The following is a 57,671-nucleotide window of genomic DNA, read 5'->3' as shown; positions in this document are numbered from 1 at the left end:
AGCAGAACGAAATTGAGAAAATTTTACTCACTGCTTCTGGAGGGCCATTTAGAGGGAAAGACAGATCATTCTTAGCTACAGTTACCAAAAATGAAGCATTAAAGCATCCAAATTGGGTGATGGGTGCTAAAATTACCATCGACTCTGCTTCTTTAATGAACAAAGGTTTAGAAGCGATTGAAGCTAAATGGTTATTCAATTTAAAGCCAGAGCAAGTGGAAGTAGTGGTGCATCCGCAGTCCATCATCCATTCTATGGTGCAATTTACCGACGGTTCTATTAAGGCGCAGATGGGCTTGCCAGATATGAAATTACCTATTCACTACGCATTGGCCTATCCTCAAAGATTAAAAGCAGATTTCGAGCGTTTTAGCTTTTTGAAATATCCAGAATTGACATTTTCTGAGGCAGATACAAAAAGTTTTCGTAACCTTGAGCTTGCTTACATTGCAATGGAAAAGGGCGGAAACATGCCTTGTATCTTAAATGCCGCTAACGAAATAGTAGTAGAAGCATTTTTAAAGGATAAAATTGGCTTTTTGGAAATGAGTGATGTAATTGAGCAATGTATGGAAGAAATGGAATTTTTGTCTCATCCAACATTAAATGATTATTTAAAAGCAGATGAATTGACAAGAACATTTGCTAAAGAATTAGTAACAAAACAAAGTTTAACACATCTAAAATAGAATATACGACAATAAAATATGGACGGATTGATTATGGCGGGCCAGCTTCTGCTGGGGTTATCGATACTAGTAATTTTACACGAATTAGGACATTTTTTAGCAGCAAGAGCTTTCGGAATAAAGGTTGAGAAATTTTATCTTTTCTTTGACGCTTGGGGATTTAAACTCTTCAGTTTTAAGGTAGGAGATACAGAATACGGTGTGGGATGGTTGCCTTTAGGTGGTTATGTGAAGATATCAGGAATGATCGACGAATCGATGGATACTGAGCAGATGGCAGCACCAGCACAACCTTGGGAATTTCGCTCAAAACCAGCTTGGCAACGTCTAATAGTGATGTTGGGTGGAATTATTGTTAACGTTATTGTAGGTATTTTCATTTTTTGGATGGTGGCATTCAAATACGGCAATACATTTATCCCTAACGATAAACTAGCGAACGGTATTAGTCCTGGTATAGTTGGTAAACAGATGGGCTTACAGCCTGGAGATAAAATCTTAGCTGTAAATGGTCAGAAATTGATTTACTTAGATGAAATATTAAGCTCTAAAGTATTGTTGAACAATACTAAACTGACTATTTCTCGTGACGGAAAAGCCATAGATCTACGAGTGCCTGAATCTGTTTTAGATAGTATTAGTAAGTATAAAATTAGAGAGTTTGTAGGACCTAGAATGGTGGCGATGAAAATTGCTGGAGTGCCAACCCCAGAAGAATTGCAACCTGAATTGGGTTTTCTAGAAAAGATTAAAGCGATTTTTGTAAAACCAGAACCGGTAAAAGTAGAAGCACCAGCTCATGCTGCAGGTATCAAAGTAGGGGATAGTATCCTAGCAATTAATGGTAAAACTGTTAAATTTCATGATGAAATAACATCGGAGATATCTAAAAATAAAGCCAAAAAAATTACGGTGGAGCTGTTAAGGGGAACAGAGTTGATGACCTTAACACCGACAGTTTCTCAGCAAGGCACGCTGGCTATTGTAATTCCACCAGTTAGACCAGAGCTAACAACCATTCACTACGGATTTTTCGAATCTTTTTCTATTGGCGTAGATAAGGGCTGGACATCGTTCACAGACAATGCCAAAGGTATCTGGAAAATGATTACAGGTAAGTTGAGTTTTCGTAATATCAGTAGTCCAATTGGTATTGCACAAGTATACGGTAGCGAGTTTGACTGGGAGAAATTCTGGAGTTTAACAGGTTTGATTTCAATGGCTTTGGCTTTTATGAACTTATTGCCAATTCCAGCACTGGATGGTGGTCACGTAGTATTCTTGATTATAGAAATGATTAAAGGAAAACCTTTGAGTGATAAATTTATGGAGCGGGCGCAGGTTGTGGGATTTGTGATCTTACTCTGTTTAATGGTATTTGCCTTCGGTAACGATATATTAAAGAAATTTGGGATATAATTTAAGTTAAAAGCTTAAGGCTTAAAGCAAGTAGCTTTAGGCTTTAGGCTTTAGGCTTTCAGCTTTAAAAATGAATTACTTTGAACTTTACGATTTGCCTATAACTTTTCATCCAGATCAAAATGTGGTGAAACAGCAGTTTTATGCGTTGAGCAAAAAGTACCATCCCGATTTTTATATTAATGAAAGTGCCGAGAAGCAAGAGGAGGTTTTAGAATTATCAACACTGAACAATAAAGCATTCCAAGTGCTTAAAGCTCCAAAAAAGGTGCTTCAATACGTATTAGAATTGAAAGGCATAATTAGCGAAGGCGAAAATTATACGCTACCACAGTCGTTTTTAATGGAGATGATGGATGTAAATGAAACCATCATGGATTTGCAGTTTGATCCTGACGCTATAAAACTGGCAGATGTTAAAAGTGAAATAGAACATATTGAACATTTGTTAACTAATGAATTGAACGCACAAACAGTCCAATTTGAAACTCAAGAAATTGAACAGCAACAAATCACGCTGGCAAGTATCAAAGATTTATATTACCGAAATAAATACATCCAACGTTTAAAGGAAAGTTTAGCCAAGCTTTAGTTGTTGCATTGTCATTAAACTACATAAATGAGGCTTTTCGTTGCTAATCAGCTATTTTAGCAGAAAATTAAAATTATGTCTTCTTTAAATCTATTCAGAAAAGTTGCCCTAGCAGAAGGTATTTCTTACATCGTATTGTTGTTTATCGCTATGCCGCTTAAATATTGGGCTGATATGCCGTTAGCTGTAAAATATGTTGGTTGGGCACACGGACTGTTATTCGTGCTTTATATTGCATGTTTGGTAATGGCATGGCAGGAGAGAAAGTGGAGTTTTCTAAAAGTTGTAATGTTATTTGTTGCTTCTTTACTTCCATTTGTTCCTTTCTACGTAGAAAAAAAATTGAAAGAGGAAGATCCTATAGCAAATTAATACGCTGTATATCTGTGTGAAACAAAATTTTGATTAAATAATTCGCCGATACTTTAAATAAAACTTGCGTAATAGCAGGTGTTTTTATAGATTTGCGCTCCCGCTTACGGAGAAATGCCCAGGTGGCGGAATTGGTAGACGCGTTGGTCTCAAACACCAATGGGAAACCGTGCCGGTTCGATCCCGGCCCTGGGTACCATACCGGAAATAGAGTTTTTTAAAACTTTGTTTCCGGTTTTTTTATTTTGTAACTCCTTGTTCTTCATGTAGATAAACTCCGCTCCCTCACTCATTCTACCGGTTCGATGTTTTTTGCCGTCAAACAGCCATTTATTGGCAAAAAGGGTCGAAATGATCGTTCGCTTGTGATCGACGTCAGAATCCTCATAAAGCCGAATGATGTCCCTAAGGTTCTCCAAGCCCTTTTTTATGGTTTTTTCAATTTCTTTTCGTTCCCCAGTGGTTCGACCTTGCTGTGATTGGCGCGTTTTGTAGCTGGCCATTTTGACTTCACAGTCCTTTTTGATCTCCTGATATTCGCCAATGTCGATGATTTCTGCCAACAAAAGGTTTTTGGCTTTCTTTACCTTCTTTTCCTGGTCGGTGATCAGTGCCAGGCAACGTTTGATATGGGCTTCACGTGAGCTTTCCTCCATCGCAACAATATCCAGGATAATCTCTTGGTATATTTCCATCGTGCCAGGCCTTGGAACCAGTGCCCTGAGTTCATTTTCGAACGCCTCATGTACAATTCCGATCGGATACCTGATCTTGCATTCGTGCTTGCAGTGGTAGTAATGGTAATACGCACTGCGTCCCCTGGAAGCGCTGCCGGTCATCAACCAATCGCATTTGGGGCACATCAGAAAACCACGTAGTGGCAGCTTTTCATCAAAGGTCTGTCTCAATGCTGGCTTTTTCTTCCTGCCCTTTAGCATTTCCTGTACTTCATTGAAAAGTTCTTCGCTGATCAATGCCTCGTGTTTTCCCTCTACGATCTGCATTTCTTCCTCCTTATAGGCTGGAACGACCACTTTTCCGCAGTAACCGGGATTGGTAATGGCTGACCAGAATGAGCTTTTGCAGCATTTCAGTCCGCGTCTCCTGGCCATTTTCCAGATGACCTCTGTTCCGTAGATGCCTTCGGAAATCCTTTCAAATGCCCATTTCATGTGGCTGGCCTCGGGCTCTATCAGTGCGATATATTTTCTGCCGCCCTCGGTGGTCAGGTTCTTATAGCCAGGGAGGGCCATGCCCATCCACCTGCCTTCCTTTTTGCCCCGTCTCATACCGAAAAATACATTGGAGGCCCTGCGGTCATTTTCCACTTCTGGCATGGAAAGGAAGACGGCCAGCATCATCTTGCTTTCTGGGATGGAAAGGTCAAGAGGCTGGTCTATGGCCATGACTTCGATGCCATAGGTCCGTAGGATGGAGATCATCTGGTAGGCGTCCGAGGTGTTCCTGCTGAAGCGGTCCCATTTGGTAAACAGGATAAAGTCGCATTCGTTTCCCTTGGTACGTTTGATGGAGGACAGGAGGTTCTTCCACTGGGGGCGTTCGAAGGTCTTGGCCGAATGGTCTTCGAAGATGACCTTTCCGATGTCGATCTGCAGTCTCTGGCAGTAGGCGGTGAGCCTTTCTGCCTGGTCCCGCTGGGAGAAGCCACGGTCGGCCTGTTCGTCCGTGCTCACCCTAATGTACAAATGTGCTTTTGCCATAAATATTTGGATTAAGTTTTTGGATGGATTTGCTGGTTATCTCCGTGGATGTCCGTAACCAGTTGTTTGATAGATAATTTAGCAAATCTATACATCAAATCCAAGACTTTTTTTGCCTTTTCATCTGAAATGACGGTTCCATGTTTGGCAAAGATTTCCTTGACTCTCCTAGGGGTCACTTTTCTTTTTTCTACTTCTATATAGCGCATTCTACTTGGCGGATTGAAACTTGTAAGCTGCGATTTTAGCTAGATATCTACAGTGTTCATCTCTAGTAGGGCAGAAAAAATTAAACCGGTAAACTATTTTTCCCTAGTAGGGACGGGATAACTTTTCTCCTTTTCAACTTTGCATCGGACCAAAGATTTATAGCTATGGGAAATTACAGAAATCCAAATATTCAAGGCAGAAGATTTAACGGAAGCACCTACCTCAAAATGAAGAATGTAAAATCGGTTCCCAGGAACTGGTTGAGGCTCCAGATACGAAAAGCCGTGGCGCAGGCCGCTGCCGAAATTGACAGAAGCGGTGTTCCTAGACCCTAAACAAAACCGTACCTATTCCATTTATCATTGTTTCCAGCACTGTTACAGGGAGCTTTGTTTGGTAGCCCGCGTGGTCTAGGCAAAGATGTATTTTTGCATGCGCAAAAAATCTTTGCCGTCCTTTAGGCCGGGGCACCACTCGGAACTCGTGCTGCTGGAAGCGTAACCTCTAGCCAGTTATGCCAAGAAAGAAATTAACCAATAGCCAGGAGCTGCTCAGCCATAACATCATTATCAGGGTGTCCGAGACGCTGTTCAAAAAACTGGAAACGCTGAAAAAGGAAAGCCACAGCCCTTCGGTGGCCGAGGTTTGCCGAAGGATGCTGGGAAACCAAAAGATCAGGCTCTACCAAGAGGATGCCTCGATGAACCCGGTGATGGAGGAGCTGGCGGGCATACGCAAGGAGCTGAAGGCTATCGGTATCAATATCAACCAGGTGGTCAGGAAGTTCAATGGAACGGGAGCGGAGAACCAGCGTAGCTATTATGCCATGCAGACGGCCGGGCTCTATAAAAATGTAGGGGAAAAGGTGGATAGGCTGGGGGATATTCCAAAAGTGGCCACCTTTTTTTTCTTCAAAGTGGCCACTTATTACGCTTTAAAGTAGCCACCCGATTTCGCTGAAAAGTGACCACATGACTGATTTTAAAGGGTTTTAAGCATCAAAATCGCTGTTTTGAACTGTTACACAACACCCATATTTTACATGCTTTACAACTCCTTAAATCTGCCTAAAATCAAAAGGTTATTACCTGCTCTCATAAACCTAAATTATCGTTCATAATTTCTTGTATAATTGGCGGAGATGTAGTCTTTTGCGTAGCAAAAGGGGTTTAAAAAGGTTAGCTACTTGAGATTCCGTGGATCCCAGATTATGAATATCGTATTATCCGTGGAATGGGAGCGCAAAAGCTGAACAACAGGTTGGGTGGCCAGTTTGGAACGAAAAGCAGTGGTTACTTTTAACGAAATCTACACTTTGCCCTATGCCTGCTGTCTTTTGGCCTGCTGGGCTGTAAGAAGAATATAGCAGAAGTGGTGCCCGGTGAAATCAGCGGAGGCGTAAACTTTTATAATGCTTCGGAGGTACTGGGCAACGTGCAGCGCCTGCGCAATAAGAACATGGTGTTCATCAACGATAGCGTGCCCAATGGAAAGTTTCTTTACTTTCCCCAATACGAGGATGTCTATGAGCCGGTCAGCGACCAGCGCCAATATCCCTATAACCGGACCGGAACGGTTTTCAACAACCCCGGCGTGCGCTACGACCGTTACCAGCCGCTATATTATATGCCCATTGGATTGGGCAGCTACAAGTTCATTTTCTCGGGCTTCAACAAGGTTTTCCTGAAGGCGGTGGAGACCAAGTTGACCCAAAGAGATGAGCTCCAAAGCTTTTATCTGGTAGAAGATGCCGCTGCCGATGATGCCTACCAGATTGTACAGGTACCCGAAGAATACCGTGGCGAAAAGGGCAAGGTAAGGGTAAGGGTAAGGGTGGTGCACCTTGCGCCCGGTACCCAGAACCTACTGGTGAAACAGGTGGCGGCTGATGAAAGCCTGCAGGAAGCGGGCTTGCCGCAGAACCTGGCATTTGGTGCCTATTCGAGCTATGTCGCTTTGGACACCGCCGGTGCGGCCAAACGATCTGGCAACTTGATCCTGCGGATGGCAGAAACGGGTAATCCTGGCAACTATGTCCTTTCCACGGTCATACCGGCAGAACCAAATGCCGCTTTTGTGGTCTTGGTACAGGGGTTCCGCCAACCGGCCGTAAGGAAGATCTTGGTGGGACATACGGGCAGCATGCCGAACTATGAAACGGTGACCGTTCCCAATAATTTCCGTAGCAACCTGAGACGTACCTATTAATTAATAATGAGGCTTTAGGTGTAGATTTCGGTAATAGTAGCCAACGCATTCCGTTCCAAACTGTTCATACCAGCTAACATTTTTGCTTATATTCCCGGTTATCCCCAGCATCCCTAATTCTGATTTTTTTATTCCAACTTCAAGAACGACGTATCTCCAAAACATCTCTTTTGCGTAGCAAAAGCACACTCATGGCCATAGACCGCACTTAAATAAGCCTTTGAGAACTTAAGCTGACAACCCCCTGTCAAAACCTATCGCTAAAACCAAATTTAAAGCCTCAGGAAATAAAAAACCAAGCCAACCTATATCGTTTATCCGGAACACGTTATCATAAGGTTAAAACTGCTTAAAATCAGCCAACTGAACACTTTCAAGCGTAAAAAGTGGCCACTTTGAAAAAAAACAGGTGGCCACTTTTAAGATATCCTCCACTTTTGGTCCAGATCGTTTAAATTTGCGGCAGGACGATACAGGAACTAGAAGAGTGGTATAGGAATGCGCCAGAGCCGGAGATGCCGGTGTATCTAAATGCGGCGACCAGGGTGAACGATTATGCAGCTTTTGTGAACTCGCACTTTGATGGACTAAAAAGGTGAAGGATCCCGATTCCTCAACGCTGATGTGGCGTTTATTGCAGATGAAACTTTTGATCGATTCGTGATAAAATTTTAAGGTGGTTCGATGTAAAATTGAAAAAATGTAGAATTTACTGATTCTTATAAAATTTTCTTTTTAGTTTAGCAAAATATTAATTGAATATAGGTCGAGATTCGAGATCCCGACCTAAGAGAATTTACTTTTTAGATTTGCATTTTTTGCCTCTTAAAGCTATTTTTTGCGGCTCTAATTGCCTGTGGAAGACAGGTTCATCAAGTTTTGAAATTTTGATAAGACTCTCCAATAAACGGTTCGGGTCAACTATAACAGAGGGTACAAAATAAGCCTCGATGGTTAATACCATTTGAGGCTTGTTCATTTAAAGAAAAACTCTAACTTCCAATCCCACTCATTCTCTTATTCAATTATTTATATCAACTAAAGTTTATTAGTTTTGTTATAAATGGAAAAGAAGAATTCAGGAGCAACAGGTGTTAAGGAAATTGCCCGTTTGGCAAATGTCTCTATTGGTACTGTAGATAGAGTGTTGAACAATAGGGTAGGTGTGTCTGAAAAAACCAAAGCAAAAATCCTGAAGATTATCGAAGAACTAAATTATCAACCAAATATCTTTGCAAGAAGATTAGCGTCTAAGAAGAAACTTCGTTTTGCTACTTTAATTCCACAAGTATCTGAAGAAACTAAATATTGGGAAGCACCTTTAAATGGTATTTTACAAGCGGCAGCAGAAATTAAAGATTTTGGTATTGAAGTAACTCCATTTTTTTTCGATCAAAATGATAAGGCAACCTTTAAAGAAGGAGCTGCAAAAATTAAAAAAGGAGAGTTTGACGGTGTGTTGATGGCGCCAATGTTTGAAGACGAAAGCATTGCATTTATAGAAAGCTGTAACGAACAGAAAATTCCGTTGGTGTTTATTAATTCTGATATCCCTGGGTACAATAACTTGTGCTACATTGGCCCTAATTTATACCAAAGCGGTTATTTATCAGCACACATTGTTAACTATCTTTCGCCAGCTAATAAGAAAACCCTAATCGTTAATATTTCAAAGGAAATTGATCTACACCATCACTTGTTACGTAAAGAGGAAGGTTTTAGAAACTATTTTGAGCAGAACGGTAATACCAACGAGCTCACTAAGATTGATATTCAGCAGACTGGGTATGCACACATCCAACAAAAATTGACCGAGCAGTTAGCAAAGGATAACTATGACGTAGTTTTTGTGACGAACTCTAGGGTTTCTACAGTTGCCAAATATTTCGAAGAGAATAATATTAAGGATATTAAATTAATTGGCTACGATTTTCTGGAAGACAACATCAACTATCTGAAAAATAAAACCATCGATTTTCTGGTTTGCCAAAAGCCGCAAGAGCAAGGCTACCGTGGATTAATGAGCCTGTATAATCATTTGGTACTGCATTCTGCAATAGAAAAGGAACAGTTTATGCCAATTGATATCATCACCAAAGAAAATTATCAGTATTACAGCAATTAGGCATGTTTTACCAAGTTAAAATGTTAAAATCAGAATTTTTTACTTTAAAAATTTGGAAGTAAAATAAATATTCCTAATTTCGTGTACGTTACCGTTAACCAAATATAACTGTACTCTATATTTTTGTATGCACAAAAGGCCAAGCCTTATTGTATAAGATATATAAATATTAACCACTGTATTATGCTAAAACATCATGGGTTTTTAATTACATCGTTAGTTTCATTGAGAGAAATGTTTTTGTCTTATTTAAAGACTGACCGCTTATCGTGTATATTGAAGCTAGTGAGCTTACACAATATCATACTTGAATTTTTAAAAAGTAAACTAATGCTGAATAAAGAGCAAGAGATTTATTATTTTGATCGGTTTACAGAGAGATTATCCATATTAAGAAACATTTCTCTCCAGAAAGAAAAGTTAGTTCATTTGAAAGTTTCGGCAATGATAACCAGATTTGATAAACACAACTAATCAAAACCTATTTTTTCAATTAATAACGTGTACGTACACGAAATAAATCAACAACCTAAACCAAGCAAAAAATGAAAGAAAACAAACTATTCAAAATGCTGCTGCTGGTCTTATTAACTACCTTGTTAAGTGCTTTCTCTATAGAGAAAGTAGCTGCAAATAAAACCGTAGTTAATCTCCAACAACAATTTTCGGTAGTAGGTACAGTAACTGATGAGAATAATTTCAAGTCTCCGGGTGTAACTGTATTTAACAAGAAAACCAAACAAGCCGTGGTAACCAATGTCGATGGTGGTTACAGCATTAGAGCTAATAACGGCGATACCATACAGGTGAGGATGACTGGTTACGCAACCCAAACGTTTGTAGCCAGAGATACAAGAAAAAGAGTTGATATTTCTCTGAAAGAAGATGTACAACTACTAAAAGCTGTACAAGTTACTACTGCACTTGGTATTAAGAGAAGTGAAAAAGAGCTCGGCTACGCCGTTACACAAGTTGATGGTGATGATATTAATAAAGCGAAGGAAACCAACATAATGAACTCGTTATCTGGTAAAGTAGCTGGTTTGGTAATTAATAGTGGTGCGGGCGGACCTGCAGGTTCGTCTAGAGTTGTAATTAGAGGTGCAACGAGTATTACCGGTAACAACCAACCCTTGTACGTAGTAGATGGTATTCCTATGGATAATTCTAACTATGGACAAGTAGGAACAGATCAGTATGGTGCTGGAGTAGATATGGGCGACGCTATTTCGGCTATTAATCCTGATGATATTGAAAGTATTTCTGTACTGAAAGGCCCAGCTGCTGCCGCACTGTACGGAAGTTTGGCTGGTAATGGTGTAATTTTAATCACTACTAAAAAGGGTACAAACAATAAAGAGTTGGGGATAGATTTTAATAGTACGAACACTATTGAAACACAATTAACTAAATATGATGACGTGCAATACCTATACGGACAAGGCCGAAATCAGTTAATACCAACCGACCAAGCTACCGCATTTAACTCATTGTTTGTCAATTTCGGTGCAAGATTAGATCCTAATATTAGTTATGTTGGGTTTGACGGTGTAACAAGACCTTATGCACTGGTTGAAAATAACATTCAGAATTTTTTCCGTACAGGATCATCTTTTAACAATACTATTGCTTTATCTAGTTCAACAGATAAATCAAGTTTCCGATTTTCTGCAGCAGATCTTAGGTATGATGATATTGTACCAACCAGTGATATCAGAAGAAATACTTACACTTTTTCTGGCCGTTCTAAATTTGGTAACAAGCTAACTCTTGATGTAAGAGCGTCTTACATGGACGAACGTGTAAACAATAGGGCAGGCTTAGGAGACTCTCCATCTAATATTGGATGGGCATTTAATGGTTTAGCCAATAATATCGATCAACAATTATTTGCAACTAATTATACAAATCCGCAAGGCGATTATTTGGATTGGGGTGGAGGTCAATTTCGCTTAAATCCGTACTGGGTAATTAACGAGATGTATAATAAAACGGATAAAGATAGACTTACCGGAGCTCTTAATGCCACATATCAATTTACAAAAGCATTTAGCATCAATGCAAAGGCAGCTACAGATATCACATTTTTAGATTATGAAAGCTACCGACCAATGACAACTCCTGGTGCGCTTGGTGGTCAGCTAGATCAAACAAAACGAACTTTTACAACTAATCAAGTAGAGGTATTAGCAAGCTACACTAAGCAGGTCAACAAAGACTTTAATTTATCTGCAAGAATGGGCGGAAGTATCAATAAACGTATCCAAAAAGGAACAGTTTCTGCATTTTCAAATATGGTAGTTAAGGATGCAATTAGCCCAGGTAGTTATTTAGATAAATCTGTATTAGATAGTTATATTCCACGTGAGATTAGATCTGTGTATGGTTTGGTAACTGTTGGCTTCAAAAACTATTTGTTTTTAGATGCTACCATTAGAAATGATGTTTCTTCTACTTTGCCAGATGGCAATAACAGTTATACTTACCCTTCTTTATCTGCCAGTTTTGCTTTTACAGATGCGTTCAACATAAAGAGCGACATTTTATCTTTTGGTAAGTTAAGAGCTTCGATAGCTGAAGTGGGAAGTGATACAGATCCATTTATGTTAGATATGTATTACATGTTGAACCAACTTCCTTTCAATGGACAATTGAATGGTAAAATATCATCTAATGTTATACCACCAAGTGATTTAAGACCAACAAGAACTAGATCTATTGAGTTTGGTACAAACCTGAAGTTCTTTAATAATAAGATCAATTTTGATGCGACTTATTATAAATCAGATTCTAGAGATCAGATTAACAGAGTACCAGCGCCAGAATCTTCGGGGTTTACCAACCAACTGATCAACGCAGGGGTAATTACTAACCATGGAATTGAGTTATTAATTTCAGGTAGTCCATTATCAAATAAAAGCAAAGTTAAATGGAATGTGAGTGTAAATTTTGCTAGAAATAGAAGTGAAATAAAGTCATTATCTGATCGTGTGGGAGATTTCTTAACGTTGTCGCAGGCTCGTTGGGCTGGTTTGCAAGTTGTTGCTAAGCCAGGTGAGCAATATGCAACCTTAATGGGAACTGATTTTAAGAGAGACCCAGACGGTAACGTTATCCTAAATTCTAGCAGTTTATTGCCAGTTATAGATCCAACATTGAGAGTGCTAGGTAAAGGTATTTTTGATTGGACTGGAGGTATCACCAATCGCGTTTCTTACGGTAATTTTACCTTAGGTGCAGCACTAGATGTAAAATTCGGTGCAGATATGTTTTCGATGACAAATTTATTCCTACATGCTCGAGGATCAGCTAACGCCACCTTAGAAGGTAGGGAAGAATGGATACTTTCAGAAGAAAGACGTTTGGCAGAGAAGAAAACATTTGCACAATGGCAGGCAGAAGGTAAAGTTGGTGGTTTTGTGCCAAAAGGTGTAATTAATACTGGTACAGAAGCTAATCCTGTTTATGTGACCAACACAAGAGCTATGGATCCGTCATTATACTGGTCTACGTTCGTAACAGACGGCTCAATGGTGGCTCCGCCATTTGTTTATAAAGCTAGTTATGTAAAAGTAAGAGAGTTAACATTTATCTATACTTTACCTCAAACGCTAAACAAGAAGTTAGGTGTTAAAGGAGCTTCTTTAGGATTGGTAGCTAGAAATCCATTTATTCTTTATAAGGATGTACCAAACGTAGATCCAGATTCGAACTATAACAATAGCAATGGTCAAGGTTTAGAATATGGCTCATTACCAACTCGTAGAGGTTGGGGCTTTAACCTTAATGTGAAATTCTAAATAGACTTATTAGGTAGTAGAGATAAACTTAAAAAGATGAAAAAAATTAAATATATAGTATTACTAACGGTTGGTTTAAGTGTATTATCATGCAAAAAAATTACCGATCAGAATACCGACCTTACCAGATCAACTAATCTAGATCCGGCAAGTCAGCTGATGTTTACACAAGCTTATTTTTCTGGAGACTTAGGTATACAAGAGCGAACAAATTATTTTTTGCTTATACCAATGATGCAACAATTTGCAGGTGCTTTTAATATGAGCTTTGGGGCTGTGTATAATAAAACACCTAGTCAATTATGGAGAGCGTTTGAGAATAGCTATCAAAATGATGTAGTTAATATTGTAGATGCAGTAGAGCGTACCAATGGCGTTGCCAATAAAACCAACTTAAATGCGATGTGTCGTATTATGAAGGTGTACACTTTTGCTCGATTAACAGATTTATATGGAGATATTCCATATTCTGAAGCTGGAAAAGGAAATTCGGCAGGTATTATAAGACCAAAATATGATACGCAAAAAGAGATTTATGATGATTTCTTTAAAGAATTAGCCGCAGCTTCTGCACAATTAGATGCATCTAAAGATCCTGTGCCAAATGAATACTTTTACAAAGGCAATATATTAGCTTGGAAAAAATTTGCTAATTCTCTTCGTTTACGTCTAGCAATGCGTTTGGGGAAAAGAGATCCTGAAAAGGCAAAAGCAGAAATACAAGCCGCATATAACGCAGGTTTATTTACTAGCAATGCTGATATCTGTATGGTTAGACATGAAAATGTTCCTAATGCTTATCCAGATATAAGACCTAATGGAATTTCTGGTGCATGGAATAGCAAAAATGAAATGGGTCGTGTGGTAAACACGTTTTTAGACGCACTTAGACTTACAAGCGATCCACGTTTTAATCATATCATTAAATGTTATAGAGAATTTGTTCCGGTAGCACCTACCAGATTTTTAGAGAGAGAAGACATTACAGCACAAGTTAAAGCTAAAATGAACTTGGTTGGCGGCGTACCTGGAGCTACAAATTCCGAAAATCCACTAACTGTATCGGGAACAATTACATTAGCTAACGGAACTGCTTATACACCAACTAGTTTAGATTTAAAACCACAACTTAATCATAACCTGTTAAGAAATGATGCGCCATTTTTCCACATTACCTATGCAGAGGTTGAATTATTATTGGCTGATGCTACGGTACGTTTTGGGCTGAACTTAGGAGGAACTGCTGAAGAACATTTCCATAGAGGAGTAGAAGCAGCTATGAGACAGTTGAGTTTATATCCAAACGGTCCGGTAGTAACGGCTACAGAGATTAGCAATTTTAAAGCTGTAAATCCTTTGGCTGTAGGTACAGAATTACAACAAATTAACACGCAGTTATGGATTGCTTTATTATTAAACGGAAATGAAACTTATGCTAACTGGAGAAGAAGTGGCTATCCAATACTAATTCCATCACCAACTAACAATTCGGCTTCTCAAACTATTCCAAGAAGGTTTGAATATCCAAACAACGAGAAACTACAAAATACAGCGAACGTTAATGCGGCAATTCAACGCTTAGGTACCGATGATTGGACAAGACGTGTTTGGTGGGATCAAGAATAATATATTGAGATAATTAATGTAGAACAACAGTAATAAAAAACTCAAGAGAGATGAAAAAAATTAAATTACTAGCATACATATTGTTTTCGTTTGCACTTTTTGTAGGCTGCGAAAAAGACGAAGTTAAGGAGCAGGAAGAAAACAGCACGTTTATTCCTCGAATTTTGGTAGGAAGTTCAGCAACTATATTTCCAGTACCAGGTACCACCCAATTATTAGATATTGGAGATGAGATTGATTTTTCTTCTGTGCAGTTCACGCCCGCTGGTAAAGTGAGTGTGATTTGGAAAGTAGACGATGTGCAGGTGGCAACTGGCGAAGATTACGTTTTCAAAGCAACTACGGCTGGAGAACACAGGATAAAGGTAGAAGCTACTTACGAGGGAATAACAGTAAATCGCTACAAAGACATATTTGTGTTTTCAGACGGACAAGTTTCCTTCACTCAAAAGCCGTACACGAAAGTTGTGATGTCTTATCTTTCTGCTAGCGCAACTTTTGTGCAAATGAACGAAAACATCAGATGGAAAGATGTAACTCATGCAGCATTTAAAGGTGCAGCAGTTACCCCTGGTGGAGACGTAAGTTTTCTAGAAGCAACAACCGACAGAAAGATAGAATTCTTTGTGCAAAAAGCACATTCAGAAGGTGTTTCTGCGCTGTTAGGAGTTAGTGGAACTTTATCTCTAGATGGTTGGAGTGTTTATAATAGTAGTGATTTTGGTGTAAGACTTAGAGATGCTACCAAGAGAGATGAAATAGCTCAAAAAGTAGTAGATTTTGTTAATCTACACCACATGGATGGGGTAGAAGTAAGGATGTCGGATGTTGGTAACGATGTTGAAGCAACTTTTAGGGACAACATACAAGCGATTGGTGCTTTCGTAAATAAATTACATACATTACTTGGGCCAAATAAAATTATTACCGTTTCTGTAGCTTCTCCTACGTTAACAAGAGCAACAGGTCTGTATTCTAACTGGGTGGTAGATAAATATCTACCGGCTAACTTTGCTAACGTAAATTGGGTAAATGTTAGAGCTTATCTACAATCTGCTTACTGGGGTGGCGTAAATGTACATGGTCAACCTTCAAATTACGAATTAATGGTGGCGGGAGTTAATTATTGGAAAGCTAAATTACCATTAAATAAAATTGTTGTTGGCATTCCTGCAATTGGAATTAGACACCTACAGACAACAACTCAAACCAACGGAAATGTAATTAATAACGGCTGGGGAAATACCTTCTTCAATTTTATACCATACAGAGAAATTATAGCACAAAACTCAGCTAACGTAAACGAAGATTATACTGCCGCTATTTCGAGAGGTGTGTATTATAATGGTATCCCAACAATTACACGTAAGGTACAATTGTTAAAAACAGAAAATGTTTTAGGTGCTTACGTATGGGCTGGCGAAAATGATACCGTTGATGATGCCACTTCTATTATAGGAACAATTTCAAAAACCATAAAATAATGAAGGTATCTAAGATTTTAATGACCCTATGTTTACTCCTTGTTGCTGAATTGTCTCATGCTCAATTTAAGGTAGTGGGCTACATTTGGTCTAGAAAAAACATGGTTCAAGATTTGAAAAAGATTGACCTTGATAAAATCACACACCTTAACATTGCATTTATCAATCCAACTCCAGAAGGAGATTTTAAAGATGTACCAGGTTTAGATACGGTTGTTCAAATTGCACATCAGAAAAACATCAAGGTTTTAATGTCTTGTGGCGGTGGTAGTAGCCATGCTTACTATGCTAAATTGTTGACAGAAAAATACAGGAAAGATTTAGTTAAAAACTTTATCAAAGTATTAGATAAATATAATTTAGATGGTATAGACGTAGATTTAGAAGGCGATGACATTGATGCAAACTACGAGCCTTTTGTAGTTGGTTTACGCAAGCCGTTAACCAAAAGAAAGAAACTTTTAACGTCGGCAGTTGCTTGGTGGACTAGAGCTCGTATTACTGATGTAGCTTTAGCACAATTCGATTTCATCAACATTATGGCTTATGATAAAACTGGCCCTTGGAAACCTGAAGTGCCGGGACAGCATTCGCCAACTTCTTACGCAGAAGAGCATTTGGCTTACTGGCATAATGAGAGAGGTTTGAAGAAAGAAAACCTTAACGTTGGTGTTCCATTTTATGGCTACGGCTTTGGTGAATTGCCGAGTAAAGACAGAGCTTTTAGACAGATTTCTTGGAACGATGTGGTAACTAAATACGCAGATAGGATGGACCACGATGAAATTATGTTGCCAAACAATGGAGGGACAATTTACTACAACGGTAAGAAAACCATTAAAGAGAAAACAGAATTAGCAGCTAAACAAGGCGGTGGAGTAATGATTTGGCAATTACTTTACGACAGTTTCAACGAGCATTCGCTATTAAATCTCATCAATAATACATACAAAAACACAGCTGTTTCGGGTAAATAAAATTGATATGAAATTTCCTCAATATTTATTGTTTATGCTATTGGTATGTCTTTTCGCTTGCAAAAAGCAAAAAGTAGAAGAGACATTACCACCAAAAAATGAAAACACTGAGGAAACTTTTGTACCCAAAAAACAGGATTTCAAAGTTGTAGGATACATTTGGTCTAGGGCAAGTATTTTAGACGATTTAGCGAAGGTAGACTTTGATAAAATTACCCATTTAAATATTGCTTTTATCAACCCAGATCCAACTGCTGCAACTTTCGCTGATATGCCTGCGCTAAACACCGTAGTTAAAACGGCACATCAAAAAGGGGTGTATGTAATGCTTTCTTGTGGTGGCGGCAGTCCGCAGAGATATTACACCGAGCTGTTAAGAACAAAACGTCCTGCTTTGGTCAAAAACTTCATCGACTTTGTTGATAAATACAAATTAGATGGCATTGATGTAGACTTAGAAGGTGATGATATTGATGCCAATTATGAAGCGTTCATCACCGAATTGCGTGCGCCATTAACCGAACGTAAAAAACTCTTGACATCTGCAGTAGCTTGGTGGACAAGAGCTAGAGTAACCGACAAAGCATTAAAAGCCTTCGATTTCATTAACATTATGGCTTATGATGCTACTGGTCGTTGGGATTTGAGCAATCCTGGGCAGCATTCTACCTACGCCTATGCTGTTCAGCATCTTAATTACTGGCATGGACAAAGAGGTTTAGATAAGAAGAAGTTGGTATTAGGTGTTCCATTTTATGGCTACGGCTTCGGAACCTTATTTAACACCAATACTTCGCTAGCGCAAATGTCTTGGCAAACGGTGCAGCAAAACTATTCAGATTGGATGAACGCAGATGAAATTCCTTTTCCAAATAACGGTGGAACTTTCTACTACAATGGGAAAACCACCATTAAAGCAAAAACAGAGCTGGCAGTTAAAGATGGAGGAGGGATTATGATTTGGCAACTGCTTTATGATAGTTCGAATGATCACTCACTTTTAAAACTAATTGATAAAACCCACAAAGAAGCTACGAAATAGTAATTCGTATTGAACTGTGCTTAAACCGATAATTATGAAGACACTCAATTTATTAAGCTTACTACTTATTGTATTTATGTCCTGCAAAGGAGATAAAACTGTTAAACCAGAGGGAGAAGAACAGAAGAAGGAAGAAGGAATAACAATTAGAAAAAACAGTCCTTTTGATATCAATGGGCGATTAAAATTATCGGGTACGAATATCGTAAACCAAAAAGGTGCAGCTATACAATTGCGTGGCATGAGTACTCACGGTTTACAGTACAGAGGTAACTGCTACAACGAAACGTCATTAAATCTTTTGATGCATGGTTGGGGTATCGATATTCTTCGTATTTCGATGTATATACAAGAAGGAGGTTACGAAAAAGACCCGGTTTACTTCACAAAATTTGTAGATGATTTAGTGGAGAAATGCTATAAAGAAGGCGTTTATGCTTTGGTAGATTTCCACATGTTAGACCCTGGAGATCCTAATTATAATACCGAACGAGCAAAAGTGTTTTTCGAGCACATGTCTAAAAAACATGCTAGTAAAGGAAATGTAATTTACGAAATCTGTAACGAGCCCAATAATAAACAATACGAAGTTACTTGGCCAATTATTAAAAATTATGCGGATCAAATTGTTCCAATTATCAGAAATAATGATCCTCAATCTATCATTATTGTAGGTACGCCAGAGCATGCTTCTAGACCAGATTTGGTAATTGGAAACAAGCTAGCGTTTGAGAACATCATGTATACCATGCACTATTATGCTGCTGATAAATGGAGTGCCAACCATCAAGGTAGAAGAATGGGCTACGTATCTAAAGCTATTGCTAATGGCGTTCCAGTATTTGTAACTGAATTTGGTACGCAAGATGGCTGGGGAGATGGTGCTAACGATTTCGTAATGTCTGGCAAATGGATGAAATTTATGGAAGAGCGAAAAATCTCTTGGTGTAATTGGAATTATTCTGATAGTCCGTTAACAGGTGCAGCGTGGAAAACAGGAACTTGCCCTAATGGTCCTTGGAGCGACGATAATCTTAAGGAAGCAGGAAAATGGATTAGAACACAATTAAGTACACCAGCAGATAATTGGACTGGAAACTACTTGCCTTGGAATTGGGAATACAATTTAGCGTCTGGTACAGGAACTGGAACAAGTTTAACTGCTTCTTCAAATGTTCAAGTTTCAGAATCTAAAAAAGATGCGCCAGGATTTTTACCATATCCTAATATTGGCACGGCTAGAGTTTCTGTTGCCGCTAATGCAGGCGCAGGTTTTAATTTAGCTAATTCAGTATTAACACTTGGCGCAAGTAATGGCACTGCACCTAACAAATTTTCTATTTATGATATTGCAGGTTCATCAACCTTAGTTAACCTATCTTTTAAACTTTCGTTTAATAATAGTGTTAGCGGTACGGCAATTTTAGCTATAGGTGGTGGAGATGGAAATCTTTTCAAAGCTAACGATGCTTATTCCAACAGTAAACAAGATGGTGTTTTCACTGCAATTAGGTTCTTGGTAGGTACTAATTCATCAAATGCGCAGTATAGGACTTTAGAAGGCAATTCTTACATTCATAAATCACATGATGTGGATGTTTTCCCTAGAACAAGCGATTTAAACTTCGAAGTTTATTGCAACAACACTGGCAATCCACGAGTGTATAAAAAAGACGGTGTAGATTACACGTTACCAGCAACCTCGCTACACATGTACGTAAACGGAACGCAGGTTAAGGTTGGAGGTTCTGCCAATATTGCCTCAACGGGCGAACTATTACACTACATGCCAATTGATGCTTTCATGGTTTCGGGAGCTAGCAGTACTGGAAACACTTTGAACTTTTCGGTAAGCAATATCAAAATCAAATCATTAATAGGAAACTAAACTAAACAACAATATGAAAACTAGATTTTTAACATTAGCCATTTTGGGCCTAGCTGTAACCGCAGTTAAAGCGCAAACTTATGGCACTTGGAAAGGCTCAAAGGAAGCTACTTCTTGGAACTACGATTTAGGAACTGGAACAGGTTCTGGCAAGAAATTTAATGCAGGTTCGGAAGCAAAGACATCGGAAGCTAGCAAAGACAAACCTGGATTTTTGCCATTTCCTGCAGTTGGTACAGCAAGGGTAGTGGTTGCTCCATCTGCTGGCGCTGGTTTTTCGGTGAACAAATCGGTAATTAACTTTGGAGCAAGTAATGTAGAAGCACCAAATAAATTCTCGGTAACTGATATTCCTCAATCATCGCCAGTTGGTAGTTTATTTTTCACTTTATCATTTAATGATGGAACAAAAGGCACTGCAGTTTTAGCTTTCGGTAACTCGCAAACAAGCTTGTTCAAAAATGCGACAGCTTACAGCAACAGAAAACAAGAAGGAATTTTCGGTGCCATTAGGTTCATGGTGGGAGGTACTTACACCAATCCTGAACACAGAGCAGTAAGTGGATCTTCGTATATGCACAAACCTTATGATGCAGATATTTTCGATAAAAGCGGAGACTTGAAAGTTGAGATTTACAGCAACAACTCGAAAGAAGAGCAGTCATTCACTCGCAAAGGAAACGTTTATACTATCCCTGCTCAAACGTTCAAAATCTTCGTAAACGATAAAGCTTTGAAATTAAACGGTTCAGAAAACTTACCTGCAACCGGCGAATTAGATGCAAATATGGCTATTGATGCTTTTATGTTAAGCGGTTCTAGCAGTGCAGAAAACACGTTGAATTTCTCGGTAAGTAACATCAAAGCTGGTACACTAACTCAAAATTAACCACATATCAACCTTAAACCAACCATTATGAAATTAAAACTTCTACTATCTACAGGTCTGCTTTTTGCAGGAACATACTTTGCCAAGGCGCAGGCTACTTTTGGTACATGGCAAGGGGCAACAGCAGCCACCTCATTTGAATATAATATTGCTGCAGGAACTCTGGGAGCTACCTATGCTTCTGAGGCTACTGCGAAGTCTTCCATTTCTACAGGTACAACTAATAATTTTCTAGCAGCACCAAGTAATGGCTCTGTTAAAGTATTTGCAGCTGCTAGTGCTGGTGCAGGATTTACAATAGACGTTTCTAAACTCACATTTGCGGCAAGTCAACTAGCTGGTGCTCCAAATAAATTCGCATTATATGGTGTAACAGGAACAACTGCTGTAACAAGTATTTTTTTTAAACTGAGTTTCAATAATACAACCACAAATAGCAATACAAATTTACGTACTGTTGTTAATATTGGTTTTGGTAAAACTGCAACGGGAAATGTATTTGAAAACGATGCTCAAATGTGGAACGATGCGCTGCCAGGTGTTTTTGGAGGTTTTAGATTTCAAATTGGCGGTGTTCCTAATGGTGGCGTAAGATTTGACAGGTCGGCAACTAATCCATCATCTCCTTATGGGTATACTTCTGCAGATGCGCCAGCTTCTCCTAGTACCAATAATAGCAATACTATATTCAGTAAAGTAGATGAAATGGATATAGAAATTTATTGTAACAATAGCAGTCTTCCTAGAAATTACAGTAGAGGCGCAACTAATTATACTTTACCAGCTAGAACGTATAATGTTTTTGTAAGGGGAGTTCTTTTAGAAACTCAAATTGTTACCGGAACTACTATTTCTAACCTGCCTGCCTCATCAGAAATTACTGCAAACGAAAAAATAGATGCAATTTTTATTGGAGGACATAATTTACAAGCTGGTAGCTCTGGAAATATTTCTATCAGCAATATCAAATTCGGTTGGATACCACAAAACGTTTTACCAGTAGAACTAAGTTCGTTCACAGGAAAGAAAACAAATAGTGGTGCAGAATTAAACTGGACAACAGCTTCAGAAAAAGATAACTCACATTTCGATATTTTAAGAGCATCGGAAGATGGTGTTTTCAAAGCAATTGATAAAATAGACGGAAAAGGAAACAGCAGTGTAAACAATAACTATCAGTTCGTAGACAGAAATCCATTAAGCGGAAAAAACTATTACAAATTGAAGCAAGTAGATGTAAATGGTAACAGCAAAGAATACGGACCTGTTGTAGTAACTTTTGATTTAGAAACCAATAAGTTAACTACTTATTTAAATGCCGACCAACAGTTGCTATTAACTTATAAATCTCCTGAAAATACACAAGCAGATTTAGTGATAGCAGATTTAAATGGTAAGAAATTAATTGTGCAAAAAGTAGCTTTAAACAAAGGTGTAAATCAGCCTAAAGTAGATGTAAGCGCTTTACCTAAAGGCTTGTATGTATTGAAAATTGGTGCAAAAGGAAATGTAGGTACTACAAAATTTGTAAAATAATAACGATAAAGATATCAGTGTAATGATGAAGGTCTTAGAAGCAATCGGGGGATGTAAATCTAAGACCACATTATGCTGTTTTTAATTAATAATTTTAATGTTTGATTGTCTTAAATCCATCATCTAATTAACAACTCAAATTATAAAGTAATGATAGGTTTAATTTTAAAATTACAAGCAGTGGCGAAAAAGATAAGCGTAAGTAAGTTAGCAGTGTTATTTGTGGTGTTTTGGTGTTCAATGCAGCGTGTGAATGCAAATGATATTCCAGCTACAAAAGAGTTCAAGGTAAAAGGTTTTCACCTCGATTTACGGATACAGGTAATGAAAATGCCTGCATTAAAAGCCTTCGCCAAAAAACTCAGCCAAAACGGTATCAATACTCTGGTGATGGAATGGGAGGCAACTTATCCGTACCAGAAACATGCGGTAATTTCTAATAAATACGCCTACAGCAGAGCTGAAGTTAAATCTTTCATCGCTTATTGCGATTCGCTAAAGATCGATGTTATTCCCCTACAACAGAGCTTCGGTCACGTAGAGTATATTCTTAAACACTATCGCTACAAAGAGTTAAGAGAAGATCAGAAAGATTATTCTCAGGTAAATCCAATTAAAGAAGAACAATGTAAGGCGCTATTTGCAGACTTATTTGCAGATATGGTAAGTACACATAAATCTCCTTATTTCCACATTGGTGGAGATGAAACTTATTTGCTAGGTCGTGCACCAGAATCTAAACGCAAAGCGGATTCTTTGGGAATGGGTCGCTTGTATGGAGATTACATCAAAATGCTATGCGAATTAGTGGTAAGTCTGGGTAAAAAGCCAGTGGTTTGGGCAGATATCGCTTTAAAATATCCCGATGCTTTAAAGTCTCTACCTAAAGAAACTGTATTTATAGATTGGAATTACGGCTGGGAACTAGACCGTTTCGGCGATCATAAGAATTTAGTGCAAAGTGGATTTGAAATTTGGGGTTCGCCAGCCATTAGAAGCCACCCAGATAATTACTTCTTAACCGATTGGGCAAAGCACTTCAACAACATTAAAACTTTTATTCCGCAAGCTAGAGAGTTGGGTTATACAGGAATGGTGATGACTTCATGGTCTACCTCTGGGATCTATACACAAATTGCAGAATCACACAGTGATTTTATCGATATGCATGCCATCAGAAGAGTTTACCCAATTTCGGGATTTAACTTATTGATAGATGGATTTTTCAAAGCTTTAGCAACAGAAAAGCCACTAAATGCAGAAGCATTCGTTAGCCAATACGCGGTAGGGAAGTATGGTTTCAATGCTGCAGATGCCAAATTGTTTTGGAATGCATTAAAACTGGCGCAATACGAAGTGGCGCAAGGGAAAGTAAGCAAAGGCAATTTGACCATCAAACAACTGGTAGACAGCGCAGCTTATTCCTTAAATACTTTGAAAAAATTGAAGGTGACAAAATCATCGGCAGAGTTTGCGCATTATCCATTAATGGCAAATATCCGCTACAACTATTTGGTAACTATGGAAGCTGAAATAGCGCTTAACCAACCCGAATTTAAAACGGAACATGCACCTGCTTTGCTGAAGAAACTACAGGCTTTAAATGTCGCAGAGGTCGACAAAAACTTTAAGGAATTAAACACTTCGCTTTTATTTGATGAAGAGATCAAAGAAGAAACTAGACTACGAAATTTCAGATACTTAGACCTGGTAACTCGTTTAAGCAAATTAAAATAATAACGAATAATCTCCCGTAATATGCCGACACAAAATAATACAGTTCAGGTATCATCATTGAGCAAGAAAGACACTTTAATCTCTATTTCTTTAATAGGGTTGTTGTTCTTCATCTTCGGTTTTGTAACCTGGATTAATGCCATTCTTATCCCGTTTTTCAAAATTGCCTGCGAGCTTAACCATTTCGAGTCGTACTTGGTAGCCTTTGCGTTTTACATCGCTTATTTGGTCATGTCGTTGCCTGCAGGTTATCTCCTTAAAAAAGTAGGTTTTAAACGAGGAATGATGATTGGTTTTTGGGCAATGTGTATTGGTGCTTTACTTTTTGTACCTGCCGGATTAACCAGAACTTATGGCATTTTCTTAACCGGATTATTCACCTTAGGTATCGGTTTGGCAATTTTGCAGACTGCTGCAAATCCTTACATCACCATTTTAGGCCCAAAAGAAAGAGCTGCGCAACGCTTTAGCGTAATGGGTATTTGCAATAAAATGGCGGGTATTTTAGCGCCATTGCTTTTCTCTGCGGTGGTTTTAAAACCAACAGATAGCGCCTTGTTTAAGCAAATAGAATTGATGCAAGGCTTGGAGAAAGCTGCGGCATTAGATGAACTGATCCAACGTGTGGTAATGCCTTATGGAGTTGTTGCAGTTCTGCTTTTAATCCTTGGCTTTTTCGTAAGATATTCTCCGCTGCCAGAAATAGATACGGATACTGAGACGGAAGAAGTTTCTACAGCAAACGCTGGAAAGAATAGCATTTTAGATTTTCCGCACTTGGTTTTAGGAGCAATTGCTATTTTCTTCCACGTAGGTTCACAGGTAATTGCGGTAGATAGTATTGTAAACTATGCTACACATCATGGAATGGATTTTATGGAAGCTAAAACCTTTCCATCATATACCTTAACTGCAACGATTGTAGGTTATTTACTAGGGATAAGCTTTATTCCAAAACTGATTTCCCAAAAAACAGCGTTGAAAATTTGTACGCTGTTGGGCTTGATACTAAGTGGTTGCATTCTTCTTTTCTCTGGTCAAATCACACTTTTTGGTCACCAGACCGATATTTCTGTTTGGTTTATCGTGTTGCTTGGTTTTGCCAATTCTATGATTTGGGCTGGTGTTTGGCCTTTGGCTTTAGACAATCTTGGCAGGTTCATTAAAACTGGCGCATCGCTGTTAATTATGGGACTTTGTGGTAATGCGATTATGCCTTTGTTTTATGGTTATTGGGCAGATAACTACAGTTTACGTGAAGCTTACTGGGTGTTGTTGCCATGTTACGCCTACCTCATTTTTTATGCTTTCTATGGTCACACTTTAAAAAGTTGGACGTCCAAAAAATAATCCCCCATGAATAACTATACCAAAATATATAACGCAAATATCATTACCCCATCTGGTTTTTTGAAGGATGGCACCTTGATTATTGCCGATGGAAAAATAGCAGAAATCAGTGCTAAAAATATCACTATAGAAAATGCTGACAACGCTCTCGAAATAGATGCCAAAGGGAAATATGTTTCTCCAGGTTTTATCGATATGCATGTGCATGGTGGTGGCGGTCACGATTTTATGGACAATACCTTGGAAGCTTTCTTGACCATCGCTAAAACCCATGCACAATATGGTACCACTGCATTAATGCCAACTACTTTAAGCTGTGAGAAAGAAGATTTGTTAACGACGCTTGCCATTTATGAACAAGCTGATGCCGTTAATAAAGAAGGAGCAGACTTTGTAGGTATACATATTGAAGGACCTTACTTCGCTATGTCGCAGAAAGGTGCGCAAGATCCGAGGTATATTCGCAATCCAAATCCGGCAGAATACGAAGAGATATTAGCAGCCTCAAAGCATATTAAAAGATGGAGCGCTGCACCAGAATTGCCAGGTACCATTGAGTTTGGTCGTTTCTTGCAAAAGAATAATGTTTTAGCAGCCATTGCCCATACCGATGCCATTTACGAAGAAGTAGTGAAAGCTTTTGAAGTTGGCTTCACTCACGCTACTCACTTTTATTCATGTATGTCTGGCGTTTCTAGGCGCAATGCTTATCGCTATGCGGGAGTAATAGAAAGTGCTTATTTGTTGGACGATATGACGGTAGAAATTATTGTTGATGGAATTCACTTGCCAGCACCATTATTGAAACTGATTTACAAAGTTAAAGGAGCTGAAAACACCGCTTTAATCACCGATGCCATGAGAGGTGCGGGAATGCCAGAAGGGAAAAGCATGTTGGGTAGCTTAAAAGATGGTTTGGAAGTAATTATTGAAGACGGTGTAGCCAAACTACCAGACCGTACGGCATTTGCCGGCAGTGTTGCCACAACAGATAGATTGGTTAGAAACATGATTAAACTGGCGGATGTTCCTTTACTCGAAGCCGTTAAAATGGCAAGTGCTACGCCTGCTAAAATTCTAAACATTCAGGATAGGAAAGGGGAGCTGGTGAAAGGTAAAGATGCCGATATCGTGATTTTTGATGAGGAGATTAACATAGAAACTACAATTGTTAAAGGCAATGTGGTTTATAGCAAATAGAAATTAAAAGAGAACCACTAAGACACGAAGAACACTAAGAAAAAGCTAATTTTTCTATAGCTGTAAAAATAAATCTTTGTGCCCTTGGCGTCTTGGTGGTTAATTATAACGAGCGTGAGAAGATTAGAGATACCTTTTTTAGATACAGACGGATTGCAGGAAGTTGAACAAATTAGCCAGCTAATGGGTGCTTTGAAAACAACGCCTATTGATTGTAATCCGTGGCCTGCTTATCAGGCTAATGCCGATGCGAAGTTTTCGATGGCGCACAACGGCCAATCGATTTTATTGAAATATATCATTGCAGAAAAATACCTTTTAGCTAATGAAGTAACCAACGGAAATATTCATAATGATAGTTGTGTAGAGCTTTTTATAGCATTTGATAATAATGGATATTATAACTTAGAATTCAATTGCTTAGGTTTTACTAAGATAGGTTATGGAACAGGCAGACACGGACGCAGATTACTGCCCGTTGATGTAATTAAACAACTAAGTTTCTCCTCTAAAATTAATTCGAACAGTACCATTAATACCAATACAGGTTTCGATTGGGAAATTATGTTGGTGATACCAAAAGAGATTTTTACTAAACATCAAATTGCTTCTTTCCATAATCTTAAAGCAAAAGGTAATTTCTACAAATGCGGAGATGGTTTACCGCAACCTCATTTCCTTACTTGGAATATGATAGAAGCCGAAAAGCCAGATTTTCACAGAAAAGAATTTTTTGGGGAATTGGAGTTTAGTTAGCGTTTTGCAGATGGCTTTAAACTAAGCTACTTTCTATTCTCCTCTGTCATGTCGAGGCTACGAGACATCTACTTTTAGTCTAATAGATTTACTTCGTAGCTGCTTGCGGTCTTCGCTACGCTCTGAATGACAAAGTTTCACAATCCATCAGTTTGTTTTAAGGATTACAAATCCTTTGATAGGGCTTCCAGATCGCAAATATGGAAGATCTGGTTATTCTATTCTTCGCTTATAGGAATACGTTTTTCTTTACAATATCTTTCGATTTCTGTGTCGTTTTCAAAATATTCGTCACAAAATTCGTCAAGCTCTTTTTCTGCTCCTGAAATATATTTTTCACTTGCTGTCATCAACTTTTCTGTCTGTTCAATGAATTTATTGAATTTGTCGTTCATTTTACACAATTTGTCAATTGTCTTAAAGTCTAAGTCTCTATAAGTAGCGGGAAATAGTACTTTGCTTTGGTAAGGGTTTGCATTTAGTTCGATAATGCCAATTCCAAAAGACTGGTTTAATCTTGCCATTTCTTCATTCAAACTATCACTATATTCAAAAGCGACTAAATAACCATAATTTGCCCAGCTTTAATTTGAAACTGCTTGAAAAAATGCTTTTTTCAATTCACTGTCGCTGTTAATCTCACGTTTAAGTTCATAAGAACTCATTTTGAAGGTATCTACCCGATTAATAGATTTTAAAAAATTCTGGCTTGCTTTTGTCTGTAAGTTTAGGAATTTAATACCAACCATATCTGGATGTGTCCAAATTTGATTATTGTCCTTACCATTTGATTGTTCATGAAAAATTGTTTTTGAGTAAGTGTCTGTATTTTTTAAATAACTGCTCAAAAGTCTGTGCAAGTCTCTTTCTTCGTAGGTCTTGCCTTTATTGATTTTTACTGGGATCGTTATATGAGTTTGTGTGTCACCACTCAATATGTCTACTCCAATATGTTGTTCGTTTTTTGTTAGGTAGTATGAGTATGTTCCGCCAGTTTGCTTAATACGTTTAACTCTTGTATCGCCGTTACGAATGAAATCACCTAACAGTGCAGAAATAGTAGAAGCTGGAGTTTTTGCTGTTCCAAAGTCGTAATAATTGTTTTCGATTATATGATTATGAATTTCCATATAGTTCGTTAAAACATTAATCTCATCTAAACTTCTTAAAATTGCTTCTTTTATTGTCATTATTCTTGTTGTTCTATTCGTTTAATGTTGTAGTTCTGGTGTTGTCGATAGCTAGTGTAAATGTGCTAATACGATATTTCAACCTCTTAAGTTCTTGCGAATTTGAGTAGCATATATTTATCATTCTAAACTATACAATTTATATAAATCATCAAAGTATATTAAAACAAAATACTCCTAATCAATCTGACTAGGAGTATTCTAAACTAATGATATTCGGGGCATCTCGCTAGCGATAGCCATTCAAATCTCCGTTCAGCTAATTTTCGGTCTCTTATTTTTCGGGATGCTCCAATAAGCCAAAGCACAAACTTTTAAAGAAAAATAAGCAACCGAGAGTTTTTGTTACTTTTTGCGGTCAAAAAGTAAGAGCCAATTATCTCTACTTCACCACCTTCACCGTTCTACCACCTCTGCCATCAGCATTAAACACCCTTAACTTCATATTATTTTGATACGGAATTGCAGATGAATATTTTAAGCTAGTAGCTTTTGGTGTAGAACCATCTACCGTATAACGAATGGTTAAGTTTGGATAAAGTGCATTTGCAGTTACTTTATTGTCTTCAACTACATAACCAGCTGTCGGAATTCTATATTCAAAACCACCAGCATAATGACTTAATTTAGTAAACTCTTGCTTGCCAATTCTGCTTACAAAGCTAGACCAATCTTTTTGATAAAGTTCTTTGCTTTTCGCAAGGTCATTCTCCGTTGCCCAAGCTGGATCTGCTGCCCAACCACGTTCTGCCAATCCCATAATTTTTGGTAAAAACAGATACTCAAAACGTTCTTTGCTATGCAAAACCTCGCTCCATAAAGGCGCCTGTACACCAATAATATTCGCTTTGGCATTATCGTTCAGTTTATCCATAGCATCATAATAACCTTTTGGCAACGGATTGCCATATTGGTCTTCCGTTTGGTTTTTATAATAGTTAAAAGGAATGAAATTGAAAGGTTTATCTACATCTACATAGCCACCCCAATACTGACCAATTTCGTTGTAATCTTTATTATACGCTAAATCAAGGTACATGTTCGTCACATTGGTAAGTACCACTTTATAACCAGCATTAGCCAGTTTATAAGCCAAATCTTCATTTCCTTTAAGGTTATTCCAAACATCGGTATGGAAATTTTCTCCAACAAAACGGGTATCTAAAACCATCTGTTTTTTACCATTTACCAATTGCTTTTTCAAACCAATTTCTTCCCATCCCGATAGGTAAAGATTTTTAGCCTTAAGCAAGGCATTTACCTTTTTGAAATAATAATGCCATAACTCATCTACATTTTCAATCGACTTATCCTTTTCCAATAAAGCCTTAACCGCGGGCGATTTCTCCCAAACACCAGCAGGAACTTCGTCGCCACCAAAATGGATGGTATGCAGAGGAGCATCGGCAGCTTTGTAGATGGCAACTGTTTCGTCGATAATTTTACCGATAAAAGTATAAACAGAAGGTAGTTCAGGGTTAATAATATTATCGTTGAAGCCTTGTACAGAGCGATACACAGACTGATCCGCTAAATCTCTCAATAAATATTGTTTCGCCTCTTCGGGTTTACCAGCAGCAGTTAACCGTTTATAACGGGCATCCATGGCTTTAATTGCAGCTCTGGCGTGGCCTGGCGTTTCATATTCTGGGATAACTTTGATATGTCTAGCGTTGGCGTATTTCAAAATTTCTATAAAATCAACTTTGCTTAAATGACCGCTGCCAAAAGCATTGTTTACCGTTGGCCCAGAACCATAAGATGGAAATAAATGTGCATCTTCAGTCAAAGTATGACCTCTTCTGCTGCCCACTTGGGTAAGTTCTGGCAAACCTTCAATTTCAATTCTCCAACCTTCATCATCATTAAAATGCAAGTGAAAAACATTGATTTTATACAGCGAAAGCACATCTAATACTTTCAAAATTTGAGCCTTGGGTTGGAAGTTTCTTGAAATATCCATCATAAAAGCACGATGCTGAAAACGAGGTTCATCCTTAATTTTCCAGTTGCTAACAGAAATGCTGTTTTGCTTAGCTTTCCAAGCGTTGGCAGGTAACAGGTTTTTTAAAGATTGGACGCCATAAAAAGCACCTGCTGGTTTTGATGCTAAAATGCTAATCCCTGCAGATGTAATTTCTAACTCGTATGCTTCTGCTGCTAATCCAGCTTTTTCTTTTAACGTAATGTTACTTTGCGTTGCAGAAGATACAATTTGCGGCGCTTGCGTTAACACTTTGCCTAATTCGACTTTTAACAATTCTGCTTCTTTACTAAATGCAGCATCGCTCACAATTTTAGTATTTCCATTAATAGAAAAACTGCCACTCGCTTTTTCAAAACTCACCGGACTAGGTATAAAAGGAGGGATGTCGTTTTCGCTCAATTTTGCTATCGCCTTGTTTTGTTCGTAAATATGGTTCGCGATAGCTTTTTCCTGTGCACTGTAATTTAAAGCCGATTTATTTTTTACAGCAAGAGAAATAGGGTTTGTAGGCTTGTTATCGTAAACAATGTAGAAACCTTCCGAATAATCGGTAATGTTTTTTAAGCTTCGAGATAGGATTTGTACCGAAGTAGATTTACCCGCTGCAATGCCTTTAAAATCTTTGCCAGGTGTTACGCTAAACAAATCGCCGTTAAGGTGAGTGATTTTTAAAAATGTAGTATCTGCGTTAGCGTTACGTGGGTTACCAGAATTAAAATAGATGGTCCAACCTTTTGCGGGAATAGCGACTTTAGAAGGATTGCTTAATGTGAGCTCAGATAATGTTTGTCCAGAGCCCTTGTGGTCCAAGTTTAAAATATTCCAAGTAAGGTCTATTTTTTGTGCGTAGCCTTGCATAACTAGTAATAGTAAGCAAATGGTGATGAATGATTTTTGTTTCATTTGAAGGAAATTAATTGATATCGCTTAAACTTTCACGTAGATTTTTTTCTTATCGAGGATTAATCCAATAACCCAAAGCAATAGCATATAGAGTATTGCAAATATTATGGAAGCATTTTTATCTGCCAACCAGCTTAGTAATCCGTTTTTGTAAAATAGGGAAGGTAAAGCCGAGCCATCTATTTTAACGAGGTATAAAAGTTTCATAATTACCCAAGCAAGAATGTAGATGAACAGCGCATTTTGACCGAAAACCTCAAAAAAGTAAGTCCATTTTTTCCAGTTCAGCACATCTATTATGGCAATGAGTAAACCTGTAATTACCAAGTCCCAACCTAGAGAGAACAGCACATAAGAGCTTGTCCAAATTGGTTTGTTGATAGGGAAACTGTAGTTCCACGCAAAGCCAATTGCTAAGAATGAAGCGCCAACACCAACTAAACGATAAACAGCAGTAGGACTATTGCCTTGTTTTTGGAGGTATTTACCAGTGAGATAACCAATTAATACGTTTACAATGGCTGGCCAAGTGCTTAATAAACCTTCAGGGTCGAAAGCAACGCCAAATCCTTGATACAGATTTTTACTATTAAATAAAGAAACATCTAAAGCTCTAGCGGCATTTCCTGCCAAACCATAAGGGTCGCCTTCTACACCTAAGTAATATAAAATACCCCAATAAGAGAGTAAAATAAATGCACTTATGGCGGCAATAGTGGTTGCTTTTTTAAAAAAATAGATGATTAAACTTCCGAAGAAATAACATAAAGCGATACGTTGTAAAACACCGAAAATTCTAACTTCTAGGAAGTTCTTGAGTGTTACACCATCTTCCCCAATATTTACAAATGGAAATAGATTTAGTAGTAAGCCTATGATAAATATAATGAGCGCTCGTTTTGCTACTTTTTTAAAGAAATCTCCAAAAGAAACATCTTCTAGTTTTTTTAAGCTAAAGCTCAAAGCATTTCCTACCACAAAAAGAAAGGTAGGGAATACCAAATCTGTGAGTGTAAAGCCATGCCAGTCGGCGTGTTTAAATGGCGCATAGATATTACCCCAATCGCCCGGAGTGTTTACTACAATCATTAATGCAACGGTTAATCCTCGTAAAACATCTAAGGACAAATACCTTTGCGAAATTGTCTTCTTCATAATTTTAATGGTTCAGGTTTGAAGCATGATATGATGCTTCTTAAATTTTATTTGGTTGTTGAAAAACGTGTGATAAACAAAAATATAAAATTTTCGTTAACGTACACGAAAAATATTAATTTAGCTAAATATTTAATTGACAGTGATGAGTAAGTCCGCTTTCGATTACTGAAATTTATCAACCAACCTTATAAAATAAGATGACAAACCTTGTTCAAACCAAACTAGATGTTAGGATTTACGAAGACAGAAAAAGCATGGGTGCTGCTGCTTCGGAGAAATTTGCGAAAGAAGTAACTGCACTTTTGAAAACTAAAGATGAAATTAATGTAGTGTTTGCTGCTGCGCCATCACAAAATGAATTCTTAGCAGCACTAGACTACGAAAATTTAGATTGGAACCGTATCAACGCTTTCCACATGGACGAGTATATTGGCTTAGCTGCTGATGCACCACAGGGTTTCGGTAATTTTTTGAAACATCGCTTATTCGATAAATTCAATTTCAAATCTGTAAATTATTTAAATGGCAACGCAGATGATATTGTTGCCGAATGTGATAGGTATACTACATTGTTAAATCAACACAAAGTGGATATGGTATGCATAGGAATAGGAGAGAACGGACATTTGGCTTTTAACGACCCGCCGGTGGCAGATTTTGAAGATAAGCACACGGTCAAAGTAGTAGAACTTGATGAAGTTTGCAGGCAACAGCAGGTAAACGATGGTTGTTTCGCTGCTTTAGAAGAAGTGCCAAAAGAAGCACTTACATTAACTATTCCAGCTTTATTAAGTGCTACGTATATCAATTGCGTAGTTCCGGGGCCAACCAAGGCGGAAGCAGTTAAAAATACACTGCAAGCAGAAATTAGCACAGAAAATCCTGCTACTATTTTGAGAAATCACACAAATGCAGTACTATTTTTAGATAAGGATAGCAGTCATTTGTTAAATTCATAAATGAAGAATATGGCCGAGCAAATGCTAAACCCAATGCAAAATAGGTATCTCTCTTTAGACGTATTGAGAGGATTGACCGTTGCGCTAATGATAGTGGTAAATACTCCAGGCGACTGGAGCAATATTTATGCGCCTTTGAAGCATGCAGATTGGCATGGTTTTACGCCTACGGACTGGGTGTTTCCAGCGTTTCTATTTGTAGTGGGTAACGCCTTAAGCTTTAGTCTTAAAAAGATGGGTAAATTGAGTTCTTCGCAATTTTTACCAAAGGTTTGTAAAAGAACGGCAATTATCTTTCTAATAGGTTTGTTCCTCAACGGCTTTCCATTTTTTCATTATGAAGGTGATAAAATCGTTTTTAATAGCTTGTTAGATATTAGGTTATGGGGTGTACTACAACGTATTGCATTATGTTACTGCTTGGCAAGCTTGATGGTTTTTTACTTCAAAAAATCTGTAGTCATTATCTCAAGCATTTCAATTCTATTGGGCTATTGGGCAATATTATATTTCTTCGGCGACCAACCAGATCCTTATAGCTTAGAAGGAAATGTTATTGGAAAAGTAGATTTGGCGTATTTGCCTGTCAAAAATATCTACAAATATTATCCCATACCATTCGACCCACTTGGCCTACTTAGTACTTTACCTGCCGTTGTAAATGTAATTGCTGGGTATCTTACAGGTTTATTTATCCAAAAACAAGGCAATAACCTATCTTCTGTTTGGAAATTAATCGTTGTAGGTACAGTTTCAGTAATTATAGCATTGGTTTGGGGCAATTATTTTCCAATAAACAAAGCCTTGTGGACTAGCACTTACGTACTTTGCTCGCTTGGCTATTGCTTAATCATTATCGGTCTATTAATGCTCATTATTGAGATTTGGCAAATTAAACGTTGGGCATACTTTTTCGAAGTGTTTGGTAAAAATCCTTTGTTTATCTACGTACTGGCTTGGTTGGTTATTAGTGCAATGGGTGTAATCCGCATTGGCGGAAAATCTTTAAAAGGAATAGTTTATCAAAATGGCTTTGCAGATTGGTTAACACCAATTAATGCATCGCTATGGTTTGCCATTGTTTACATGTTAGTAATGTGGGCAATTGGAGTGGTGTTAGACATAAAGAAAATTTACGTAAAAGTATAAACGAGCAAAGCCCCAAAATCCATTGGGGCTATTGCTACTAACCTAAACAAACTATTATCTTTAATGACGATGATCTTCGTGCCCTTTTTTGGTATGCTTTGAATGCTCCTTTTTCTGGGATTTGTCTTCGTGGTTATGGTCATGTCTGCAGCCTGTATTCATGCATGCTACAATGCAAATTATAGCCATGGTTTTTAATGCTTTCATATTATTGAATTTTAATGCTTAAACCTTTAATTGTTTGCCATCCTTCTTTGTCCGTTAAACGGATCATAAAATGGTAGTCTCCAGGATCAATATCTGCAGGGATGGCAATTTGAGCAGTAGCTTCATATCTTTTGGAGCCCGCCGGGATATTGTAGTTTTGAATAAATACGAAAGGCTTTACGGGAGCTTTCTTAGCTTCAAAAGTACATTGATTAACTTCTGTACTGTGGTTATGTTGGTCGAAATTGTGGTGTATATCCAAACTATATGCTCCCAATTCTATGTTATCACTAAAAGTTGCTCTAATGGTAGCAGTTTGTCCACGCGTAAGTGTACCACATTGTAATGGAAATGAATTTGCTGTAGTTACAATTTCGGGATATTCGGTATCTATTTCTACTTTGTTATCTTTTTTACAACCAGTAAAAATAAATAAGGCCATAGCAAATAAGGCTGCAATCTTTTTCATACTATCTTTTAATTAATGTGTTGTGTTTAAGTTAGTAAGGAGATTGCCAGTAACAATCTCCTTGTATTTTTTAATGTGAGTGTCCTTCTTCAGCGTGTACTTCAAAATTTAATTTCAATACATCCTGCCCACCAAAAGCGGTAGCATAATCATTACGGTTCCAGTCATTTCTGGTAATGTTTGCTTTAACACCTGCATTTACTTTTCTAAGGATAAAGCTCACTTCTTTTGTAGCTCCTTCATTTCCATGTCCAACGGTAAAGTAGCTCAAAATACCTGTGGTACCTATACCACCAGCGCCAGATACTGCTGTTCCGTCACCGTAAGTAGCTTCTCTCGGTTGAAAAATAGCACCGCTTTCATCAGTAGTTTTTGAGTTTAAGATAAAGTTGCCACCTACTATAAATGCTTTGTAGTTATCAGCAGTTGTTTTGTTAGCGATAAAATCATTTTGTACTTCTTTGCCTGTGTAATCCCAAGCTTTCAATTGTATTTTGTAAACAGCTTCGGCTTCAATGTGCATGTGTCCGCCAGAAATAGCCGCACCTTTGTTATTGAACTTAACTACAATTGGAGTTACACCGGCTTTATCAGCAAGGTCATGAAAATGATCTCCGTGTGCATGACCATCTACTTCTGTAAAAATAAGTTCGGCTCTTTCAATGCCTTCTCTAATAGGATCGTCTTTATCCTTTTTACATGCGGTAAAAGCTGCTACAAATAAAAGCATCGCTGCTAGGGTAATTTTTCTTGTTTTCATTTCTTAATTGATTATTGATTATTGGATATTGATTATTTTTTATTCACTTAATTCATATTTACCGGTACTTCTATGTATTGGTAAAAACCGATTTTGTAAGTGGTATTTAGGTAAACTACACCGAAATAATAGGTGCCAGTTTCCCAAGCTTTTGCACCATTAATGGATGTGGCAGGTACATTGTTATCTGTACTGTTGCCAATTATCATATCAGGCCAACTTCGAATGGAGGTGTTAGTTGTGGCATCAAACGGTGTATTGGTGAAGAAAAAAGAATTGGCAACATCTTTATGCTCGTAAATATCGTACACTATAGCTTTCGAGAAATCAATTTTATCAATTGCCTCTGGTTTATGGTTATGCTTTTTGTTGATGAGCAATAAGTACATCTTTCCACTGCCTTTTACGTTGCTCAGTGTTACTTGCGAATTCAATTTGTCGCCTTTGTTTAAAGATGAGCCTGGGGTGATAAAATTGCCATTTCTGTAAAAACGGGCTCCGTTTGAAAACAAGTTGAAAATACTTGCACTAGGGTTTACCGGTACATTTGCAGCTGCATAAATGGTAATGTTTCTCTTTTCTTCTAGCTTAGTGCCGTTTTCATCGGTTACAATGATGATAAAATCATATTTTCCCTCTGGAGCTTCTGCCGGGATAGTGAAATGCTTATGTACATTGGTGTTTTTTGAACCTTTGTATTGCGTCCAATTAATTTCATGGCTCCAAGTCTTGCTGTAGGTTTCGCCGGTGCGCTGTTGTATCTTAACTTGTACCAAGTCAATTTTATCACCAGCAGTAATGTCGGCGTTTAAATGAAAATCGGCATTTATTATCCCTATTTCATTGTTGTTAAGCCCTATTTCTACATTTTTAATTTTTGGCTTAGCAAGTTCTTGCTCAGGTTCTTCGTCTTTTTTACAGGCTGTAAATGCACTTACGAATAACAGCATTACCGCTACGATTTTTTTTGTCTTCATTTTTTAACTGTATTTTGGTTATTGAGATATGATAATTGGATATTGTTTATCGGTCATTTACTCTAAATGGTATTTTTAACGATAGCACTACGTTTCTGCTCGCTTCGGGTAATTCAATCAACCTGTAAAAACTGGTGTGATTTAAATATTTAGCATCCAAAAGGTTTTGTACCTGTAAGCTTACATCCACCATCTGTTTATTAAATTTCAAACTGCCACCCATTTGTAAGTTAATTACTTGATAACCTGGTGTTTTCTTCTCTGGCGGAACAATGTTGTCTTGTCGACCTGTTAAACGGTAATCAATGGAGAAGTAAGTATTACTAATGCTATTTGAAATTTTTGGCGACCAAGTAAGGTTAACCAAGCCAGAAGGAGCAGGAGAGAAGGGTAGCGTAAAACCTTTCTTATCGCCAGAAAGTTGCTCGCTATATACATATTCTCCCAAAAACTCCGAACTTAATGTTGGCAACCATTGGTACGTTGCCCTCAATTCAGCTCCGTAACGCATTACACTACTTTGCCTATATTCAAAAATCTGATTTCCGGCTCCGTAAAATCTATCGTGGTGAGCTGTGGGATTAAGGTAGATATAGTTAGAAAAGTAGTTGTAAAATGGATTAATCCCTATAGACCAGCGCTTTTCTGTCCAAGTAATACCCAAATCAGCTTGATACGCAACTTCTGGATCTAAGCTGTCATCACCTATTTCGTAGCTGAAATAATGATAACTTACTCCATTGGCAGCTAATTCTTTGGCTATCGGCATCCTAAAGCTTTTGCCCACATTGGCTTTGATATTGAGCTTGCCAGGATTGTAATTTGCACCAACCGACCAAACAAAGCTGTTAAAAGTCCTTGAGAAATCTTGAGCTCTAGTGAGGTTTCTACGCACAATAGATCCATTAATTTCTTCGTCAGATTTAAACCAGTCATCATATCGTTCAAATTGGTAAGAACCATAGTCATAGCGCACTGCACCGTGTAAAATCAAATCGTTGTTAACGATGTACTTATCGTATACAAACAAGCCGGTATTAAACTGTTTAAATGCAGGTATTAAGAAACTCCATCCGCTAATGTTGTTGTTTTGGAAATCGCCATTAAAGCCAATTTGAAACTGATGTTTATCAATGGCGAAGCTTCTTCTGACATTTGCAGCATAAATGTATTTGTCATAAACTCGTTCTAAGTTTATTGGAATGGTCATTTCTGCCGGATAAACCGAGGGCATATATCCATGAGCAGTATAATGGTTAAGTTCCTTTCTGTAATTGTGCTGAAACCCTAATTCTAACTCAGTTTTGCCGTTGGTGTGCGTAAACTCGGTACGATTAATTAACTTAAAATGATTTACCGTTTGGTAAGGCAGTTGTAAATCACGATCTGATGCATCATGGATAGCTTCGTCTACGTTACGAGGTTCGAGCCCATGCGCATTTGCGAAAAAACCAGTTTTTGCATAACTGTTGCTAGCGTAAAAGGCAGTTTTAAAGTTTTTTCCAACGTAGCCGGTATTAAAATGCAAACCTGTTTCTCTTCCTGCTGTGTTGCGTAATTGGTTATTATGCAGATTTACAGCATAATCGTAAACGTAAACTTTGTCTGTTGGTACGCGGTAATCTGCATAGTTTTGATAGGTAACTCTACTATCGAAAAACCATTTTTTATTACTGCCAAAAAGATTTACAGAACCTCCATAGTGCTTGTTGTTTGTTTTGCCGATCAAATTAACGTTACCACCTAAACCTTGGTTTAACGGTACATTTACTGGTTTTAAATTAATGGCACCACCGATAGCATCAGAGCCATAAATAAATGAAGAAGGGCCTTTAATAATTTCGATTTCGCCTGTAGCAAATTGATCGATCTCTAAACCGTGATCGGCACCCCATTGCTGGCCTTCGTGTTTAATTCCCTTATCCACTACCACCACACGGTTAAATCCCATGCCGCGTATTAAAGGTTTCGATTGCCCAGAGCCAATGCCGATATTGCTAATACCGGGCAAACGATCTAACGTTTTCATTAAACTTCCGCCTAGGTTACGTTGCACAAATTCTTGGTCAACAATGTCGATGTTTCTCGCTTCGGTGTTTTTCCTAATGTTCTGTGAGCTGCTATTAATTTCTACCGTTTTTAGCTCGTTGATTTCTGGCTTCAATTTCACATGGAGGTGATTTTTTCCCGTTTTGATGCCAATGCGTTTTTCATAATTAGCATAAGCTTTAGCTTGCACAGTAAGCACATAATTACCCAGAGGGATGGTTTGGAAAATCGCAGTTCCCGAAGCATCAGTAAACACTACTGAATTACTTAGCGATACTTTAGCGCCTTCAACAGCCAATTGGTTATCATCGCTTACGTAAACAGATACGTTTGTGCTTTGCGCAAAAGCATAGCTTGCCAAAAAGCAGCTAAAGAAAAATGCATACCATTTCTTCATCAGAAAATTGAGAATTGTAGCATTGACGAGCCTAGAAAATACTAGCTTTTAAAGCATAGCATAAATCAAGGTTTTGCCAAAGACAATAAATAAAATTGAATGCCTAAACGGCGTCCGGGTAAAAAAAAATAATTGGATTTACGGCGTTGCCTAGCAAAGACAGCCGTTTAAATAGAAATTAGCTCAAAAGGCTAGGAGGCCCTTTGTTAGAAAAGTTTTGTAAGGTAAACTTATAAATCCTAGTGTATACGAAAGTGTTTAACTCAGCGCAAACATCAGTTGGAATGTCAATAACAGGCGGATGTGCCATCAAGATTTGCTTGCCTTTAATTTCGGCAGTGTATTCACAAATCAAACATTTTTCTGCTGCGCTAGAGATAGATTTCTCTGTAGTAGTTTTTACAAAACCTTCATCAGCATGATGTGAGTGAAGCGTTTGTATAAATGGAATAGTAAGAAACAATATCGCCAACAAAGCACCAGCAAATTTCTTCGCTGCACTGTTCTGATATGTATTTCTTCTTTTCATTAATGATACAAAGTTGCAATAAATTCTGGTCTAAAAGAAAAAGAATTTCACTTTGTGTGCAGATATGCGCTATAAAAGAATAGCTGTAGCGAGTTAAAGTGCATCACTACAGCTATTTATAGCTTATAAGAATAATTGCAATTATTTTGTTGCTTCCTTCTCAGTTTTCTTTACAGCACGTGGTTTTGCCACTTTTTTCTCTTCTGCAACTGGAGCAACTTCTTCTGTTTTTGTAGCAGGAGCTTCTACTACAGGCTTTGCAGTTTTATCAATTTCTTTAGAAAATGCTGATGCAGTTTTTTCTACTAATTTCTTCAACTTCTTGTTTGGCTTAGCAAAAGTGCTAATTAGGGTAGTTAGCTCAGTAATTAATGCAGCTTTAACTGCTTTCTCGGCTTGTTTACGGTTGGCTTTCAGCTGCGCCTTTTGTTGCGCTCTCTGTTTGTCTTTCTTCATGGAATTAAGCTTTTTTGCAAAGCTAGGGCATTGCTTGGTTAAGTGTATATTATCATTTTGTTAATGTTAAGTAGTGGTGTTAACATAGAATTGATTTGGAAGGGGAGGATTAATCAATTACCAAATATGGAACTAATGACCAATTACCAATAATCAATTTCCAAACGGTTATAAACTTTCGGACTTGCCAACCATTGAACAAATGTTGAGCTTGCGAAATCCCGAAACTTCGGGAAACTAATGAGCCAATGAACTAATAAGCCATTGCAAAATGACCTATATCACATTTTAGTCTGACCTAATCACAACTAAAAAGTGTCTGCTGTCAATAATTTTGGAAAAAAATACGATACAGCATGGTTCATCAATTTCATATTCCAGTTTTAGGTTTAGGTTTTTCTATAGATACGCCTTTGAAAGTAGCCCGTTATGGCATTTCTTCAGTCGTATCAATTGTAGATGACGAGTTAACAGAACGGATGCGTAAATATCATTCGCAAATGAACCTAATCGAATATCATCCTATTGATAAAAAAACGGAGGATTATAGAACTAAGCGTATTACTGCTTACCTCAACTTGTTGCAAGACTTAGTAGATCGCCAATTTGAAGACCTGAAAAAACAAGATTTTACTGCCGGAAGTGATATTTGCAGATATTTTGAGCTATTGCCAGAAGGTTCTACCATTAAACACGGTTACGAATTGATGATGGAATATCCAGAAGGTCAACGTAAAAATATATTTCAAGACCGGTTACGCCAGCGCATGAAAAAGGGCAACATCGATGTAAATATCATGGCTAAGGTTGATAAGCTAAATTTCGATAAGGAAGGTAATTACTTAGGCGATGAAAATACAGATGCACTTTCAGCATTAAGGGCATTTGCGGAAAGTAAATTGAATGCTTCGGTGGTGCTTTCTGCAGGTATGAACCCACGTTTATATAGTTATATTGAGAAATTTGAAGGTTTCAATCCAGATGAAAATGGAGTGTTTAACAAACGTATTATTTTAAAGGTAAGCGATTTTCGCTCTGCTTTGATACAAGCTAAGTTTCTTGCTAAAAAGGGTCTTTGGGTATCGGAGTTTAGGATAGAGTCTGGGTTAAATTGTGGCGGACATGCATTTGCTACCGATGGCTTTTTACTAGGTCCAATTTTGGAGGAATTTAAGCAGAGCCGCTTAAAAATGCAGGAAGAACTACGTGAGCTTTACTCGAAAACATTAGCTTTAAAAGAAGTTAAAGTAGCTCAATTGCCGCAACAACGTATTACTGTACAAGGTGGAATTGGTACAGCACAGGAAAACGAATTTCTTTTAAAATACTACAATTTAGATGCTACAGGTTGGGGAAGTCCGTTTTTATTAGTACCAGAAGTAACTAACGTTGATGAAACTACATTGAACCAATTGGCAGGAGCTAAGCAAGAAGATTATTACTTGAGCAATTCATCCCCTTTGGGCGTATTATTTAACAATTTTAGGTACAGTAGTGCTGAACAGTTGAGGCTAGATAGAATTGTAGCTGGCAAACCGGGTAGCCCATGCACCAAGAAATATCTGGTTACAAATACCGAATTTACCAAGGAACCTATTTGCACGGCATCGCATAAGTATCAAAAGATGAAAATTAAGCAGTTAGAGGAGCAAAACCTCGACAAAGCTGCTTATCAAGAAGCGTTTGATACCATTACCGAAAAGGTTTGTTTATGCGAAGGTTTATGTACATCAACCTATATTAAAACCAATATGTTAAAGCCTAAGGAAAGTAAAGCTGTGGCTGTTTGTCCTGGGCCAAATTTGGCTTTTTTTAACAAGGTTTATTCGTTAGATGAAATGGTAAAACACATTTACGGTAGTGTTAATTTGTTAGAAAAAGTGCAACGTCCTCATGTGTTTATTAATGAATTAAATCTGTACATCGATTACTTACAAACTGAAGTTCAACTGTATTTCAAAAATATCAACGATAAGAAAAAGAAGCACTTGGACGGTTTTAAAGATCAATTACAAAAAGGTATTTCTTACTACAAAGATTTGTTTAACGACATCTCTAGCCAGAATATTTTAAACGAATTGATGGTGTCTGAAAGTAGGCTTTTGAATACCAATATTTAAGATTTGTGATGACCAAATCTGCTAAAATAACTATCTTGGCGGTACACAGCCGATACACTATAAAATGGAAAGAGCCAAATTGTTAAACGCGATTATAGAAAATGCAATTGATGGAATTATTACCATCGATGAGTTTGGGGTAATAGAACAAATTAATCCATCGGCGTTGGCACTTTTTGGTTACGATAGGGAAGAAGTTACAGGTAAAAATGTATCGATGTTAATGCCTAGGCCAGATAAGGAAAGGCACGACCAATACATTGCAAACTATCGTGATACCGGAAAAAGACATATCATCGGTATTGGTAGGGAAGTTCAAGGCCAGCGTAAAGATGGCTCAGTTTTTCCTTTCAGATTAGGTGTTAGTGAAGTAAAGTTTTCTGACAGAAGGATTTTTACGGGTTTTATCCACGATTTAAGTCGCCAGAAAGAAGACGAACTTAAAATTAAAAGCTACACCGAAGAACTAGAAAGTAAGATTAAGGAACGTACGCAAGACCTTATCAAATCTATCAACGAATTAGAAACCGCAAAGGAGCATGTAAGTGCATTGTTTGAAAAGGAAAAGGAGCTTAACCAGTTGAAAACAAGGTTTGTATCTATGGCTTCTCACGAGTTTAGAACCCCGTTGAGTTCCATTCAATTATCAGCTTCTTTGATTGATAAGTACACCACTAAAAACGATGCTGCAAATGTTGAGAAACATACGATGAAAATCAAAAATGCGATCAACAATCTTACTACTATCCTTAACGATTTCCTATCCCTAGAAAAACTAGAAGCAGGTAAAGTAGAACCTACTGCCAATTGGTTTAACGTAATTGCTTTTGCAGAAGAAATTGTAGAGGAAATGCAGCTCATCAGTAAGCAAAATCAGCTTATTGTTTACGAGCATACAGGTACAAGTGCACAGGTTTTTTTAGATCATAATTTGCTGAAAAACTGTATCATCAACTTAATTTCTAATGCTATAAAGTACTCTGGCGAGGATACGATGATCCAATTTAATACCAAGCTTAAGGAAAATGAATTGATTGTAGAAGTGAAGGATAACGGGATTGGCATTCCAGAGGTTGATAAGATCAACTTGTTTGAGCCGTTTTTTAGGGCACATAATACGGGCGATATTCCGGGAACAGGATTAGGTTTAAATATCGTAAAACGATATGTAGGCTTAATGAACGGTACCGTAAGCTGCCAAACCGAACAAAATAAAGGAACTACATTTACCCTCCATTTTAATTTTAACCATCATTAGGGCACCGAAGAACACCTTAATGAAAATAATTTAGCGCAATGAAAAAAGTTTTAGTAATTGAAGACAACGACGACATCAGGGAAGGTACAGTAGAAATTTTAGAATTGGCGGGTTACGAGGCTGTATCGGCAAAAAATGGCAAAATAGGTGTAGAATTAGCGTTAAATTCATCTCCAGATATCATTTTATGTGATATTATGATGCCTGAGCTTGATGGTTACGGTGTACTTTATCTGCTTAGTAAGAACCCTAAATTGGCAAACATTCCTTTCATTTTTATGACTGCTAAGGCAGAAAGAGCCGATATGCGTAAGGGAATGGAAATGGGCGCAGATGATTACCTGACGAAGCCTTTTGATGACCTCGAGCTGTTTAATGCTATTGAAAGTAGGTTAAAAAAGAAAAATCAGACAGTAGGTTTTAAATCTGGTCCGAAAGATTTACAGACCATTTTTGCAGAACTGAAACAAAAAGGAAAAAGCAGAAGCTATGCTAATAAGCAGGTAATTTATGTAGAGAATGACGAGCCTAGTTATCTGTATTTCATTAAAAGTGGACAGGTGAAAACTTACAAGCGCTTTAAAGATGGACGAGAATTGTCTTCGAATATTTATAAAGACGGGGATTTTTTCGGTTACGAAAGTTTATGCTGTGGTGTGCCTTACGCGGATAACGCAGCAACTTTAGCTGATACAGAGCTGCTACTTATTCCTAAAGCAGATTTTATGGATGCTTTGCTTAATCACCAAGAAATGGCTACAGCTTTCATCGAATTGCTATCTGGAAATATTCGCTTTAAGGAAGACCAGATGCTAAAACTCGCTTACTTTTCTGTGCGTAAAAGAGTGGCCGAAGCTTTGGTTCAGTTATCTAAAAAGTTTGCTCCAAATAACGAAGACAGCTGTACACTTAAAATTTCGAGAGATGATTTAGCTGCCTTTGTAGGTACTGCAAGCGAAACTGTAAGTCGTATGCTAGCTGATTTTAAAGAAGAAAAACTGATTGAGAAACACGGCAATGCTATTTATGTGGTTTCTATAGAGAAATTAAGTCACATTAAGCAATAAATTGGTAAAGTGGCAGGCAATTACTGCGTTGCCACTTCTCCAGGTCTCGTACTTTGTGATCCAGTTTCATTTGCCTTGTTGAACAGCTTTGTAGTTTCAGCCTGCTGTGAATGAATAGGAGACATCGAGTTCTTCGCAAAATCTTTAATTACATCGCTTTGTAAATGCGCTGCTTCTTTAAATAACGTTGTAAAAGATGCCTGCAACATCTGCATTTTTTGCAGCACTTGCTGATCTAATGTTGGCGAACCCAATTGTTTAATCGCATCTAGCTCTTTTCGTTGAGCATCAGAGACATTTCGCTCTAAAGTTAAGCCTTTCCCTTTGGCAATGCTTTCAATGTCTGTAAGCATTTTTTGGTAGCCGGGTGTGATTTTTTTTGCGAAGTTACGTAAAGCCTCATCCTTGCTTTTGGCAGCAGCTGTAGCAAGTTCAATAGTGTATAGGCTTTGTGAGTAAGCAGAAATGATGAATGCTTTTTCGCCGCCATCCATGTTGATATCGGCTGTGTTTACCTGTGCCTTGGTCGTTACATCAATATTAGAATCTACTTCTTCGGCAGCGGTGTCGCGATGTTCTCTTTCTGACGGATTTGTGCAAGAGGCGGCAAGCATTATAGCTGCTGTTGCGCCTAAAACCATTATTTTATTTAGCTTAATCATAATTGTTATAGTTGATATGTTTTCATATAACCATTTTCTGTTCAATTTGATTGCGGAATTTTTAAAATTCTTATGCTTTGTTAAATATTCATGATGTTGATATTTGTGACAAGTTTGCCCCTGCGGTATAGATTGCTTCGTCGCTGCGCTTCTCGCAATGACGAAAATAGTAGCGTCATTGCGAACAGAAGACTTGGGTTAGGCAAGGCGTGAAGCAATCTTTCTAGTTTTTTAACCTAGCTGAACCTCAATTTCCCCACTGCTCGGTAAAAATTTATCAAATGTTCAAACAATTATTTATCAAACACTATTAATGAGGTATGAAACATCACAGCTTTTTTAATCGCTTAAACAATAAATTTTGGTACTTCTGCACGGCCTTGTTGGTTGCTACAATTGTACTTCCAGCTTGTAAGAAAAGTCAATCCGAATTAGGAAAACTAGCATTCAGTATAGCTAAGAATAAAGTTTTCAAAGAGATAGACGAAGAAACTTTTGCAGAACGTTTAAAAGCAGCTAGCGCAGAACAAGCGAACTCCTTTAGAAATCCTAAGTTTATGCAGGCTTTTTACGAAAAGCATGAATATAATCCAGTTTTGTTATCGAAAATTTTAAAGGAAAAGCAATTAGATAGCATCATTGCTGTGTTTAATAATGCAGAAATGCATGGGCTGTCGCCTGAAATATTCAGGACAGCCCAGCTACAAGCGCTTAATGAAGAGTTAAAAGATAAAAGTAAGGTTAAAACCGTTGACGAAGCTTATCAATTGCTAACTAAATTGGAACTTTCATTAGCTAACGCGATTAGTGATTACAGTAATGCAATGCAATTTGGTATAATCAGTCCGAGGAAAATTTACGCACAATACTACACAGAAACCAAACGACCAGACGAAAAGAGCTTTGTTAATTCGCTTGAAGCAGATGATGTAAAAATGTTTTTAGATAGCGTGCAGCCAAACGATAAGCAGTATGTAGCAATGCAGCAGGCTTTGCAGCAGCAATCTAAACTTACGGGTATTGCAGCCGAGGAAATGCAAAGAATTTTAATGGTGAATTTAGAGCGTTTACGTTGGCAGAATAAGCCCGCAGGTGATAAATATGTTTGGGTAAACATTCCCGATTTTTCTTTAGATGTGATGGAAAAAGGAAAGTCAACTTTACGCATGAAAGTTTGTGTAGGCGAGGGCAGAAATCAAGATTATAAAGACAAATTGGTAGAATATGATGAAACTGGTGTAAAAAAAGACCGACCATTTAATAGGGAAACACCACAATTGAATAGTATTATCCATAGTGTGCAAGTAAATCCGGTATGGAATATTCCGGAAAGTATCGCAAGTAATGAAATCACTAAATATGCGGCTGCAGATCCGCATTATTTAGCTAATAATGCGATTGATGTTTATCAGAACGGAAAAATGATCGACGATCCAGAAACGATAGATTGGTCGGAACCTGGAGCAGGGAAAAAATACAGCTTTAAACAACGTCCTGGAGAAGATAATTCTTTAGGTAAAATCAAATTTCTGTTCAATAACCAAAGTGCTGTTTACTTACATGATACGCCTCATAAGGCAGCATTTAACAGACAGGTGCGAGCTGTAAGTCACGGTTGTGTTAGAGTAGAAGATCCATTAGCATTAGCACAAGCGTTATTTGGCAGCGGATCTACATTCGACGGTATTAAAAAAGCAATGCAAGACGGACAGCCACAAGCAAAAGACATCGGACTAAAAAACAAAGTGCCAGTGTATTTAAGTTATGTTACCTGTTGGCAAGATGCAGCTGGAAAATTACAATACCGTAAAGATGTTTATGGTTTAGATATTGTATTGTACACACATTTAAAGCGTTTGATAGATTAAGCTCTTTTAGCAGAGCTTAATCCATATGTGTAGTTTGAATATCGTTAGCAAAATTTGCTGCTAAAGTTTCATTCAAGTATTTTGAATGGTAATCATTCTGCGATTTGTTAATAAAGAGTACTGTTTTGTCTTCAATAGTATTGATGACTTTATCTGCTAACTCCGGAGCAACTGCGGGACAACCTTGACTACGACCTAAACGTCCTAGCGCTTTAATGGTTCCATTACTTACATAAGCTGCGCCGTGTACTACGATAGAACGACTTCTCGCATTTGAGTTAAAGCCTTCATCCATACCATCTAGTTTAAGCGACTTGCCATGAATTCCTCGGTAAATTTCTCCAGTAACATAAAAGCCTAAACTACTAGAGAATGAGTTATTGATGTTGGAAAAGTTCGTAGCTTCATCAGCACCACTGTTTTGTCCATGCGCCACCCAAGTGTTCAGTAACAACTGTTTTTTGTTTAAATCGATGATGTACAGTCTTTTTTGAGTACTTAACTGATCAAAATCGGCTATGCTCAAAATTTGTTTTGATGAAGATGTTTGGCCAGCCTGTTTAAGGTTGTAGAAGCCAGTTAAAGCTTTCTCAAATACAGGTAACGACAATCCAGCTTCCTTTAAATGAAGATCTGTATAAAGATTATTGATGTGTTGGTTGTAAATGCTGTCGGTTGACAAAGGAGCTGTTCTTGTAGCTCTTTCAATCTCTAAAGAAGTACTTGGTTTACGAGCCGACACTAGTAAAAAAACAAGTACAAATCCCAATACGCCTACTCCAAAAAGGTTCTTTCTCACAATTCTCACAATTAAAGGTTAGGTACGTATTTATCTATAAGCTCTGATTTTGATTATGGTACAAATGTAGGATGATTATTCTTTGTTTGTTTAATCTGTTTTTTATTCTTGCGATGAAATGACAATTCTATTTTAGATTGATTAATAGTGTTTTTATGCTTTAATTAGTGCTTTATGGATTGGTTTGTAAAGAATGTATGTTGGTCTAAAAGTAGGATTTTTATAGATGTTGAGCAAAAAAAAAAACGCTCCGCAAATATATTTGCGGAGCGTGTATTATTAAGGTATATAATTACTATTTGCCTACATCTGTAGCTTTATCAATGATAAAAGTTAAAGCAGTTCTATGTGCTTTAGTTTGCTCATCTGTACTACTTGCAGTAGCTAATTGACCTTTGATTTTATTCAAGGTAGCTAATGCAGCAGCTTTACTAGCATTGTCGTAACCTCTTGGAGCTTCCACAATTGCAGCAGCAGCTTTAACATATTCCGTTTGTAAATTCTGACGGAACAAGTTAACATTGCTTTTTAGATCTGCAGTGAAGATATCATCTGTTAAATCGTTCATTACGCTAGCAACAGAATAAGTATTGCCATACAAACCGCTATTACTAATTCTGGTTAAAGTAGTTGGGTGTAACAACTGCGCTAAAGTGCTTAACTGTAACGATAAGAATGTAGACTGTGGTTTAACATCCTCATTATTGCCAAAGAAACCAAAACCTCTACGTTGTATTTGAAGGTAAGGGAATATCGCTTTGTCAGCATCAAAAGCATTTGGAGCAAAAACATAAGTGCTTAACAACGCCAAAGCTTTCTTTTGGTACGCCTCAGGTACTGGTGTAAATGGTGCTGTAGTAGTTTGTTGGCCTACAAAGCTACGATCTACATACACACCGCCAATGTAACGGCTCAATGCAGCAGCCATGCTAGCACGTTGTCCATTTAATTGGTAGTATTTGCTGCGTAATTCGTGGTAACTTTGGTTTGGTCTGCTAAATCTATCTTTCAACTTAGGGATCATGCTATTGATCAATTTGAAACGATCTTCGCCATAAGCTACCATATCGTTAGTTTGATCATTCACATTTACTCTTGGGTCGATACCGCCACCTGGACTACGCATATCGTCTGCATCGTTACCAAATGCCAATTGCGGATCAGTACTTCTAGCTAAGATTTTGTTTAAGCCAGCTTCTTCGTCTTTCTCGCTGAAAGGAGTGTAGCCATATTCGATAGCCCATAAATCGTAAGGGCCTGCTTTTGTAGTGTAGTAATCGCCTTGTTTGCTACGGTCGCTGCTGATGTTGATAGCAGGATAATCCATTACCGAACCTTGCAAACCAATTTTACGCGTTAGGGCTTTATCATTCATCTGTGCAGGACTTAACATTTGGCTAGCCTTCATGTTGTGGTTTAAGCCAAGGGTATGACCCATTTCGTGCATAATTAAATAGTATAAGAATTGCTTGTGCATCTCTTTTAACGTTGCAGCTCTGGTAGCTTCATTAACATCAGCATCTAAAACTTCGATAGCCGCTAAACCTGTTTGGTACTGCATGCTCAACTCTTGAGCTAACGAACAGAATGAAGTATGGTTTTTACCATAATGTTGGTGACCACCTTGTGTTGCTGCCAATGCTTGCTCTGGATTTTCCCAAGGCAAGTTCATCGCCATTGAAGGACCGCCATTATACAAGTCATCTTGTACTGCTGTTCCAGCACCAGATTTCCACTCAACAGTAATATCAGCGCCTAAAATTTGGCCTGTTAATGGATTGTAAAAGCTTGGACCAATTGCACCGTAAGAAGGGTAGGCTGAAGATACCCAGCGAATTACGTTATAAGAAATATCTGAAGGATCCCAAGTAGCATTATCTGGCATTTGTTTCATTACCACTGCATTTTTGAAACCTGCTTTTTCAAAAGCTTCGTTCCATTTCTCACCTGCTTCTTTAATGATAGAACGGTATTCTAGTGGTGTTGTATTCTCAATCCAAAACACAATTGGCTCTACAGGCTCACTTAATTTAGCATTAGGATTTTTCTTTTTCAAGTTCCAACGACTAATAAAGTCTTTGTATGGTGTAGCACCTACAGAAGTTAAATTATCAACTTCGGCACCAAAATAACCTACTCTTGGGTCATCTCTACGTGGTCTGAAATCGTTTTGAGGAACTTCAAGGAAAGAGTGTTGCATTTTCACGCGAACATATCTAGCATCTGTAATATCTTTACCGCCACCGTTTAATGGCATTGGATTGTCGTAAGCTAGGTCTACCACAACATCCGTATTTCCATCAAATGATTTTACTGTTTGATATTTAGATTTAGCAGTACTTAACATACCTAAATTAAACATTGCACCTGGAGGCATTCCCGGAGGCGTTACAGGTTTTACTGGATCAAGTTTATCGCTTAAGAACAAACCATCAACAGAAATTAAGTAGCCATCTGCATCTTTTGCACTAAATTTATCAGCATAGAAAACGGCATCAGAAACATCTACGTTAGCAGCTTTGCTTACCGGGTTTGCCGGATCATAATAAAATGCTGTGTTTTTCTCTAAAAACTCGATTTTATCGTCAACTTGCTTAATTTGAAACAATTTTGTGCTTCTGATCATGTTCTGGTTAAGGAACAATCTAGTTGGACCGCCCATCGAAAAACTTTGATAAATGTAGTCTTTCCCTAATTGATCTTTTTTAACGTACAACTGTAGACTTCCGGTAACGGTGTCTCGGTACAACGTAAATAAACCATCAATTTTCTTGCTCGATTTGGTTTTGTCGGCAACTGTTGGTTTTGGTGGGGTTGGGGGAGTGGTAGGTGCCACTTTTTTAGTGGTGTCTGCTGGTTTTTCTGGCTTTTTTGTCTCCTGTGCATTGGCACTAAGCGCAAAAAGAGCGGCAGCAGGAATTAACCATAAACGCTTCTTCATTTTTAAGTTAGTTAGCTTTTTATTGAATTGATTTTGATGGATTTTTTAATCCATTCTATTTTTTAGCAAGATAAGGAATTTGAAAGAATTTTGAAATGAAATTAGCAATTGAATTTCATCGAATTATTAAAAGACTGTTTTGAATATTTCAGCTTTTTTTGCTTACTAAAAGGATTAAATAAAAATATCCAACTTATAGATGGCAGGAAACACAAGTATTCCTTTTAGTTTTAGCTAGTGAGGCAGTGTGAACCAGAAAGTACTACCTTTTCCGATCTCGCTATCTACGCCAATTTTACCGCCATGCTTTTCGATAATTTCTGCCGAGATGTACAAGCCCAAGCCTAAGCCAGATGAGTAAGCGCTAATATTTTCAGCTTGATAGTAACGCTCAAAAATATGCTTCGCCTTTTCTTTCGGAATGCCTGGGCCACTATCTTTTACGGAAATTTCTACACCTTCAGGCAAATTTCTTAACTCAACGACAATTTCCTTCGAATCTGGAGCATACTTAACCGCATTGTTCACCAAATTAACTAAAACCTGTTCTACTAGTTGCAGATCTGCTTCAATTTCTAGATTTAAATCACCTTTAAGCACTAATTCATGTTTGCCTAGCATATTTACTTCACTACAACAATCCTTAATTACGTCGTGGATTTTAAATTTAGTTTTATTGATAGGGAAGCGACCTTGGCTAATGCGGTTAACATTGAGTAAGGTGCCAATTAGATTGCTTAGTTTGGTTAAACTCCTATTCGCTTGCTCTACTAATTTGCGAGAATTTTCTTCACTCAATCTGCCCTGCATTTTTTCTAGCAGTTGTAAAGATCCTTTCAGTGCAGTAACCGGAGTTTTTAACTCGTGACTTGCTACGTTTATGAAATCTTCCTTTTGTTGCAGCACTTTTCGTCTTTTGGTAACGTCTGTAAAAGATATAATTCCACCAGTTACTTCACCTAATTCGTTTAGTAATGGTGCTGCATTAATAGAAATATACTGTTTTTCTCCAGAAGGTTTCGCTATGGCCACTTCTTGGTCGTATACTGGTAGCTTAGTGCTAAGGACTACAAACAAAGGATGTTCTTCTTTTGGAAGTAAGGATCCATCTAAACGCTCATTGGTCCACTTTTCATCATTATAATGGCGATTTTTTAAGTCGTTTTGAGATACTCCCATAATTTCCTGCGCCATGGCATTGGCATAAGTCACTTTTCCGTTTTCGTTGGTAATCATCACTCCTTCAGCCATGGTATCCAAAATACTTTATAGTCGCTGTTCGTTAAGCTCTAACTTTTTCCTGGCCAATACTTGTTCGGTTACGTCTACTGCAACGTCCATTACGCCAATAATTTCTCCATCATTAATTAGTGGCCTATAGCTAAAATTGAAATATCGTGTTTGTACTATTCCATTTCTTTTGATGGGAACCGGTTGTTCGCTACCTTCAAGTGTTTTTCCTGTATTAAAAACTTCAAAAAGCATATTAACAGCTGGGGCACCTTCAATCTCAGGAAGACCTTTAAGTAATGGTTTTCCAATGATGTCCTTATCCTTGTCTAATATCTCTAGCATAGATTCGTTTGCTAAATCTATCACCATGTGTGGCCCTCTAAACACAAGCATCGCTACAGGCGCTTTTTCAACTAGGCGTTTAAAATCTGTTTCCGATTCTTGCAAGCGATTGTTGAGCCTGCTAATATCTTTATTGATATGTCGAAGCTCTAAATTAGCCGCCTGCATATCATCGCCTGTTTTTCTTAAATCGGCAATTAATTGGTCTTCACGTTGTTGTTTTTCCGTCAGTTGGCCCATTGCTAACACTCTTGAACTAACGTCGCGAGCAGTATGTACTATGGCGAACACCTTTTCATATTCGTCTTTGATAGCTCTGTATTCGAAATCGAAGAATGAAGTTTTTAATTTACCATCAATTTTTAAGGTTGCCGGAGTATCTGTGGCAGTATAAGTTTGTCCGGTTAGCCATACGTTTTTTAATATCGAGGCAAAAGGTTGTCCCTTAGTTTCTGGAAGCGCCAATTCAAACGTTTTTCCAACTACGGTTTGGTTTTTACCCCAAATTTGTAACATACCTTCACTAACAAAGCTGATACGTAGATCTTCGCTGTCATAGATGGCTATTGCGTCCATAGACTGTGCAAGAATTGCTAAATGAAGTTGTTGGGAAAGCATAAGTCCTTTAAACCATAAAGCTACTTAATTTTTAACAAAACGATAGCTAGCGGTTTAATTAGTTAAGGCCTTATTTTCTAAAGCTTTATCATCCAAACATTAATGTCGTCCGCAGTGGGAATACTCAATTTCTTTCTTATTCTGTGTTTTTTTCCCTCTACAGCTCTCACCGAAGCTCCTGTATACCTGGCTATTTCCTTTGTGTAAAAGCCAAGGCGAAGTTGCGCACATATTGACAAGTCTGAAGTTGCTAATGTGGGGCATATTTCCATTAGCTTTTGTATAAAAACTGGATGTAGTTCCTTAAACTTTATCAAAAATATGGGATCATTGGCCATTGCCAGAGAAATTACCTCTCTTAAATCTTTGTCATTAATCTTATCGGCTATGGCTTCTGCCTTAAATTTTCCTAGTTTTTCGTAAAGTTTTTCCTGTTCCAGCTTATGCTGTTCTACTGTTTTCTGGTGTTTTTTATTCAGGTACAGTAGGATATAGATGAGGACAATCAGTAGCAAAATGAAACCGCCTATAGTTGCGATATAGTACTTGCTTTTATGATTTTGTTTTTGCGCTTCTTCAGCGATAATGATGTCAGAAGAGGCTTTTGTCGCATTTTTTCCAATATACGATAAGCTATCTGCCATTCTACTATACATTTTTAAATAGGCAACAGATTTTCCCGTATCACCTAATAATCCATAAACGGTAGAGAGTTTATGATAGCTGTCTTTAATATTTCCTGTATTTTCTATTTTAGCAGCTAAGGCAGAAGCCTTTGTGTAGTAATAAAGTGCTGTATCTAAATTTTCCTCTTTTAAATAGATGTCTCCCAAGCCGTTAAAAGCAGGAAATGCAAACTTTTCGAGATGATGTAGTTTGGCTGTTTGTAGCGATTTCTGAAAGTATTGCTTAGCAGAATCTAATTTGCCAACTTTCAAATAAATGCTGCCTATGGCACTTTCTTGTATAACGGCTCCCGTTTTTATTACGCCACCTCCAATAATTTTAGATTGTATTTCGTAAGCCTTCCTTCGATAAAATAGAATGGAATCAAAATTTGCATTGTCACTTGTTTCGAAAGTATTTGATAAAATCATGTAAATCTTTGCCAAGTTGTTGTAGCGGGGGTTGTCATCCACTATTTTTTGCGCATGTCGTTTAGCTTCATTAAGATTTAATCTGCTTTTTTCGATGAAATATAAGCTATTGTAACTATTAGCCTGCAAGGCATAAAATTGAGAAGTTCTCACATCATTTTTACAGTTCAATATATACGCTTTCCATTTTTGAAGCAGTCGAAGTGCTTCGTCAAATCTATCGCTGTTATGCAAGTTTCCAGCTCTCAACAAAATTCCATCTGCTACGCCTAGTCGGTAGTTTATTGCATTAGATTCTGTAATAAGCTGAGTGATGATTATTTCACTAGAATCGACATTTGTTGACAGTTTTGCTAATACGATTAAACTATCGATTTTTCGATTATCAATTTGAGCATAGCTCGAAGTTATGAAACAGCATAGCAATATGCATTTCAGTAATGTATACATTTTCATAGGTAGGGGCGATGTTTGTTAAAATGCTTGCATTTAACAAAAGCAAAAATAATTCACAGCAGTTGAAAATTGATTGTTTAACGAATTAATTTGTTTGTTCATAATTCTTTGATTGTCAGTGTTTTGATGCGAAGTGAGTAGAAGTGGGTAGGAGCGTGTGTATGATAAGGACATTTAGATACTGACAGATTTCTAAATGATGTTTAAAGCAGAGATGATACTCGATTAAAGGTAGATTCACTTGAATTTACACTGTTTAAAGCTATTTTAAAGGGTGAGTAGAAGCGAGTATTTAAAGTTTCTTCATAGCTCTGTTTTTCTATTTTCCTTTGTATCAATTAATGACGATTTAGTTTTAATTAACGACTAAGCAGAATGGACAAAATTTTATTAACAGCCCGCTATGTTGAAGGTGATTTAAGTGAAAGTGAATATGGTGAATTTGAAAACATCATCAAGCATGATAAGGAATTGCAACAGTATTTGGAACACTATAAGATTATCAATCGCAGTTTAGATATGCAGTTGATGGGTGCACTAGCGTCTCCGATCAAAAATGAAAATCCTACATCGCCTGTAAACCAAAATGTGTCAACAAAAAAGGTAGGTAATATTGCTCGTGTGTTTATAGTTGGCGCAGTGATAGCATTGGCAGTGGTAATTGGTGTGCTCTCCTTTTCAAAGAGATATAATCATTATGAACAATTTAAAATTACTGATAGTGAAATGATTGCTGCATTAGGTAGATCTTCATATAGTGGTTTTAATGAAGCAGCAACACACGTAAGTAATGGGGAATACTACGAAGCGAAACAGATTATCGAAAAATCCTATTTAAAAAATCCAGATGACCATAGTTTAGCAAATCATTATGCCGCAATATTAATTGCTAGCGACTGCCTGGAGACAAGTAAAGAAGTATTGTATCCAGTTTTAAATGGAACTAATGCTACCGACAAATATGAGGCGGCGTATATGATTGCACTGAGTTTCTTAAAGGAAGGGAATAGGAAGGCTTGCAAACAATGGCTTTCTACAATACCATTCGGTAGCGATAGATATACGCAAGCTAATCATTTGGCAAGTAAATTAATTGCAGGTGTTTGATAAGACTATACTTGCATCATCCATACATTGATATCTTCTGTGGCTGGGATATTTAATTTTTTTCTGATCCGGTACTTTTTACCTTCTACTGCTCTTACTGTAGTTTTGGTATATCTAGCAATTTCTTTTGTGTAAAAGCCCAAGCGAAGTTGAGCGCAAATAAGTAGGTCTGTTGTTACTAAACTAGGTGCACGCTCCATCAATTTTTGAATAAATACAGAATGATGTTCTTGAAATTTGATTAAAAAGGCTGGATCGTTTGCCATAGCTAAGCCAATAATGTCTTTTAGCACTTGGTCATCAACCTTATCTGATGATGTCTTCTCTTTTAACTGCGCAAGTCGCTGATACAAATGCTCTTGTTTTTCTTTGTGTACGGCAACAGTTTTCTTATGCTTTTTTCTTAGTTCTAAAAGCAAAAGGCTAACAGCAACTACAGCAATAATGGCTGCAAGAATTACTAGTAAGTAATAGGTGGTGGTCTTTTTAAAAAACGTCTCTTTTTCTTTTAAAATAAAATCTGAGGAAATTTTTACCGCTTTCTTGTTTGCGGTTGCTAAACTATCGGCAATGTGGCTATGCTTTTTTAGGTATTCGTAAGAATTATTCCTATCGCCCTTTTTCTCATAAACTAATGCTATTTTTTGATAAGAATCTTTAACTACACTTAAGTACTTCGTTTTTAGGGAGATTACTAATGCTTTTTGGTAATAAATCAATGCGCTATCTAGCTCATTCTTATTAAGGTAGACGTCTCCAATTCCTAAGTTTGTATCTCCGATATACTTAAAGAGTTTGTTTTCTTTGATGATTGGAATAGCTTTTTGGAAGTAATGTTTTGCAGAGTCTAGTTTATTCTTAAGTATGTAAATTCTGCCTATATCATTTAGTTGTATAACCACCAATGATTTAGCGTCGCCTTTTAATTTGCTGTTTTTCATTAAATTATAAGATTTCATCCTATAAAACAATGCAGAGTCTAAATGACCAGTTAATGTTCCTTGTAGTTTGTAAATGAGTGCATTAATTCCATAAATGCGACCCAAACTATTATTTCTCTTGTCTTTGTCCTCTATTTTATCGGCATATTTTTTGGCCTGTTCTAAGCATTGCAAACTCTTTTCGAAAAAAGACAATCGGCAGTAAGCATTACCCCTTAATGCAAACAAATGCGCTATTTTGACATTGTCTTTCGTCGCTAAAATGAGTGGTTCTGCTTCTATAGTGGTGCGAATTGCTTCTTCAAACTTGCCATGGTTATGAAGGTTCATACCAGTACTAATCATTGCAGT

Annotated in this window: 46 protein-coding genes and 1 tRNA gene (2 of these 47 running past the window's edge); 28 read left to right on the top strand and 19 right to left on the bottom strand. The window is 37.6% G+C overall.

From position 1 onward, the window contains the following. The 5 genes from AC23ME_RS12610 to AC23ME_RS12590 form a co-directional block, all read left to right on the top strand. Positions 1 to 689 carry the 3' portion of a 1-deoxy-D-xylulose-5-phosphate reductoisomerase gene (locus tag AC23ME_RS12610; protein WP_487728121.1) on the top strand. 517 nt of this gene lie to the left of the window's left edge, so only the last 689 of its 1,206 coding nucleotides appear in the window; its start codon lies off the left edge, out of view; the stop codon is at positions 687 to 689. Between the two features lie 18 nt (positions 690 to 707). Further along, the gene (gene rseP / locus AC23ME_RS12605; protein ID WP_487728120.1) at positions 708 to 2,108 is read left to right on the top strand and encodes an RIP metalloprotease RseP; all 1,401 of its coding nucleotides are present in this window, start codon (positions 708 to 710) and stop codon (positions 2,106 to 2,108) included. Positions 2,109 to 2,178: 70 nt separating this feature from the next. Next, a complete protein-coding gene (locus AC23ME_RS12600; protein ID WP_487728119.1) occupies positions 2,179 to 2,700 on the top strand; it encodes an iron-sulfur cluster co-chaperone HscB C-terminal domain-containing protein in 522 nt (173 codons plus the stop codon). A gap of 75 nt (positions 2,701 to 2,775) precedes the next feature. Beyond that, entirely contained in the window at positions 2,776 to 3,072 is a 297-nt protein-coding gene (locus AC23ME_RS12595) for a DUF3817 domain-containing protein (RefSeq protein ID WP_487728118.1), read from the top strand. Between the two features lie 116 nt (positions 3,073 to 3,188). Next, a tRNA-Leu gene (locus tag AC23ME_RS12590) sits at positions 3,189 to 3,271 on the top strand. Here the strand turns inward: AC23ME_RS12590 and AC23ME_RS12585 are convergent. Both AC23ME_RS12585 and AC23ME_RS12580 read right to left on the bottom strand, forming a co-directional pair. Next, complete coding sequence (locus AC23ME_RS12585) at positions 3,222 to 4,793, bottom strand: recombinase family protein (protein ID WP_487728316.1); 1,572 nt, start codon at positions 4,791 to 4,793, stop codon at positions 3,222 to 3,224. The two genes, AC23ME_RS12590 and AC23ME_RS12585, sit on opposite strands and share 50 nt — an antisense overlap. Positions 4,794 to 4,804: 11 nt before the next feature. Continuing rightward, on the bottom strand, positions 4,805 to 5,002 hold the full coding sequence (locus tag AC23ME_RS12580) for a hypothetical protein (RefSeq protein WP_487728117.1): 198 nt from the start codon (positions 5,000 to 5,002) through the stop codon (positions 4,805 to 4,807). Between the two features lie 515 nt (positions 5,003 to 5,517). On the opposite strand from AC23ME_RS12580, the gene AC23ME_RS12575 reads away from it, so the two are divergent. The 16 genes from AC23ME_RS12575 (at position 5,518) to AC23ME_RS12500 (ending at position 27,621) form a co-directional block, all read left to right on the top strand. Next, positions 5,518 to 5,946, top strand: a complete 429-nt coding sequence (locus AC23ME_RS12575; RefSeq protein ID WP_487728116.1) for a plasmid mobilization protein — start codon at positions 5,518 to 5,520, stop codon at positions 5,944 to 5,946. Positions 5,947 to 6,377: 431 nt separating this feature from the next. Then, entirely contained in the window at positions 6,378 to 7,211 is an 834-nt protein-coding gene (locus AC23ME_RS12570; protein WP_487728115.1) for a hypothetical protein, read from the top strand. A 515-nt stretch (positions 7,212 to 7,726) separates the two neighbouring features. Further along, a complete protein-coding gene (locus tag AC23ME_RS12565; RefSeq protein ID WP_487728315.1) occupies positions 7,727 to 7,810 on the top strand; it encodes a hypothetical protein in 84 nt (27 codons plus the stop codon). A gap of 464 nt (positions 7,811 to 8,274) precedes the next feature. Continuing rightward, the gene (locus tag AC23ME_RS12560; RefSeq protein WP_487728114.1) at positions 8,275 to 9,336 is read left to right on the top strand and encodes a LacI family DNA-binding transcriptional regulator; all 1,062 of its coding nucleotides are present in this window, start codon (positions 8,275 to 8,277) and stop codon (positions 9,334 to 9,336) included. Positions 9,337 to 9,881: 545 nt separating this feature from the next. Beyond that, complete coding sequence (locus tag AC23ME_RS12555) at positions 9,882 to 13,136, top strand: SusC/RagA family TonB-linked outer membrane protein (RefSeq protein WP_487728113.1); 3,255 nt, start codon at positions 9,882 to 9,884, stop codon at positions 13,134 to 13,136. Between the two features lie 36 nt (positions 13,137 to 13,172). Beyond that, entirely contained in the window at positions 13,173 to 14,762 is a 1,590-nt protein-coding gene (locus AC23ME_RS12550; protein ID WP_487728112.1) for a SusD/RagB family nutrient-binding outer membrane lipoprotein, read from the top strand. A 50-nt stretch (positions 14,763 to 14,812) separates the two neighbouring features. Further along, positions 14,813 to 16,246: a glycosyl hydrolase family 18 protein gene (locus AC23ME_RS12545; RefSeq protein ID WP_487728111.1), complete on the top strand. Its 1,434-nt coding sequence runs from the start codon at positions 14,813 to 14,815 to the stop codon at positions 16,244 to 16,246. Then, a complete protein-coding gene (locus AC23ME_RS12540) occupies positions 16,246 to 17,223 on the top strand; it encodes a glycosyl hydrolase family 18 protein (RefSeq protein ID WP_487728110.1) in 978 nt (325 codons plus the stop codon). Before AC23ME_RS12545 ends, AC23ME_RS12540 begins: the two co-directional genes overlap by 1 nt. A 7-nt stretch (positions 17,224 to 17,230) precedes the next feature. After that, entirely contained in the window at positions 17,231 to 18,265 is a 1,035-nt protein-coding gene (locus AC23ME_RS12535; protein ID WP_487728109.1) for a glycosyl hydrolase family 18 protein, read from the top strand. 34 nt (positions 18,266 to 18,299) lie between these two features. Then, the gene (locus AC23ME_RS12530) at positions 18,300 to 20,153 is read left to right on the top strand and encodes a glycoside hydrolase family 5 protein (protein WP_487728108.1); all 1,854 of its coding nucleotides are present in this window, start codon (positions 18,300 to 18,302) and stop codon (positions 20,151 to 20,153) included. A gap of 13 nt (positions 20,154 to 20,166) precedes the next feature. Further along, entirely contained in the window at positions 20,167 to 21,042 is an 876-nt protein-coding gene (locus AC23ME_RS12525; RefSeq protein ID WP_487728107.1) for a hypothetical protein, read from the top strand. Between the two features lie 27 nt (positions 21,043 to 21,069). Next, positions 21,070 to 22,578, top strand: a complete 1,509-nt coding sequence (locus AC23ME_RS12520) for a T9SS type A sorting domain-containing protein (RefSeq protein ID WP_487728106.1) — start codon at positions 21,070 to 21,072, stop codon at positions 22,576 to 22,578. Positions 22,579 to 22,728: 150 nt separating this feature from the next. Further along, entirely contained in the window at positions 22,729 to 24,315 is a 1,587-nt protein-coding gene (locus AC23ME_RS12515) for a beta-N-acetylhexosaminidase (RefSeq protein WP_487728105.1), read from the top strand. A gap of 21 nt (positions 24,316 to 24,336) precedes the next feature. Beyond that, positions 24,337 to 25,665 (top strand): sugar MFS transporter, encoded by a 1,329-nt coding sequence (locus tag AC23ME_RS12510; protein WP_487728104.1) that lies wholly within the window; start codon positions 24,337 to 24,339, stop codon positions 25,663 to 25,665. A 6-nt stretch (positions 25,666 to 25,671) separates the two neighbouring features. Further along, entirely contained in the window at positions 25,672 to 26,865 is a 1,194-nt protein-coding gene (gene nagA / locus AC23ME_RS12505; protein WP_487728103.1) for an N-acetylglucosamine-6-phosphate deacetylase, read from the top strand. Between the two features lie 114 nt (positions 26,866 to 26,979). Further along, positions 26,980 to 27,621 (top strand): carbohydrate-binding family 9-like protein, encoded by a 642-nt coding sequence (locus AC23ME_RS12500; protein WP_487728102.1) that lies wholly within the window; start codon positions 26,980 to 26,982, stop codon positions 27,619 to 27,621. 218 nt (positions 27,622 to 27,839) lie between these two features. On the opposite strand, the gene AC23ME_RS12495 is transcribed toward AC23ME_RS12500, so the two are convergent. From AC23ME_RS12495 to AC23ME_RS12480, 4 genes are all read right to left on the bottom strand, one after another. Beyond that, on the bottom strand, positions 27,840 to 28,145 hold the full coding sequence (locus AC23ME_RS12495; RefSeq protein ID WP_487728101.1) for a hypothetical protein: 306 nt from the start codon (positions 28,143 to 28,145) through the stop codon (positions 27,840 to 27,842). Positions 28,146 to 28,205: 60 nt separating this feature from the next. After that, positions 28,206 to 28,811, bottom strand: a complete 606-nt coding sequence (locus AC23ME_RS12490) for a hypothetical protein (RefSeq protein WP_487728100.1) — start codon at positions 28,809 to 28,811, stop codon at positions 28,206 to 28,208. A 382-nt stretch (positions 28,812 to 29,193) separates the two neighbouring features. Next, complete coding sequence (locus tag AC23ME_RS12485; protein ID WP_487728099.1) at positions 29,194 to 31,701, bottom strand: family 20 glycosylhydrolase; 2,508 nt, start codon at positions 31,699 to 31,701, stop codon at positions 29,194 to 29,196. A gap of 24 nt (positions 31,702 to 31,725) precedes the next feature. Beyond that, positions 31,726 to 32,856 (bottom strand): acyltransferase family protein, encoded by a 1,131-nt coding sequence (locus tag AC23ME_RS12480; RefSeq protein WP_487728098.1) that lies wholly within the window; start codon positions 32,854 to 32,856, stop codon positions 31,726 to 31,728. Positions 32,857 to 33,056: 200 nt separating this feature from the next. Between AC23ME_RS12480 and AC23ME_RS12475 the strand changes: the two genes are divergently transcribed. After that, positions 33,057 to 33,818: a glucosamine-6-phosphate deaminase gene (locus tag AC23ME_RS12475; RefSeq protein WP_487728097.1), complete on the top strand. Its 762-nt coding sequence runs from the start codon at positions 33,057 to 33,059 to the stop codon at positions 33,816 to 33,818. Continuing rightward, positions 33,819 to 34,967: an acyltransferase family protein gene (locus tag AC23ME_RS12470; protein ID WP_487728096.1), complete on the top strand. Its 1,149-nt coding sequence runs from the start codon at positions 33,819 to 33,821 to the stop codon at positions 34,965 to 34,967. Between the two features lie 208 nt (positions 34,968 to 35,175). Here AC23ME_RS12470 and AC23ME_RS12465 read toward each other — a convergent pair whose 3' ends face one another. The 6 genes from AC23ME_RS12465 to AC23ME_RS12440 all read right to left on the bottom strand — a co-directional run bounded on the left by AC23ME_RS12465 (position 35,176) and on the right by AC23ME_RS12440 (position 40,811). Continuing rightward, the gene (locus AC23ME_RS12465; RefSeq protein ID WP_487728095.1) at positions 35,176 to 35,643 is read right to left on the bottom strand and encodes a DUF4625 domain-containing protein; all 468 of its coding nucleotides are present in this window, start codon (positions 35,641 to 35,643) and stop codon (positions 35,176 to 35,178) included. A gap of 70 nt (positions 35,644 to 35,713) precedes the next feature. Beyond that, positions 35,714 to 36,403 carry a hypothetical protein gene (locus tag AC23ME_RS12460; protein WP_487728094.1) on the bottom strand — a complete coding sequence of 230 codons (690 nt, stop codon included), beginning with the start codon at positions 36,401 to 36,403 and terminating at the stop codon, positions 35,714 to 35,716. A 47-nt stretch (positions 36,404 to 36,450) separates the two neighbouring features. Beyond that, positions 36,451 to 37,380, bottom strand: coding sequence for a DUF4625 domain-containing protein (locus AC23ME_RS12455; RefSeq protein WP_487728093.1), 930 nt, complete (start codon positions 37,378 to 37,380; stop codon positions 36,451 to 36,453). A 46-nt stretch (positions 37,381 to 37,426) separates the two neighbouring features. After that, complete coding sequence (locus AC23ME_RS12450; RefSeq protein WP_487728092.1) at positions 37,427 to 39,826, bottom strand: TonB-dependent receptor; 2,400 nt, start codon at positions 39,824 to 39,826, stop codon at positions 37,427 to 37,429. 178 nt (positions 39,827 to 40,004) lie between these two features. Further along, positions 40,005 to 40,355, bottom strand: coding sequence for a hypothetical protein (locus AC23ME_RS12445; protein WP_487728091.1), 351 nt, complete (start codon positions 40,353 to 40,355; stop codon positions 40,005 to 40,007). 141 nt (positions 40,356 to 40,496) lie between these two features. Beyond that, positions 40,497 to 40,811 (bottom strand): hypothetical protein, encoded by a 315-nt coding sequence (locus AC23ME_RS12440; RefSeq protein WP_487728090.1) that lies wholly within the window; start codon positions 40,809 to 40,811, stop codon positions 40,497 to 40,499. Between the two features lie 356 nt (positions 40,812 to 41,167). Here AC23ME_RS12440 and AC23ME_RS12435 point away from each other — a divergent pair, with 356 nt between their 5' ends. From AC23ME_RS12435 to AC23ME_RS12425, 3 genes are all read left to right on the top strand, one after another. Beyond that, positions 41,168 to 42,931 (top strand): hypothetical protein, encoded by a 1,764-nt coding sequence (locus AC23ME_RS12435; protein ID WP_487728089.1) that lies wholly within the window; start codon positions 41,168 to 41,170, stop codon positions 42,929 to 42,931. Between the two features lie 64 nt (positions 42,932 to 42,995). After that, the gene (locus AC23ME_RS12430; protein WP_487728088.1) at positions 42,996 to 44,189 is read left to right on the top strand and encodes a PAS domain-containing sensor histidine kinase; all 1,194 of its coding nucleotides are present in this window, start codon (positions 42,996 to 42,998) and stop codon (positions 44,187 to 44,189) included. A 38-nt stretch (positions 44,190 to 44,227) separates the two neighbouring features. Next, entirely contained in the window at positions 44,228 to 45,256 is a 1,029-nt protein-coding gene (locus AC23ME_RS12425; protein ID WP_487728087.1) for a response regulator, read from the top strand. Between the two features lie 20 nt (positions 45,257 to 45,276). On the opposite strand, the gene AC23ME_RS12420 is transcribed toward AC23ME_RS12425, so the two are convergent. Beyond that, a complete protein-coding gene (locus AC23ME_RS12420; protein WP_487728086.1) occupies positions 45,277 to 45,918 on the bottom strand; it encodes a DUF4142 domain-containing protein in 642 nt (213 codons plus the stop codon). 320 nt (positions 45,919 to 46,238) lie between these two features. On the opposite strand from AC23ME_RS12420, the gene AC23ME_RS12415 reads away from it, so the two are divergent. Continuing rightward, positions 46,239 to 47,786 (top strand): L,D-transpeptidase family protein, encoded by a 1,548-nt coding sequence (locus AC23ME_RS12415; RefSeq protein ID WP_487728085.1) that lies wholly within the window; start codon positions 46,239 to 46,241, stop codon positions 47,784 to 47,786. 16 nt (positions 47,787 to 47,802) lie between these two features. Here the strand turns inward: AC23ME_RS12415 and AC23ME_RS12410 are convergent, their stop codons facing one another. The 5 genes from AC23ME_RS12410 to AC23ME_RS12390 form a co-directional block, all read right to left on the bottom strand. Further along, a complete protein-coding gene (locus AC23ME_RS12410; protein WP_487728084.1) occupies positions 47,803 to 48,585 on the bottom strand; it encodes a murein L,D-transpeptidase catalytic domain family protein in 783 nt (260 codons plus the stop codon). 295 nt (positions 48,586 to 48,880) lie between these two features. Beyond that, the gene (locus AC23ME_RS12405; protein WP_487728083.1) at positions 48,881 to 51,526 is read right to left on the bottom strand and encodes a zinc-dependent metalloprotease; all 2,646 of its coding nucleotides are present in this window, start codon (positions 51,524 to 51,526) and stop codon (positions 48,881 to 48,883) included. A gap of 234 nt (positions 51,527 to 51,760) precedes the next feature. Then, positions 51,761 to 52,786: a sensor histidine kinase gene (locus AC23ME_RS12400; RefSeq protein ID WP_487728082.1), complete on the bottom strand. Its 1,026-nt coding sequence runs from the start codon at positions 52,784 to 52,786 to the stop codon at positions 51,761 to 51,763. A gap of 6 nt (positions 52,787 to 52,792) precedes the next feature. Next, positions 52,793 to 53,719, bottom strand: coding sequence for a PAS domain-containing protein (locus AC23ME_RS12395; RefSeq protein WP_487728081.1), 927 nt, complete (start codon positions 53,717 to 53,719; stop codon positions 52,793 to 52,795). Positions 53,720 to 53,796: 77 nt separating this feature from the next. Further along, the gene (locus tag AC23ME_RS12390; RefSeq protein ID WP_487728080.1) at positions 53,797 to 55,272 is read right to left on the bottom strand and encodes a tetratricopeptide repeat protein; all 1,476 of its coding nucleotides are present in this window, start codon (positions 55,270 to 55,272) and stop codon (positions 53,797 to 53,799) included. Positions 55,273 to 55,647: 375 nt separating this feature from the next. Here AC23ME_RS12390 and AC23ME_RS12385 point away from each other — a divergent pair, with 375 nt between their 5' ends. Continuing rightward, positions 55,648 to 56,379, top strand: coding sequence for a hypothetical protein (locus AC23ME_RS12385; protein WP_487728079.1), 732 nt, complete (start codon positions 55,648 to 55,650; stop codon positions 56,377 to 56,379). A gap of 5 nt (positions 56,380 to 56,384) precedes the next feature. On the opposite strand, the gene AC23ME_RS12380 is transcribed toward AC23ME_RS12385, so the two are convergent. Beyond that, positions 56,385 to 57,671 carry the 3' portion of a tetratricopeptide repeat protein gene (locus AC23ME_RS12380; RefSeq protein ID WP_487728078.1) on the bottom strand. Its footprint extends 195 nt past the window's final position, so only the last 1,287 of its 1,482 coding nucleotides appear in the window; its start codon lies beyond the right edge, outside the window; it ends in the stop codon at positions 56,385 to 56,387.

The organism is Pedobacter sp. T50_32 (genome assembly GCF_057652195.1).
This window is presented reverse-complemented; position numbering and strand designations above follow the sequence as displayed.

Coding starts and splice junctions, on each gene's coding strand:
- rseP (WP_487728120.1), top strand. CDS start 708: ATGGACGGATTGATTATGGCGGGCCAGCTTCTGCTGGGGTTATCGATA.
- AC23ME_RS12600 (WP_487728119.1), top strand. CDS start 2,179: ATGAATTACTTTGAACTTTACGATTTGCCTATAACTTTTCATCCAGAT.
- AC23ME_RS12595 (WP_487728118.1), top strand. CDS start 2,776: ATGTCTTCTTTAAATCTATTCAGAAAAGTTGCCCTAGCAGAAGGTATT.
- AC23ME_RS12585 (WP_487728316.1), bottom strand. CDS start 4,793: ATGGCAAAAGCACATTTGTACATTAGGGTGAGCACGGACGAACAGGCC.
- AC23ME_RS12580 (WP_487728117.1), bottom strand. CDS start 5,002: ATGCGCTATATAGAAGTAGAAAAAAGAAAAGTGACCCCTAGGAGAGTC.
- AC23ME_RS12575 (WP_487728116.1), top strand. CDS start 5,518: ATGCCAAGAAAGAAATTAACCAATAGCCAGGAGCTGCTCAGCCATAAC.
- AC23ME_RS12565 (WP_487728315.1), top strand. CDS start 7,727: ATGCCGGTGTATCTAAATGCGGCGACCAGGGTGAACGATTATGCAGCT.
- AC23ME_RS12560 (WP_487728114.1), top strand. CDS start 8,275: ATGGAAAAGAAGAATTCAGGAGCAACAGGTGTTAAGGAAATTGCCCGT.
- AC23ME_RS12555 (WP_487728113.1), top strand. CDS start 9,882: ATGAAAGAAAACAAACTATTCAAAATGCTGCTGCTGGTCTTATTAACT.
- AC23ME_RS12550 (WP_487728112.1), top strand. CDS start 13,173: ATGAAAAAAATTAAATATATAGTATTACTAACGGTTGGTTTAAGTGTA.
- AC23ME_RS12545 (WP_487728111.1), top strand. CDS start 14,813: ATGAAAAAAATTAAATTACTAGCATACATATTGTTTTCGTTTGCACTT.
- AC23ME_RS12540 (WP_487728110.1), top strand. CDS start 16,246: ATGAAGGTATCTAAGATTTTAATGACCCTATGTTTACTCCTTGTTGCT.
- AC23ME_RS12535 (WP_487728109.1), top strand. CDS start 17,231: ATGAAATTTCCTCAATATTTATTGTTTATGCTATTGGTATGTCTTTTC.
- AC23ME_RS12530 (WP_487728108.1), top strand. CDS start 18,300: ATGAAGACACTCAATTTATTAAGCTTACTACTTATTGTATTTATGTCC.
- AC23ME_RS12525 (WP_487728107.1), top strand. CDS start 20,167: ATGAAAACTAGATTTTTAACATTAGCCATTTTGGGCCTAGCTGTAACC.
- AC23ME_RS12520 (WP_487728106.1), top strand. CDS start 21,070: ATGAAATTAAAACTTCTACTATCTACAGGTCTGCTTTTTGCAGGAACA.
- AC23ME_RS12515 (WP_487728105.1), top strand. CDS start 22,729: ATGATAGGTTTAATTTTAAAATTACAAGCAGTGGCGAAAAAGATAAGC.
- AC23ME_RS12510 (WP_487728104.1), top strand. CDS start 24,337: ATGCCGACACAAAATAATACAGTTCAGGTATCATCATTGAGCAAGAAA.
- nagA (WP_487728103.1), top strand. CDS start 25,672: ATGAATAACTATACCAAAATATATAACGCAAATATCATTACCCCATCT.
- AC23ME_RS12495 (WP_487728101.1), bottom strand. CDS start 28,145: ATGGCAAGATTAAACCAGTCTTTTGGAATTGGCATTATCGAACTAAAT.
- AC23ME_RS12490 (WP_487728100.1), bottom strand. CDS start 28,811: ATGACAATAAAAGAAGCAATTTTAAGAAGTTTAGATGAGATTAATGTT.
- AC23ME_RS12485 (WP_487728099.1), bottom strand. CDS start 31,701: ATGAAACAAAAATCATTCATCACCATTTGCTTACTATTACTAGTTATG.
- AC23ME_RS12480 (WP_487728098.1), bottom strand. CDS start 32,856: ATGAAGAAGACAATTTCGCAAAGGTATTTGTCCTTAGATGTTTTACGA.
- AC23ME_RS12475 (WP_487728097.1), top strand. CDS start 33,057: ATGACAAACCTTGTTCAAACCAAACTAGATGTTAGGATTTACGAAGAC.
- AC23ME_RS12470 (WP_487728096.1), top strand. CDS start 33,819: ATGAAGAATATGGCCGAGCAAATGCTAAACCCAATGCAAAATAGGTAT.
- AC23ME_RS12465 (WP_487728095.1), bottom strand. CDS start 35,643: ATGAAAAAGATTGCAGCCTTATTTGCTATGGCCTTATTTATTTTTACT.
- AC23ME_RS12460 (WP_487728094.1), bottom strand. CDS start 36,403: ATGAAAACAAGAAAAATTACCCTAGCAGCGATGCTTTTATTTGTAGCA.
- AC23ME_RS12455 (WP_487728093.1), bottom strand. CDS start 37,380: ATGAAGACAAAAAAAATCGTAGCGGTAATGCTGTTATTCGTAAGTGCA.
- AC23ME_RS12450 (WP_487728092.1), bottom strand. CDS start 39,826: ATGAAGAAATGGTATGCATTTTTCTTTAGCTGCTTTTTGGCAAGCTAT.
- AC23ME_RS12445 (WP_487728091.1), bottom strand. CDS start 40,355: ATGAAAAGAAGAAATACATATCAGAACAGTGCAGCGAAGAAATTTGCT.
- AC23ME_RS12440 (WP_487728090.1), bottom strand. CDS start 40,811: ATGAAGAAAGACAAACAGAGAGCGCAACAAAAGGCGCAGCTGAAAGCC.
- AC23ME_RS12435 (WP_487728089.1), top strand. CDS start 41,168: ATGGTTCATCAATTTCATATTCCAGTTTTAGGTTTAGGTTTTTCTATA.
- AC23ME_RS12430 (WP_487728088.1), top strand. CDS start 42,996: ATGGAAAGAGCCAAATTGTTAAACGCGATTATAGAAAATGCAATTGAT.
- AC23ME_RS12425 (WP_487728087.1), top strand. CDS start 44,228: ATGAAAAAAGTTTTAGTAATTGAAGACAACGACGACATCAGGGAAGGT.
- AC23ME_RS12420 (WP_487728086.1), bottom strand. CDS start 45,918: ATGATTAAGCTAAATAAAATAATGGTTTTAGGCGCAACAGCAGCTATA.
- AC23ME_RS12415 (WP_487728085.1), top strand. CDS start 46,239: ATGAAACATCACAGCTTTTTTAATCGCTTAAACAATAAATTTTGGTAC.
- AC23ME_RS12405 (WP_487728083.1), bottom strand. CDS start 51,526: ATGAAGAAGCGTTTATGGTTAATTCCTGCTGCCGCTCTTTTTGCGCTT.
- AC23ME_RS12395 (WP_487728081.1), bottom strand. CDS start 53,719: ATGCTTTCCCAACAACTTCATTTAGCAATTCTTGCACAGTCTATGGAC.
- AC23ME_RS12390 (WP_487728080.1), bottom strand. CDS start 55,272: ATGAAAATGTATACATTACTGAAATGCATATTGCTATGCTGTTTCATA.
- AC23ME_RS12385 (WP_487728079.1), top strand. CDS start 55,648: ATGGACAAAATTTTATTAACAGCCCGCTATGTTGAAGGTGATTTAAGT.